The 57,671-nt window shown below is 41.1% G+C and carries 30 protein-coding genes and 2 pseudogenes (1 of these 32 running past the window's edge); 13 read left to right on the top strand and 19 right to left on the bottom strand.

Annotated features, from left to right (window positions below):
- Window positions 1-102 carry the beginning of a hypothetical protein gene (locus tag IPP86_06870; protein ID MBL0138238.1) on the bottom strand. The gene continues 180 nt to the left of window position 1, outside the view, so only the first 102 of its 282 coding nucleotides appear in the window; the start codon lies at window positions 100-102; the stop codon falls past the left edge of the window.
- A gap of 1,510 nt (window positions 103-1,612) precedes the next feature.
- Here IPP86_06870 and IPP86_06865 point away from each other — a divergent pair.
- The 5 genes from IPP86_06865 to IPP86_06845 all read left to right on the top strand — a co-directional run bounded on the left by IPP86_06865 (window position 1,613) and on the right by IPP86_06845 (window position 15,695).
- Complete coding sequence (locus IPP86_06865; protein MBL0138237.1) at window positions 1,613-8,239, top strand: hypothetical protein; 6,627 nt, start codon at window positions 1,613-1,615, stop codon at window positions 8,237-8,239.
- 129 nt (window positions 8,240-8,368) lie between these two features.
- Window positions 8,369-9,808, top strand: coding sequence for a T9SS type A sorting domain-containing protein (locus IPP86_06860; protein MBL0138236.1), 1,440 nt, complete (start codon window positions 8,369-8,371; stop codon window positions 9,806-9,808).
- Window positions 9,809-9,822: 14 nt separating this feature from the next.
- Complete coding sequence (locus IPP86_06855) at window positions 9,823-10,632, top strand: T9SS type A sorting domain-containing protein (protein MBL0138235.1); 810 nt, start codon at window positions 9,823-9,825, stop codon at window positions 10,630-10,632.
- 202 nt (window positions 10,633-10,834) lie between these two features.
- On the top strand, window positions 10,835-12,100 hold the full coding sequence (locus tag IPP86_06850; protein ID MBL0138234.1) for a SpoIIE family protein phosphatase: 1,266 nt from the start codon (window positions 10,835-10,837) through the stop codon (window positions 12,098-12,100).
- A gap of 301 nt (window positions 12,101-12,401) precedes the next feature.
- Window positions 12,402-15,695: a glycosyl hydrolase gene (locus IPP86_06845; protein ID MBL0138233.1), complete on the top strand. Its 3,294-nt coding sequence runs from the start codon at window positions 12,402-12,404 to the stop codon at window positions 15,693-15,695.
- 225 nt (window positions 15,696-15,920) lie between these two features.
- On the opposite strand, the gene IPP86_06840 is transcribed toward IPP86_06845, so the two are convergent.
- Window positions 15,921-17,345: a hypothetical protein gene (locus tag IPP86_06840; GenBank protein ID MBL0138232.1), complete on the bottom strand. Its 1,425-nt coding sequence runs from the start codon at window positions 17,343-17,345 to the stop codon at window positions 15,921-15,923.
- A 144-nt stretch (window positions 17,346-17,489) separates the two neighbouring features.
- A complete protein-coding gene (locus IPP86_06835; GenBank protein MBL0138231.1) occupies window positions 17,490-18,509 on the bottom strand; it encodes a DUF3089 domain-containing protein in 1,020 nt (339 codons plus the stop codon).
- A 272-nt stretch (window positions 18,510-18,781) separates the two neighbouring features.
- Between IPP86_06835 and IPP86_06830 the strand changes: the two genes are divergently transcribed.
- On the top strand, window positions 18,782-21,379 hold the full coding sequence (locus IPP86_06830; protein ID MBL0138230.1) for a hypothetical protein: 2,598 nt from the start codon (window positions 18,782-18,784) through the stop codon (window positions 21,377-21,379).
- A 64-nt stretch (window positions 21,380-21,443) separates the two neighbouring features.
- Here the strand turns inward: IPP86_06830 and IPP86_06825 are convergent, their stop codons facing one another.
- From IPP86_06825 to IPP86_06815, 3 genes are all read right to left on the bottom strand, one after another.
- Window positions 21,444-22,013, bottom strand: a complete 570-nt coding sequence (locus IPP86_06825; GenBank protein MBL0138229.1) for a hypothetical protein — start codon at window positions 22,011-22,013, stop codon at window positions 21,444-21,446.
- Between the two features lie 58 nt (window positions 22,014-22,071).
- Window positions 22,072-25,839: a T9SS type A sorting domain-containing protein gene (locus IPP86_06820; GenBank protein MBL0138228.1), complete on the bottom strand. Its 3,768-nt coding sequence runs from the start codon at window positions 25,837-25,839 to the stop codon at window positions 22,072-22,074.
- A gap of 365 nt (window positions 25,840-26,204) precedes the next feature.
- A complete protein-coding gene (locus IPP86_06815) occupies window positions 26,205-33,245 on the bottom strand; it encodes a hypothetical protein (GenBank protein MBL0138227.1) in 7,041 nt (2,346 codons plus the stop codon).
- Window positions 33,246-33,800: 555 nt separating this feature from the next.
- Here IPP86_06815 and IPP86_06810 point away from each other — a divergent pair.
- The 3 genes and pseudogenes from IPP86_06810 to IPP86_06800 all read left to right on the top strand — a co-directional run bounded on the left by IPP86_06810 (window position 33,801) and on the right by IPP86_06800 (window position 37,915).
- Window positions 33,801-34,715 carry a hypothetical protein gene (locus IPP86_06810; protein MBL0138226.1) on the top strand — a complete coding sequence of 305 codons (915 nt, stop codon included), beginning with the start codon at window positions 33,801-33,803 and terminating at the stop codon, window positions 34,713-34,715.
- Between the two features lie 125 nt (window positions 34,716-34,840).
- Window positions 34,841-35,398, top strand: coding sequence for a DUF1415 domain-containing protein (locus IPP86_06805; protein ID MBL0138225.1), 558 nt, complete (start codon window positions 34,841-34,843; stop codon window positions 35,396-35,398).
- A gap of 46 nt (window positions 35,399-35,444) precedes the next feature.
- A pseudogene (locus tag IPP86_06800) lies at window positions 35,445-37,915 on the top strand (PIG-L family deacetylase).
- A 73-nt stretch (window positions 37,916-37,988) separates the two neighbouring features.
- Here the strand turns inward: IPP86_06800 and IPP86_06795 are convergent.
- Window positions 37,989-38,837: a DUF2911 domain-containing protein gene (locus IPP86_06795; protein ID MBL0138224.1), complete on the bottom strand. Its 849-nt coding sequence runs from the start codon at window positions 38,835-38,837 to the stop codon at window positions 37,989-37,991.
- A gap of 166 nt (window positions 38,838-39,003) precedes the next feature.
- On the opposite strand from IPP86_06795, the gene IPP86_06790 reads away from it, so the two are divergent.
- Complete coding sequence (locus IPP86_06790) at window positions 39,004-39,471, top strand: RDD family protein (protein ID MBL0138223.1); 468 nt, start codon at window positions 39,004-39,006, stop codon at window positions 39,469-39,471.
- A gap of 5 nt (window positions 39,472-39,476) precedes the next feature.
- On the opposite strand, the gene IPP86_06785 is transcribed toward IPP86_06790, so the two are convergent.
- The 5 genes and pseudogenes from IPP86_06785 to IPP86_06765 all read right to left on the bottom strand — a co-directional run bounded on the left by IPP86_06785 (window position 39,477) and on the right by IPP86_06765 (window position 45,627).
- Window positions 39,477-40,811 (bottom strand): DUF58 domain-containing protein, encoded by a 1,335-nt coding sequence (locus IPP86_06785; GenBank protein ID MBL0138222.1) that lies wholly within the window; start codon window positions 40,809-40,811, stop codon window positions 39,477-39,479.
- The gene (locus tag IPP86_06780; GenBank protein MBL0138221.1) at window positions 40,808-41,797 is read right to left on the bottom strand and encodes a MoxR family ATPase; all 990 of its coding nucleotides are present in this window, start codon (window positions 41,795-41,797) and stop codon (window positions 40,808-40,810) included. Before IPP86_06780 ends, IPP86_06785 begins: the two co-directional genes overlap by 4 nt.
- A 1-nt stretch (window position 41,798) precedes the next feature.
- A complete protein-coding gene (locus IPP86_06775) occupies window positions 41,799-43,055 on the bottom strand; it encodes a hypothetical protein (GenBank protein ID MBL0138220.1) in 1,257 nt (418 codons plus the stop codon).
- Complete coding sequence (locus tag IPP86_06770; protein ID MBL0138219.1) at window positions 43,048-43,773, bottom strand: hypothetical protein; 726 nt, start codon at window positions 43,771-43,773, stop codon at window positions 43,048-43,050. Before IPP86_06770 ends, IPP86_06775 begins: the two co-directional genes overlap by 8 nt.
- Window positions 43,770-45,627 (bottom strand): annotated as a pseudogene (locus tag IPP86_06765) (stage II sporulation protein M). The gene IPP86_06770 and the pseudogene IPP86_06765 overlap by 4 nt, the downstream one beginning before the upstream one ends.
- 68 nt (window positions 45,628-45,695) lie before the next feature.
- Between IPP86_06765 and IPP86_06760 the strand changes: the two are divergent.
- Window positions 45,696-46,424 carry an RDD family protein gene (locus IPP86_06760; GenBank protein ID MBL0138218.1) on the top strand — a complete coding sequence of 243 codons (729 nt, stop codon included), beginning with the start codon at window positions 45,696-45,698 and terminating at the stop codon, window positions 46,422-46,424.
- 466 nt (window positions 46,425-46,890) lie between these two features.
- Here IPP86_06760 and IPP86_06755 read toward each other — a convergent pair whose 3' ends face one another.
- From IPP86_06755 to IPP86_06725, 7 genes are all read right to left on the bottom strand, one after another.
- Window positions 46,891-47,688 (bottom strand): methyltransferase domain-containing protein, encoded by a 798-nt coding sequence (locus tag IPP86_06755; GenBank protein ID MBL0138217.1) that lies wholly within the window; start codon window positions 47,686-47,688, stop codon window positions 46,891-46,893.
- Between the two features lie 199 nt (window positions 47,689-47,887).
- On the bottom strand, window positions 47,888-48,283 hold the full coding sequence (locus IPP86_06750) for a hypothetical protein (GenBank protein MBL0138216.1): 396 nt from the start codon (window positions 48,281-48,283) through the stop codon (window positions 47,888-47,890).
- Between the two features lie 141 nt (window positions 48,284-48,424).
- Window positions 48,425-48,838: a hypothetical protein gene (locus IPP86_06745; protein ID MBL0138215.1), complete on the bottom strand. Its 414-nt coding sequence runs from the start codon at window positions 48,836-48,838 to the stop codon at window positions 48,425-48,427.
- A 299-nt stretch (window positions 48,839-49,137) separates the two neighbouring features.
- The gene (locus IPP86_06740; protein MBL0138214.1) at window positions 49,138-51,036 is read right to left on the bottom strand and encodes a T9SS type A sorting domain-containing protein; all 1,899 of its coding nucleotides are present in this window, start codon (window positions 51,034-51,036) and stop codon (window positions 49,138-49,140) included.
- Window positions 51,029-52,471: a hypothetical protein gene (locus tag IPP86_06735; GenBank protein MBL0138213.1), complete on the bottom strand. Its 1,443-nt coding sequence runs from the start codon at window positions 52,469-52,471 to the stop codon at window positions 51,029-51,031. The genes IPP86_06740 and IPP86_06735 overlap by 8 nt, the downstream gene beginning before the upstream one ends.
- Complete coding sequence (locus tag IPP86_06730) at window positions 52,401-52,850, bottom strand: hypothetical protein (GenBank protein ID MBL0138212.1); 450 nt, start codon at window positions 52,848-52,850, stop codon at window positions 52,401-52,403. Before IPP86_06730 ends, IPP86_06735 begins: the two co-directional genes overlap by 71 nt.
- 214 nt (window positions 52,851-53,064) lie before the next feature.
- Entirely contained in the window at window positions 53,065-53,631 is a 567-nt protein-coding gene (locus IPP86_06725) for a hypothetical protein (protein MBL0138211.1), read from the bottom strand.
- Between the two features lie 1,971 nt (window positions 53,632-55,602).
- On the opposite strand from IPP86_06725, the gene IPP86_06720 reads away from it, so the two are divergent.
- Together IPP86_06720 and IPP86_06715 are read left to right on the top strand one after the other, a co-directional pair.
- Entirely contained in the window at window positions 55,603-55,788 is a 186-nt protein-coding gene (locus IPP86_06720) for a hypothetical protein (GenBank protein ID MBL0138210.1), read from the top strand.
- Window positions 55,789-56,089: 301 nt separating this feature from the next.
- Window positions 56,090-56,269, top strand: a complete 180-nt coding sequence (locus tag IPP86_06715; protein ID MBL0138209.1) for a hypothetical protein — start codon at window positions 56,090-56,092, stop codon at window positions 56,267-56,269.
- Window positions 56,270-57,671: the final 1,402 nt, after the last annotated feature.

Genomic DNA, 57,671 nt, shown 5'->3' with positions numbered 1-57,671 from the left:
AAGGTTTACATATTGACTTGTTCCATTCAATGAAACAGATTGAGCAAGGAGGATTTTACTTAGAAAAGTTATAGTAGCTAACAGGAGTAATTTTTTTTTCATTATTCTGTTTTTAATATTCCATCGTAGGATGATGGAGATTTTATTTGAAATTTTAGTTTAAGGTATAAGGGGCAAGGTGGAACACCCGGAACTGAGTACTTACAAGGGAATTGGCACCTGTAATTTTAGTTGGAAATTCACTCAGTGAAATTGAATGAATATTAATTGTCATTAATAAATCAGACAATTAAGTTTCGGATCCTTTGACAGGAAGGATGATGATTTTGCGTGGTTTTCTTAAAGGATAATAGAATTGGAAAGTGTTAAAGATGATAGATTTATTTTTTTGCAATATATTGAAAAATTAAAAATTTGGACATTTGCGAGATTGAATTATGGCGAACAGCCCGGAAAACTTGGTAATTGTAATTCTTCAACCAGAATTTAAATCAGTCAAGATGGAGTACAGGCATTAGGAATAATGCTCTGCTTGATAAATGGAGTCAAAATTTTAAAAGCTTGAATACTGAAATTTAAATTCCGGAAACTGTTTTAAAAATTAAATTTACCTTTTATGACAGATCATGCACAACCTTGAATTATCATTACTCGTCCTCAGAAAATTCAGTTCGTTCCTGTCAGGTCCATGCCAAGCCTTGCAGGTTTGTACTTCCAAATCAGGTGAATCATAATGTTGTTTTGATATGGGTGATGTAAAAGTATGTGGAGATTGAATGTTTTTTTTCTTTTTTTTCATAAGGGTGTCCTGTCCCATGATGAATTGCATAGAGAATAGAAACAATACGATACAGCTAAAAAGATTTTTCATATTCAGTTTTAATATTTTTGGAGGAATACTCCGAAGATTTTTTTGAATAATTCCCGGAAATTGATCTGAGGAAAGATAAGACCGAACCAATAGGGAAAAACGACCAGTTTAACATGCGACAGAATTAGATGAATTTGAACGGTATAGAAATTACAAGAATCACTTCCTGCATCGAATTGATTTAGTTTCAGAATATATGAGTTTTGAAATAAAACTGCTTGAAATACATCCATTGATTAGTTCTTAGTAAAATTTGCTTTCGGTCATTTCAAATCCTGATGGAGATCATTATCGCCTCCCGAATTTTAAATTTGGATCTGTAAACCTGTTCAGCGCATGTATTTACATATTAAATCATTTTGACAATTTTTATTATCAATAACATCCGGGATCGACCCGTTTCGTTTTTTGGTAAACGGCATAAAAAAGTTGGGTAAATTTTAATTTGTAGGTTAACAAGATAATTGGGCAGTATTTTTTAAATTTTTATTTTCACTTTAGGAAGTTTGCTAACACGATTAAGTAAAATTTGTATATTGTCAATTCAAAGAATCGTCTTGATAAGCCTTTCTTCTGATTCGATTTCTTTGAGAATTCCGGCTGACCTAATATTCTAAAAATTTTGGATCCAGGTCATACCAATTATCACCCGACAAATTTGTCTGGTATTAATCATAATTCGTGCTTCAAATGAAGCATGATATCACATTCATTATGCACCAATCCATTCGTAGTCTTCGTATGAAAAAAGTAAAAATTTTCTTAACGTTTGTTTTATTTTCTCCTTTTTATCTTTTCTCTCAGCCCGACACCTGGGTTCAGAAGAAGGACATTGGTTATTATCTCACTGCAGGCCCACAGGCAACATCATTAGGTATTGGATTGAGTATCGGCAGTAAAGGATATGTTTTTACCTCTGATGATGATATGCAGAATTCTGATTTCTGGGAGTATGATCCTGTTACAAATCTATGGTCGCAACGAGCAGATTTTCCAGGAACAAGGCGAACAGGAGCCATTGCATTTGGTGTAGGCAGCAAAGGTTATTATGGAACCGGGTTTAATGGGTCAAGTTACATGTCTGACTTTTGGGAATATGATCCTGCAACCAATGCATGGACGGCAAAAGCAAGTTTTCCGGGTGCCTCTCGTAAAGATGCTTTAGGACTTTCAATAGGCACAAAGGGCTACATTACACTAGGAGAAAATGCAGGAGGTTTATTGGTCGATTTATGGGAATACACTCCTTCCACTAACTCCTGGCTTCAGCGTTTGAATTTTCCCTCTACTTCGCGCAGATATGCTTCCGGTACGGGTATCGGATTGAAAGGATATGTTGGATTGGGTTTGAATAATCTGGGGACTGAACTGGCTGACTTTTGGGAATATACACCACTGACAAATACCTGGTTGGTGCGCACTTCTTTTCCAGGCGCTGCACGTGGTGATGCAATTTCATTCTCCATTGGAAGCAAAGGATATTTTGGTTGTGGTATGAGTTCATTAACGAGGTTTGTTGATTTTTATGAATACAACCCATCTACAAATGCCTGGATTGCGAAAGCCAGCTTTATAGGAGCAACAAGTAGTAATCCTGTAGCCTTCAGTATAGGTACAGATGGATTTGTTGGTTTGGGGAATACGACAGGAGATGTCGGAGATTTTTGGAAATATAATTCTGTGACGAATGCATGGAGTTCAATTTCGAGATTTGGAGCTATCAATCGAATGTTTGCTGCCGGTTTTAGTATTAATGAAAAAATTTACATGGGAACGGGGCAATCGAATGATAAATTTCTAAATGATTTATGGGAATGGGACCCTGCACTTGAAGTATGGACTCAAAAAGCGAATTTGCCCGGTGTTGCAAGGTATGGAGCGTCCGGTTTCGCGATTGGAAGTAAGGGATATATGGGAATGGGAACAGGGGCATCTTCAGTATTGAGTGATTTTTATGAATACAATCCAACCACAAATACCTGGACAACCAAAGCGAATTTTGGCGGTGGACTGCGATCCAAGATGGCCTCATTTGTAATTGGGAATAAGGCCTATGTCGGAACCGGAGCTAATTCAACTGCATTCACTTCAGGAAGTGTTGATTTTTGGGAATACGATCCGGCTTTAAATACATGGTTGCAAAAAGCAAATTTTGGTGGAAGTGTAAGGTCAGAGGCAATCAGTTTTACTATTGGCAACAAAGGTTATGTTGGCGGAGGCTTGTCGTCAGGGAGTGCAACTAGTGATTTCTGGGAATACAACCCTACTACTAATTCGTGGACTCAAAAAGCAAATTTAGGAGGAGGAAATGTCCGCCTCGCGAGTGGATTTAGTCTGGGTTCTATTGGATATCTGGCAGGAGGTGACAATTTGAGTCTTTACAATCAACTTTATAAATACAATCCTTTTACAAATGTGTGGACGAAATTAAATGATCTGCCGGGTGACAGGTATGAAGGTACTGCAATTTCGAATTCATCGAAAGCATACTTTGGTGGAGGTTCGAATGGCAGCCGTTTATTGAATGATTTCTGGGAATATCAACCGGAAAACCAAATCAATCTGACCGCGCTTTCCGGAAGCAGTTATTGTAAAGGCGACAGTATGCACGTATCTTTTACTGTTCTCTATCCCTTCGATGCAGGGAATATTTTTACTGCGCAATTGAGTGATCAGAGTGGAAGTTTTTCTTCTCCTCTCACTTTGGGTTCCATTTCGTCCACTACGTCAGGCACAATTTCATTTGTATTACCTACGTCAATTTCAGTTGGATCCGAGTATCGTGTTCGGATTGTTTCTTCACTTCCGGCTATAGCCAGCAATGACAATGGCAGCAATCTCACCATTCAGCGATTTGAACAAATTATTTTTACGGAACAAATGGGAATTGTGGGTGCAACTACACCTGTTTCCACTCATGAAAGCACAAATGGTTTTGATAATGACTCCTACACCATGACTGGAACCGCGGATGTCAGGGTGACTGTTCCATCCTCAGGTTATTTGGGAGCATCAGGTGATGCGAATATTTTTTTCAATTCAATTTCAGGACGTTTTTTCCAGATAGAAGGAATCAATACGATTGGCCTCTCCGGATTCGAACTTCGTTTTGGAATTTATAAAAATACAATATTGAGTGTTGCCGACCAGCTCATCCTTGAGATTAGCTCAGACGGTGTGAACTATTCTCCACTTTCCTATACACTACCAACAGGAACCGGGACGGCTGCATGGTTTCTTCGTACTGCTAGTGGAACAATACCTTCGGTTTCGAATCTGCGAATCCGATTTAGACAGGCTGCTGCAATTCCCATCACCCAATACAGGATTGATGATATTCAGCTGACATCAAATAACCCGGGCGCAGTTATTACAGCAGTCCTCCCGAATTATATATGTAACGGAAGTTCTGTTGCGCTGAATGCAAGTACCGGAATAGCATATCAATGGTCGAATGGTGTAACTACTGCATCTAACAATGTCAATACAGCAGGTCTGTATAATTGCACAATCATGGCATCCAATGGATGCACTGCTCTTTCAAACACAATACAGGTAAAGGACACAACACCGGCAGTATTCGTTGTAACCGGCGGCGGTTCTTACTGCTCAGTTCCCGGAACAGGTGTAAATGTTGGTCTTTCTGGTTCAGAAACAGGAACCAGTTATCAATTGTATTTAAATGGAATCACGCCATCCGGATCACCGGTCAATGGGAATGGATCCGCCATTTCATTTGGTCTGAAAACCATAGTTGGAACGTATTCTGTCATTGCTACTGAGACATCGACAGGATGTAGTAAGAGCATGGGCGGAATTGTAACAGTTCTGATTAACAATGCAACTACTTATTATGAAGATGCAGATGGAGATGGATACGGCAACGTGTTAGTTACAGCACAGGCTTGTTCACCTCCTGTAGGATATGTTGCAAATCAACTGGATTGTAACGATGCAGATACTTTACTTCATCCAAACCAGGTGTGGTATATTGATGCTGACGAAGATGATTATGGTACAGGAGCTACAGTCGTACAATGTCTGAGACCGAATCATGGCTACAGGCCAACCGAACTAACAGCGATTACTGGTGATTGTAATGACGCGAATGCGGCGATTCATCCCGGAGTTACGGAAGTTTGCAACAATCAGGATGATAATTGCGATGGATACATTGATGAAGGATGCGGAATTCCTATTTATTGCATCGGTCCCGGCAGTTCATATACTCCTCCATCCGGACCTTCGTATGTGAACCAGTTTTCTCCTTTCCCTACAATCAAAGCGGCGGTAAATTTTCTGAACACATGGTCTCCGACCCAATCAGTAATTTTTGAAATACAAAATAATTATACCGGTGCAGGAGAAACGTTTCCAATCACATTCACTTACCAGGGGAATGCTTCTGCGACAGCAGTTTTCAGACCAAGGAGTGATGTGCCGGCTGTTGTTGGATTGGCAGGAAGTTTATTTGGTAGTATAAATGGTATGTTCCTTCTGGATGGAGCGGATTATATAACATTTGACGGGTCACCTGGAGGAAGCATGGGTACAAATGCAATGTTCAGAGTTAGAAATCTTGTTTCCAGTGGAGTCGCAGGCGCAAACATATTGCTGCGAAATGATGCAACACACAATACTTTCAATGCATTACTTGTTGAAGGTGGCGCGAACTCCGGGGGTTGCATCTTTTTAAGTTATACCATCGGAACAACAGGTAATGATTTCAACTCTATACTGAATTGTACGATTAGTGATCGAACCGATCTTTCTGTCCCTGAGCCGGATATTGCAATATACTGTTATAGTATTTATACCGGTTCCGCAGCGAATAGCGATATTGTGATATCTGGAAATAAAATTGTCAATATCAGCGATGGTATTATTCTGGATAACACCGGTTCCGCCGGCAATTGGAATATCAGCAATAATCATTTCTATTTTACAAATTCTTCAGCCTTTAAAATTTCTGAAGCAATTTCCGTGAAAACCAATGACCCGCTTTCAGCGACTATCTCATCGAATTATATTGGAGGGACAGCTCCCTTTGCAGGCGGATCCCCAATGATTGAAACAAGTCCGAATCTCTCTTTTAATGGAATTTATTTTAGTGTTTCTAATGCGACATCCAAATCATTTATTGATGGAAATGTGATTAAAAATTATCAACGAAATAGTATAGGTGTTTGTTCCTTTCAGGGAATTAATGTTGCAGCAGGCGCTGTGGATGTCACGAACAATATGATCGGTGATCCATCAATCAGCAATAGTTTGGATTTCTTATCGGCTGCGGAACCATTTATTCAGGCCTTGATACATATAAGTGCTCAAAATTTATTTCCAGTTTCTGTTTCAGGCAATACAATTGGGGGTATTTCTGCTTCAAATACGACCGGAACCTCCGGAGAGTTTCAGGCAATTAATTATTCGAATGTGTATCTTAGTTCCTTTCCATGTACAATAGGGGGGAACACCATTCGGTCAGTGAATTACGCTGCAAGGGGAGCATTTTCTTGCATCGATGTTACTTGTTCGGAATCCGCCGGAATGAACACATCAGTGAATGGAAATGTAATCGAAAGCATCGTGATGGGGAATAGCCTTGCTGGCGCATTCACCGGAATATATTCTGATCGGGCCAATGTATCGTTCACTGGAAATCGAATCGGAAAATTTTCAACACCCAATGACATTTCTATCGCAAGTACAGGAAATCATTATGGAATGCGAATCAGCAGATTTTCCAATGGAAATGGAGTTTTTGCCAATGATACAATTGCGAATATAAATTTCATGAATAATTCTGCTTCCAATGCAGTGTTTGGTTTTTACCTTACTACAAATGGAAGTTCGCAAAATGAAGTTTCAGGAAATTATCTGAAAAATATTACTTGTGCAAGTACCAAATCAAGCGTTGAAACAGACGCCAGTCTTGCACATGCATTGACTGGGATTTACTACAATGTGGAAGGTTCCGCAGGATTGTCGGTTTCGAACAATATTATTGAAGGGCTCAGTGCGACGACCACTTCGACTATTTCAAATCCTCTGGTTTCAGCAATCAGTATCAACCGTCCCAGTGGTTCGGGTACGCTTACTGTGTCCGGCAATAGGATTTATTCACTTACAAATACCGGCGCGAACACGAGCAGCCTTTCCTGTATCATTGGTTTGCGAATGTATTCATCACAATACTATGCTGTTGTTGTTTCGAATAATTTTATAGCTTTAAGTAATGATGCCAATACAAACCCGGTTCGGATCTATGGCATTTATGATTCTATGATCAATGGTTTTATTGGAAATTATAAAAATTATTTTTTCAATTCCATTGCAATCAGCGGTTCTGCTACCGGTGATTCCAGATCCGGTGCTTTCTGGCACAACTCATCTACCGCTCTTTTGAAATTGCGTAATAATATTTTGCACAACACAAGGAGCGGCGGTACCGGCAATCATTATGCAATTGTTCATGAAGGCGGGACATCCGTTTCATGGGCGGCCGCTTCATCTGACTACAATGATTTGTATACTTCCAATAGCGCGACACTCGGAGCATGGCCTCTTGCAACAGCTCTGACATTTTCCGGCTGGAAGTCGGCAAGCAATGGAGATAACCTTTCTAAGAACAGTCTGGTCAGTTTTGTCAACAGCATTTCCGATCTTCACCTGAACCTGACAGGGAACTGTGACCTTGAGGGAGGCGGAATTCCGGTTTCAGGAACTACTCTTGATATTGACGGACAAACCAGGAATTCCTTGAATCCTGATATTGGGGCGGATGAGTTTAATGGAACTTGTATCATTGTTCTGAATTTGAAAACATTCATTGAAGGATTTTACTCCGGAGGAGGAACAATGATCAGCGCTTTATCTCCGGGTTCACCATCTGTCAATTGCGATACACTTATTTTGCAACTTGCGGCAAGTACATCTCCATATTCGATTCAGTATACAGATACTGCCATTCTTCAAACAAATGGCACTGTTGAATTCAATTTCCCTTCAGCCGTAGCCGGAGGTACTTATTACCTGGTGCTAAAACACCGTAATGCTCTCACGGTTTGGAGTGCTGTTGCAATTCTCGTTAACAATGGTTCATATTATGATTTTAGCACTGCTGCTTCTCAGGCTTTCGGATCAAACCAACGCTTTCTGGATACCGGCATCTACGGAATGTACAGTGGTGATGTGAATCAGGATGGTACAGTGGATACTATCGACTATTCAGCCATTGAAAGTAACTCGCAGTTTATGTTATCAGGATATGTTCCTTCAGATATATCCGGTGATTGGCTGGTTGAGTCAACAGATTACAGTCTGATTGAAAATAATTTTCAGATGTTGCTGAACTCCGCGCATCCGTGAAATATTTCCACGAGCAAGTCGCGATTTTTTCGGCTTGCTCGTGGGTGTATTTTTGAACTTTTGGTCAACATTGAATAACTATAGGGATGTTTTCCGAATTTGGCTATCTTTGAGAATACATCCCCTGTTATGCGCTACTTTCTTCTTATTTTTTTTAGTGTATTATTTCAATTGTGTACAGCGCAAACCGGGATTACATGGAATTCAGCTATTGATTTAGCGCCTTCTTCTTCAGGAAATAATCACCCCAGAATCACAACCGACGCAAATGGCAATCCACTCGTTGTGTGGAGTCACGCGAATCGTGCAATGTTTTCGCGTTGGAATGGAACAGCATTTACTACACCCGTGCTTGTAAATCCTCCCGGGATTGATGTGGCCGGTGCGAGCTGGATGGGTCCTGACATTGCTTCTGACGGAGATACCGTTTATATTGTTTTCAAACAGGTGCCGGAAAATGCGGATACCTGTCACATCTTTTGTACACGATCTTTCAACGGTGGATTAACCTTTGATAGCCCTATTCAGGTTGATAACATCGCTGATAGTCTTTCCCGATTTCCAACAATTACTACTGATGAATCCGGAAATCCTGTTATTGGATTTATGAAATTCAATGCCGCATTTTTAGAATCAAGATGGGTCGTCACTCGATCTTCAGATTACGGTCTTTCGTTTACAGTAGATACAAAAGCAAGCGGATGGAGCAGTCCGACCTCAGTCATTTGTGATTGTTGTCCTGGCGCTGTTGTCAGTTCCGGAAATACGGTTGCGATGTTGTATCGCGACAACAATTCGGATATTCGCGATATCTGGACCGGGATAAGCACGGATGGAGGCAATAGTTTTTACGGAGGAATGAACATTGATCAAAATTCCTGGGTGATCAATGCTTGTCCGGCAACGGGTCCCGACGGCGTAATCATCGGTGATACGCTTTACTCAACTTTTATGAGTGGTGCCGGGGGAAACAGTCTTGTTTACCGGAGCGCGACATCTTTGTCAGGAATGACAGGGTCTCAGTCAATTGAACTCACCGGAAATTTTTCCGGCCTGAGCCAACAGAACTATCCACGCATCGCTTCAGATGGAACAGCATTGGCGATTGTGTGGAAACAGAGAGTAAATGGCGCGGATCAATGCATACTTCGTTTCAGTCAGGAAGCCGGAACTTTTGCGACTGCGGGGATTGACACGGTTGACCTTGATAATGTCACCAATGCGGATGTCGCGCTTGGAGGTGGAAAAATTTTTGTTGTTTGGGAAGATGATGCGAGTGGAACAATTCGTTTTCGTTCGGGGAATTATTCTTCAACTACTGATATAATAAATACTCAAGTTGAAAATGAGATTTCCATTTATCCGAATCCAACAGCTTCCCGAATTTCAATCACTAGCAGAGATGTCGTGGATGAAATTATGATTTGTAATCTCCTGGGAGAAATTGTTTGTAAGGAATTTCCTTGCAAGAAGGAATTTCAAATAAGTATTAAAAATACAGGGACATACTTCGTGAATTTGATTTCCGGAAAAAATATTCTGAAAAGGAAAATTTCTGTTTTACGCTAAACGAATTTAAAATCATGAAAAAAGTCTGTACTCTTCTTGCATTTCTATTATGGTTCTCAAATGCTCATTCACAAATCAACCTCGCTTCTGGCGTCACCGGTACAATTACAGGAGTAGCTCAGAGTTTCAATGAAACGAGGGGTGTTGATGTGAATGTGATTTCTCCGGTTGATCTCCCGCTTACTTCGATGACACTTCATCGGTTTTTTAGCGGCACAGGAGATTCAGCATATGTTGGTGCAAGAATCTACAATCCATCAAATGGTATGCTACTTGCGTCCAATATGGTGAGTGTATATAATATTGTAAACGGAGCCGTATCGGTGCCGATTTCATATACTTTGGTTTCCGGAATGTCTTATCGGATTTCCTTTTTCTGCGGAGGCCCCAATCCACCTACACATAACTCAGCAGCGGAATTCCAGCCGGGATCGTTTCCTTACAATGAAGGCTCTAATTTATTAGAGATCACACATGCATATGCGTACCCGGCTGACACTTTTCCGGTCAATACGAATATTTTTGTTCCAATTATTACTTTGAATTTGGAAACTTCGGGAATTATTGGATTTCATTCAATTGATGAAGTGAAAATATTTCCCAATCCATCATCACAAAATTTCAGTGTTGAATTGGGAGAAATCAATTATCAAAAAACAGATCTCCGCCTCATTGACATGAATGGCAAAATAGTCCCTGTGAATTTCAATATGGAAAAAAGCAAAGTACTTATTAGCACAGATGGACTTCCTAAAGGAGTTTATTTTTACCAAATTCTTTCCGATCAAAAAGATCTGGTGTCGGGGAAATTGGTTCTTGAGTAGGTGTATTCTTAGCGTTCAGTTCTAAATTACTTTTTAGAACATGTGATCGTACTTTTTAATACCGCTTTTATTCTTCGAAATATTTTTCAATTACGCATCATCATTTCATATTTAAAGTTGATGTTGGTGTGGTAAATATCTTACAGGCGCCCGTGTATGAAATTTAAGGAATTGTGTACCTTCGCCACACAATATTTTATAGATGATTTCGAATTCCATTTTTGAGCTCCTGCAGCATGTTGAGATTTTTAATGGCATTCCCGCGGATCTTTTAAAGAATCTTGCCGGGAAGCTGGAGCAAATCAACATTGAAACCGGAGCATTGATCATCCGCAAAGGGGAAGAAGGAAACGCGATGTTTGTTTTGATGAAAGGGAAAGTCAAAATTCACGACGGAGAACATGTCATCGCTTATATGGAACAGGGAAATTATTTCGGCGAATTTTCCTTGCTCGACGAAGCACCCAGATCGATGTCTGTTAGCGCAGTCGAAGAAGTTCATCTCGTAAAAATCAGTCGTGAACTTTTCTTTGAATTATTCCAGAGTCAGCCTGAAGTCGGAAAGAAAATAATCAGCGCGCTTACCAGGAGATTGAGAAGTCAGAATGAATCTATTGTTCGCCAGTTGCGCAACCGTGAAGCGGAACTCACCCAGCTTGTGGATGAACGTACCAGGGAATTGCAATTGCGAAATGAAGAAATCTCTCAGAAGAATCGCGAGATTACGGACAATGTAAATTACGCGAAGCGTATCCAAACCGCTATTCTTCCTGCGGAGCAAACGATTTATTCTACCTTAAGTAAATCGTTTGTGCTTTACCAGCCAAAGGATATTGTAAGCGGTGATTTTTACGCATACTTCCCACAGCCCGGAGGCGCAATGATCATTGCGGCGGATTGTACCGGACATGGAGTAACAGGCGCTTTTCTGAGTGTGGTGGGAAGCTCTCTGTTGAATCAAATGATCAATGAAAAGAAAATTACGGACCCGGGAAAAATTCTTGATGCACTGCATGATGCGATGATTGAAACATTGAATCAAAGAAGCGGCGAATCAACGGATGGCATGGACATCGCGATTTGCTCAGTCGATTTATTCAATAATAAATTATCATATGCCGGAGCGAATCGCCCTCTGTGGATGATCCGGGAAAACGAATTAATGGTTGTGCAGCCAAATAAATTTCCGGTCGGTGGATTGCAAATCGTACATGAAGAAAATTTTCAAAGTCATCATTTCGATCTTCAGAAGAATGACACCTTTTATATTTTCAGCGATGGCTATGCGGATCAGTTTGGTGGAGAGTTCGGAAAAAAATTCATGACAAAAAAACTCAAATATACATTCCTGAATATTCAGCAGCTCAGCATGCAGGAGCAAAAAGAATATCTTTTGAAATGTTTTGAGGAATGGAAGGGAAATCACGAGCAGGTTGACGATGTCCTGCTGATCGGTGTAAGAGTTTGACCGGTTTTATTATTTATTTTCTGTGTAAATTTATTCTTTTAGCACATTAAGCTATTTCAGGATCAGGTGATAATTCAATCTGGACATTTAACAGCTTTTAACAGCCCATCTTAAGTTTCCTTAATCCCGACGATTTATTAGAATTGGAGACACCGTATTTTTGCTTCACTCATATTAATTTCAATTCATTGAGATTCTGATATTCATCAAAAAAATGTTAGGGTGGATGTGTAATTAGTTCTCAAATCCTATTGAAAATTAAAAAAAATGATACATCTTTATTCCATCAAAATTTATTCAGATGAAAAAAATAGTGCTGATTACATTATGCGCAGGTTTGCTATTTGCAACTGTAACGAGTGCTCAAAAAAAGTCAGATACTCCTGCTGCAAAAAATGATCCCTGGAAATCGGAGACATTTAACGGATTGAAATTTCGGAGCATTGGTCCGGCTCTTACATCCGGGCGTGTTGTAGACTTCGCCGTGGATCGATTGAGTCCAAAAACATATTATGTTGCTGCAGCCTGTGGTGGTGTCTGGAAAACTGAAAATGCAGGAAATACTTATGAGCCGATATTTGATGGTGAAGGATCCTACTCCATCGGATGTGTAGAAATTGATCCGGAGAATTCAAATGTAATTTGGGTTGGTAGCGGAGAGAACAATAATCAAAGAAGTGTTGCATACGGAGATGGGGTTTACAAATCTGAGGATGGAGGAAAATCCTGGAAGAATGTCGGACTGAAAAGCTCGGAACATATCGGTATGATTGCAATTGATCCGGCCAATTCTAATATCGTCTACGTAGCTGCATATGGTCCGTTATGGAGCGCAGGTGGTGAACGTGGTATTTACAAAACAACAGACGGAGGTAAAACCTGGAAACAGATTTTAAATGTAAGTGAAAACACAGGTTTCAATGAAATTCATATTGATCCCCGAAATTCAAATGTACTATACGCAACGTCTCATCAACGCCGTCGCCAGGTCTTCACATATATCAACGGAGGTCCTGAATCGAATATTTACAAAAGTACTGACGGCGGAGCGACATGGGATATTTTGAAGAACGGACTTCCTGCAGATGTAGATCGAGGAAGAATCGGATTGTCTATTTCACCTGCTAACCCGGATGTGATTTACGCGATCATTGAAGCAGGGGAGAAGAAAGGCGGAGTATACCGTTCCACTGATCGCGGAGCAAGCTGGGAAAAGCGTTGTGACAACACCACTTCCGGTAATTATTACCAGGAGATTTTTTGCGATCCGAAAGATGTGGAAAAAGTATACTATGTTGATTTTTGGGTAATGGTTTCAACGAACGGGGGAAAGTCATTCGAAAAGATTGGTGAAAAATACAAACATGTAGACAATCACGCTTTGTGGATTGATCCATCTGATACAAAACATTTGTTGGTCGGTTGCGATGGTGGAATTTATCAAACGTACGATGCCGGAGCCAATTGGGAATTTAAATCCAATCTACCCGTAACGCAGTTTTATAAAGTTGCAACAGATAATGCTTTGCCTTTTTACAATGTGTATGGTGGAACTCAGGATAACAATTCGCTTGGCGGACCATCACGCACCACCAGCGCGAATGGAATTACAAATGCCGATTGGTTTATCACTCTTGAAGGTGATGGTTTCGAAACGCAAATTGATCCGGAAAATCCAAACATCGTTTATCCGCAATACCAGTATGGCGGACTTGCACGGTATGACAAGAAAAGCGGAGAAGTTGTAGATATTCGTCCTGTTGAAGCGGCCGGTGAACCCGGATTGCGTTGGAACTGGGATTCGCCATTACTCATTTCACATCATAAACATACACGTCTGTATTTTGGCGCGAATAAACTTTTTAAGAGTGATGATATGGGTAATTCCTGGCAGACAATCAGCGGAGATCTCACGCGCCAGATTGACCGGAATAAATTGCCTGTCATGGGTAAGGTGTGGAGTATGGATGCTTTGTCAAAAAATGGCTCCACAGATATTTATGGAAATCTTGTAAGCATTGCGGAAAGTAATTTTGATGAAAATCATTTGCTCGTTGGAACAGACGATGGTTTGATCCAGGTAACAAGGGATGGAGGGAAAAACTGGACGAAAGTTGACAATATCCCGGGAGTTCCGGAGCGAACATATGTCAACCAGATTATCGCTTCACAGCACGACAAAAATGTTTTTTACGCCACCTTTAATCATCATCGTTATGGTGATTTCAAACCCTATGTTTTCAAAAGTATTGATGGCGGGAATACCTGGTCACCAATCATTGGCAACTTACCGGAAAGAGGAAGCGTTTATACCGTTGCGGAAGATCATGTAAATCGTGATCTCCTTTTTGCAGGAACTGAATTCGGAATCTTTTTCACTATCGACGGTGGTAAAGAATGGATTCAATTAAAAAGCGGACTCCCGACTATAGCAATACGTGATATCGAAATTCAAAAAAGAGAAAGCGATTTGGTTCTGGCTTCCTTCGGAAGAGGTTTTTATATCCTCGATGATTATTCGCCTTTACGAAATCTGAAAAAGGATGATTTGAAAAAAGAAGCCTGGATTTCAACAATCAAGGATTCATGGCTGTACAATGAAAGTCGTGACTGGGGAGCGCCTCTCAAAGGTTTTCAGGGAGAAGGATTTTACTCAACGCCCAATCCCAAGGTCGGCGCTGTGTTTACCTATTATCTCAAAGAAGATTTGAAAACGATCAGGGAGAAACGTAAAGAGATAGAAAAGCAAAAGATTAAAGCAGGAGAACCTGTTTCATATCCTTCAGCAGACTCAATTCGATTGGAAGATAATTATCCGGATCCTTACTTGTTATTTGTCATAAAGGATGATGCCGGAAATGTAATCAGGAATTTGAAGGCTTCTGCAAAAAAAGGCATGAACAGACTTGTTTGGGATTTTCGTTATGGATCTCCCGGACCGGTTTCTTTCAACACACCGGATCCTACAAATCCATACGATGTTCCGGAACTTGGGTATCCTGCAATGCCGGGGAAATACACAGTTTCAATGAGCAAGTTTGAGGATGGAAAAATTGCAGAACTTGTCGCACCACAATCCTTCACTGTAAACTCACTAAATGCCGCGTCGATGGCGGCAACAGATAAAAAAGCGCTTGACGCGTTTTGCAAAAAAGTGAGTGAGCTTCGCCGGGCCACTGCTTCAGCCGACGCATACAGAGGAGAGTTGTCGAATAAACTGAAGTTCATCAAACAGGCAATCCTCGATGCACCTGCTGCATTACCGGAAGCGTTATCACAAGTTACCAATTTTGAAAAGAGAATGGTTGCTGTGAATACAAGTCTTAACGGTGATGCAAGTATGGCAAAAAGAGAATTTGAAATACCGACATCCATCAATTCCAGAGTTTCAGCGATTGAAAGCTCTCTGTGGGCAGCAAGCACGGCTCCGACACAAACGGCAATCCAATCCTTACAAACCGCGGGACAACAATTTGAACCTGTGCTGCAGGAATTGAAAAAACTGGATCAGGATATACGTAAACTTGAAGATCTGATTGAAGCGAACAAGGCACCATATACACCGGGAAGGATTCCTGAGTGGAAGAATAAGTAATCTTCAACGGAAATTACAAAGCCTGTGATCCTGATTCGGGTCACAGGCTTTGAATTTTTTATGCACCAATATTAGCTGGTATTACGAGCGGAAATTTAAGCTCACTAAGAAAAGTGTCAATTTAGAGTCTAAATTTTTACTAATCTGAAATATTCAAATGACCATGTTGAAAAATCTTAACTACTCTAACTAGTACTACTTGTTCAATACGAGAATGTCTGAAATTTATTTTTGAATTGGTTCCGGAAGCTTTTCATACACGATGATTCGCAATTGATCGCCATCCGTAAACTCCTTGATCTGTTTATAGTCGCACTTCTCCACATCCGCCTGTTTTTTATTGCACAGTTGATCAGAGTATTGTGAATCCCAGAAAAAGTAAGCGGGAAGTGTTTCTTGTTGTTTGCATTCCGGGTCAAAGGCGAATTGTTCTCTGTTCAGATTTTTATCAAATGGATTTTTGTTCATTTGAAAAATCAGTGTCGGGTCGACATAGAAAATAACGCTCGAATCCGGCTTGGTTGAAGTGAACCATTTCCCTGCATCCATCAGTGCTTTTTGCCGGCCATATGCTTTCAATGGATAACTGAAAACACGGAAAGGGGTTTTCACATGAAAAAATAAAAAAATCAGCAGCAAACTCAGGCTAACTGATTTTGGAATTTTTGAAAGAAGGATTTTGTTAAATGCCCAGATGGTCAGCACCGCATAGCACGGAAAGACACAAGCAAGTACCCGTTCAAGTCCTGCAGACCCAAACAATCCAAAATGCCAGGCATATAAATGAAATGCGGTGAAGACAGCTGCCGGAATAAACACTAAATAGAAGAGCTGAGCGGTTTCATTTGCCGGTTTCCAGAAAATGAACTGCTTTTCTTTGAAATAGAGAAATAATGTGATTGAGCCTGCAAGACACAAGGCTATCGTAAAGGGCAAGCCCCAGATATCTTTATATCTGTTTAAGATGTCCATAAAATGACCATGACCGTATGGACTGATATATTCGTATGGATTTTCTTTAAAGTACCAAAAGAAATTATGACCCATTAACACTCCTGCAATTGCATACAATACAAAAGCAGTCAGGAAGAACGGCAAATATTTCCATTGCTTCATAATTCCGAGATACGCAGCAAAACAGACAAGCATGAAGGAGCCTTCACTTCTGGAGAATAATAAAAAGGAGAGTAGTATTGTAGCAGGCAGATACTTGTTTTTGAAGTACAGATAGATCCCGGAAATCAGTATTAAACTAAAAAGTGGTTCTGTAAGTGAAGATTGAAGAATTATAAAGTACAGTGGTGAAAAAATCAGAAGAGGCACTATTGACCATTTATATGGAACCCGTAAATGTTGTAAAATTTTGTAAGCAATAATTGCAGAAGCAGACCCGCATAATACATTGAATATTTTAATTCCAAAAAATCCGAATTGAGCAAACCACGTACTCAATAAAATGAAGAATGGCTTTCCCCAATGGTGAAGAAAAAATTGTGTGTTGTACAAGGCGTATTTTGAAAAATAATAGTGCCAAATGGTATCCGGACCACCTTCATAAAACTCATTGTAATAACTAAAGTATATCAGGATTCCTGCACTGACAGAAAGCAACAGAATGAAAAGTGTGTGTGGTTTTAATTTTGACAGCATAAATGAAGTTTGTACAATTTAACTTAGCGATAAGTCAAATTTCGATTCTTTCAAAAAACTGAAAGCAAAAATAGTTTTTATACCGGTTTATTTGTTGATGTAAGATTTGTTTTAACAAATTACAATCGATGGAAGAAGGCATTATTATCGTTTATTTTCAAAAAATGATTGAATTCGTAAGGCAGCATTTTCCCGAATACTCACATAAAACAAATTGTAATCACAAACATGATAATTTTTTCCTATCCGAAAATAGCCGCGTTTGTTAGGTTTGTGAATCCATAACAATCCGCCTTGAATTTTAGCGTCACAAATTCCCGGATCAATTCGGTCAAATCTTCTGGGTAAACCACCCGGATTTAGTTTAGCGCTAGCATAAGCAGTATCGTTTTTCCATGTAAGCGGATTGGTAGAATAGCAATTTGATCCGAGGGATTCATTAGTGCTCACAGCTCCCCATTTATAAGTATTCCAGGAAAGAATGCAGCCCGTTTGATTGGCGGAATCACACGCAGGGATAGTTTTATAAAAGGTATCAGTTCTGAATCCGATGACATAAGCGGCAACCAATTGGTTTTTCAATGAATCATTATTTTCAAAATAATCCTTCAGAAGACGATAAGCGTGCTGACTGCCCTGGCTGTGCGAAGCAATAATGAAAGGTCGTCCTTTGTTCCAGTTTTTTAAATAAAACTGAAAAGCATTCGAGACATCTTCATAAGCAAGGTCGAGTGCTTTTTTTCCATTTTCTCCGGCGCGTTTTGTGAATGCATATAGAGTAGCTTGTCTGTAACGGGGAGCATACACTTTGCAGGATCCGTTGAAAGCACTGGCCTGGAAACGCAATGGAAATTTGTCGACAGTCTTGTTCAACTTTTTATTATGGATATCTCCATTCCAGCCTCTTCCACTAAAATTCAGAGTGGGGTGTATATAAAAAACATCTACCAGTGCGTTTGCTTGTCCGTCTGAAAGACCAGCCCCGGGTGGCAAGGCATCCGCACTGTCTTTTTTATCCGGTAATGCTGCCCAGCTGGATTTGTTCGAATAGTCCGGAATGGGAGGTACCCGGTAATGTGAAAAAGGATGAATGGGTTGAAGACAAGATGTGAAGCTAAGATAACATATAAAAATAGTGACCAGTTGTTTTGATTGACGGAACATTGAATTACTAATTTTAAAAATAACAAACCTTGAAGATAGACATTTTACCTTAGTCCGTGTTCCCCAGTGTCAGATACATTCTAAGGTTTTATCAAGGCAATAAGGCAGAAATAATTATGTCTAACTTCAAAAGAGCTATCTGACTTGACGTTTATCATGTTGTATTGTTAAAATAATCTCCTAAATTTATCTTTTCAAAACCGGGTATTCTGCCCGGACCAGTTTATGTTTCCGTTTCCCCCGACGGTTTTCTGTTTAATGAAAAATCATCTATGGGATATTTACGAAGTGGATACATCTACATGCTCCTGATCTTGTCAGGCTTTAGTTCTCAAAAAACTTTTGCCTATCTCCCGACACCGGATCACATTGTGATCGTAATGATGGAGAATCATGCTTACCAGGAAATTGTCGGCTCTTCTGCAGCTCCATACATCAATAGTTTGTTCGCGGATCAACAGTGTGCTTTGTTCACGCAGTCTTTCGGGCTTTCTCATCCCAGTCAACCAAATTATTTGCAGTTTTTCTCCGGATCAAATCAGGGCGTTGTCGATAATAACGTTCCTGATATTCTTCCATTCACAACGCGAAATCTGGGCGCTTCATTGATTGCTGCCGGAAGAACATTCACCGGCTATTCCGAAGATTTGCCAAGTGTTGGAGCGAATGATTCTGTGTCCGGCTTGTACGCCCGCAAACATAACCCCTGGGTGAATTGGCAGGGTGGATCTACGAATGGAATTCCGTCAACAAGTAATCAACCGTATACGGCCTTTCCTTCTAATTTTAGTTTGCTTCCTACTGTCGCGTTTGTTGTACCAAACCTGGTTCATGGAATGCATGATGGTACGGATCCTTCCCGGATTGCAATAGGCGACAGCTGGAGTCAAGGTCAACTTGATGCCTACATTCAATGGGCAAAAACACACAATAGTTTATTGGTTTTTACTTTTGATGAAGACGATGATTTGTCCGGACAACATATCCTTACATTTATCATTGGTCAACATGTTAAACCGGGTTCATATTCAAACACAATTAATCATTACAACGTACTAAGAATGGTGGAAGACATGTACAGTCTGCCACATGCCGGCGCTGCAGCCTCTGCTACTACCATTGATTATTGCTGGAACCCTTGTGCGAAGGATCCTGTTGTAAGTGGGCCATCCATCTTTTGTCAGGGCAGTTCCGCAACATTAACAGCACCAGTAAGTTCCTCTTATCTTTGGTCGAATGGAGCAACTACCGGATCTATTTCCGTGAGTACTGCCGGATCTTATTCAGTGACGATCACTGATGCAAATGGATGTACTTCTACATCGCCATCATGGGCCGTTGCAATGCAACCTTTTTCCGCGACAGCAACAGTTTTTGGCGAAACGATGGGGACAGTAGGCGGTACAACCACAATTGCTGCTCACGAATCAGCAAATGGATTTGACAATGATTCCTACACCATGACAGGATCTGCGGATATAAGAGGAAGCTCTAATTCTATAGGTTATGCAACAGCCTCCGGTGGGGCGAATGTGTTTGTAACCAATACCGTTGGAAGAAATTTTATCATTTCAGGTATTAATACCAGCGGATTGAGCGGGCTTCAACTTTCCTTTGGTCTGTTTAAAAGTACAACCGCTTCAAATGGTTCGGATTTCCAGGTATTGGTAAGCACTGATGGGACTAATTATTCACAGCTTTCATTTACTGCGCTGCCAACGGGTACCGGAACAGCTATCTGGCATTACCGCACCGCAACAGGAACAATTCCATCCTCATCCACATTGAGTATTCAATTCAAACAGAATGGTACTGCTACTCAATACAGATTGGATGACGTTTTATTAACGTATCCTGTAAGTTTCCCAACGATTACTGCATCGGGGCCGACAAGCTTTTGCCAGGGCGGATCTGTGGTTTTAAGTTGTACACAGGCGCCCGCATATTTATGGTCCAATGGTGCAACGACTTCTTCCGTTTCCATTAGCACCACCGGAAATTATTCGGTGTCTATTTCAGGAAACAATGGTTGTTCAGCAACCAGCAACGTGATCAATGTAGTTGCAACTCCTCCTCCTGGTATTACGGGATTTAATCCTTCAACTGCAGCTCCAGGAACTTTGGTTACAATCAATGGATCCAATTTTTCAGGTGCAACTTCTGTTAAATTGAATGGTTCGGTTGTCGCGTTCTCTATATTAAATGCTTCGCAAATCACATTTACTGTTCCCGTCGGAGCAGTTAGCGGTAATGTTACAGTCATTACTCCCTGCGGCACGGTTAATAGCAGCACAACTCTTACAATTGTCCAAACGAGTGCGCTTCAGATAAGGCTGTTCATTCAGGGATTCTATTTATCCGGAGGACTGATGCGCGAAGTGTCCGGATTAGCAAATTGTGACACTGTTACTGTACGACTGCGAAGTACTTTTTCTCCCTACACTGTTGTTGCCAGCAAGAGCGGACCCTTGAATACATCGGGTTACGGTACTTTTTTATTTCCGTCAGCTTTGTCAGGAGTCAATTACTATCTTGATGTTACTCACCGCAACAGTCTTGAAGTCTGGAGCGGTGCTCCGGTTTTGCTGAATATTGTTACAACCAATTATGATTTTACAACTTCAGCATCACAAGCCTATGCTTCCAATCAAATTATTTTACCGGACGGCAGCGCGGCACTTTATGGTGGCGATGTGAATCAGGATGGTGTTGTGGATAGTGCAGATTTTAATAGTGTTGAAAATTCTTCGCAATTGATTCAAAATGGATATGTGTCGGGAGATTTAACAGGAGATCTGCTGGTAGAGTCTTCTGACTATAGCCTGATGGAGAATAACTTTTTATTATTATTAATGGTTGTCCATCCTTAAGTGTGGGATGTTTGAGAATGAAATTTAAAGTGACGAAAAAATTTAAATATTCATCTCTAAAAAATTATTCTTTCGGTAATTTGTATTCAATGCCAAAGTATCCGGCATATTCTTCCAAAGTTGACATTCCTAATTCTTTTCGACGGATATTTACATTTTTCTCATCCTCAATCGGCCAGAATTCCTGAAGACCTGTTTTGGGATTCATCCATACCTGTGTTCCGTAAACCTGCTTTTTATCCTGATGCATGAAGATGCGATCTTGTAAATAAGCCAGATCAACAGGCCGGGATTCGCTATCGGCAACAGACTGAATTAACAGAGGAAGATATTTCTCCTGTGTTGCAAGATCTGCATGTTGGATGATCAGCCAGATTGTATAATTGCCCTTTGCCCCGACAAAACTTTTACCCGGCCATCCATAGTTGCGAATAAGTTCTTCCACATAAGAAAGATTGCTGCTGTCAATCATGGACCTATAGGCAATCGAGTCGTCGGATTTTCTGACAGACTGATCCCTTTCAAATACGAAAGCAAGTTGTTTTACAATACCTGCAGTATCACACCCGGCTTGTGAAAACAACTCCGATTCAAATGACAGAAAAAGGAGGGCGAGGAATAAGTACTTTTTCAAAATGTGTATATGAATTTCCCGATATCCCATTTAGAAATGTGATGCCGGGATTTCAGATTTAGTTGTTTACACATAACCTGACAACCGCCTGCTGATGGTCGGATTGTAAAGTGATGTAGTAAACACCGTTAGCTAACTCTTCTGTTGAAAAATTATACAGGTGATTTCCTGATGATGTGATTTCATTCACGATGCTTCTTATCAGTCGGCCTGAAATATCCAGCACATTTAATTGAATATTATCCCGAGAAATCAAATTCAAATCAATTTGTACCATCATACTGGCAGGATTAGGATAAACAGCAAGTCCGGTGGAAGATGCAGGATTCATCGTGATTCCTGAACATACGTCAACAAAAATAGACTGATCCACCGAAGCTGAACAGCCAGTACCCGGATCTGTGTAGGAATAAGTCAGTGTTACACTTCCTTGTCCTGATAAATCTGTATGAAAAACATTGTTTACAACTCCCGGCCCGGAAAATATTCCACCGGTGGGATTAGCATTAAGCACTAATGTATCATGAATACAGATGGTGTCCTGTAAACTAAATGTTGGATTTGGAAGTGGATTCACGGTAAGAGTCACAGGAGCTGAAGAACCGGTGCAACCATTATTATCTGTCACATTCACAAAATAATTTGCGCTCTGCCAAACATTGATGTAGGATGTTGTTTCATTTCCGGGTGACCATAAATAAGATACACCAGGTGTCGAAGTCAATGCGATTGTATCGCCCAGACAAATAGGAGCGGGATTTGATGGAGAAATTGAAACAACAGGAAGTGAATGGACGATAACCTGGGTCGACGGTGATGTAGCTGAACAGCCATGATTATCTGTAACAGTAACAACGTATGATCCTGAATTGCTTACCTGGATACTCGGAGTTGAAGCTCCACCGGGAGTCCAAACATATGCACTGGCGGAGGAGGCGGTGAGTGTGGTGATGTCACCATCACAAATATCAACTATACCGGAAGGATTTATGGTTGCCGTTGGTGGTGTGTAGACTGTGATTGTTGTTGGCAAGGATGTAGCGCATCCATTGCTGGTCACTGTATAAGTTCCTGCGGCATTGACTGAAATGGATTGTGTAGTTTCTCCGGTACTCCATTCATATGTGTAAGCCTGGGGAACACTCAAGACGACAGATCCTCCGGGACAGAATGAAGTATTTCCATTCGCACTAATCACCGGTGTTTCACAATATTTCAATGTGATGTAATCGGATGATGTTGAATCATCCCATAATCCGTGACCGGCAACATAAACTTCGCCTAATCCGGTAGAAAATATCCCGGCATCCGGAGTGTGGAAGCCATCCGCGGGAGCATTGTAAATCGTTCTCCATAATTCACTACCATTTCCATCGTATTTGAAAATAATAAAGTCAGCATCCTGATTGAGGGGTTGAACCAATCCGCTTGCGTAAATATTACCAAATGGATCTGTTGTTATTTTATTCCCGTGATCATAACCACTTGTCGGACTATCATAAATGGTCGACCAGTCTATAGATCCGACATTACCGTTCATGTCTAATTTCGCGACAACCATGTCCAAATCGGTTGTGGGAGAAGAAGTGCTTCCGGTGATATAGGCGAATCCATGATTATCGATCTCCATATCATAACAGAAATCTGCAAGATGTGATGGTCCGTCATAACGGACTTCCATTCTGAAAGATCCAGAGGCATCGAATTTTTCGACACTCATATCTCTGTCGGTAAGACCGGTTATACTTTCGACAAACAAAAAACAATTGTGAAGACTGTCAACTTTTATTTTGTGTGCGTCCGGGCTACCTCCGAAACCAAGGTAGCCGCTGGTCCAACCCGGATTGCCATTGACATCCCATGTTGCAACCACTGCATCTGAAAAACCCAGGTTATCAAAACTTGTGAATGCAGCATAACTTGTAGCCTGGTCATCCAGAGCAAGCGAAATTCCATAGTTGTCATTCATCCATGAAAGAGTGCGTGACCATGTTTCAGTTCCGGATGGATCGTATTTTTTCAAAATTATTTCTGTAGGACTAACAGAGTAATTTAAAGTTCCGAGAACATAAATATTTCCATTCTGATCGATTTTAATATCAGCCGGATAAACTTCTTCCGGGGTGTAAATATCCCAGACTCTGTTTCCATTGGGATCATATTTGACCAATCTCATTCTGTAAGTTGGATTTCCCGGCGCATGTATCGGATTAAAGTTGTAACCACCTGCATAAATGGCAACGTAGGTATTCTGGTTATTATCAACAGCTATTATCGATGATTCCCCTGTTTCATACAATTGAATGTATAGATCTTCCCATCGTTTTGCTCCATGCTTGTCATAACAAACTGTATAAACATTCAATCCTCCATCTCGCCCTTCTCCGGAGCCTGTCACGTAAATATTTCTATCGGCATCCATGACGCTTCCGCTCGGGAAATCGTAACTGTTATTTGAACGTGAAATCAGTTTATTCCATTGAATAGCTCCGGAACCTGAAAATCGCGTACACAGAAAATCTTCCGCGGTCAAAAGTTGAAAATCAAAACCGGCAATTGTAAATGTTCCTCCTGCATCAACACTTAAGTATTGGCCATGCAGGTAATTTAAATAGCTGTCATAGCTCACACTTCGGGTAACTGTTTTATTCCATTGAAGGCTACCTGAATTATTGTGTTTTAACAGACAATAATCATAATGTCCTCCCGTATTTGAATAACCCATCGTATAGATAAAACCAGCGGCATCACATTCAACAGAGATGCCTGCTTCATAATCGTTGGCAGTTCCATAAACAAATGTGGTTGGAGTACCTGTGGTATTGAACTTTACTGTAGTGAGATCATTATTGACTGTGAAATAATAGGTTCCTGTGATATAAGCATTCCCGGAAGGGTCCACCGCGATATCATGCGCCATTGAATAGGCGTATATTTCCGTAGTATAATTGCTCCAGTCTTCATTGCCGCCGGAAGTGTATCTGGTGACTGTTGCGTAATTATTGAGAGAGCCTGCCGTAAAAATATTTCCTGCAGATGAACGAATGATGGCAACAGCATAATCATTTGATGAAGTATACTTCGTGCTGGACCAGTTTACGGACCCTGCAGAATTATAGGAGACGGTTACCACATTGTTATATTGATTCGCTGTCCTGCAATTCCCGGCGACATAACAGTTGCCGGATGCATCCGCACAAATTGCACTGGCCTGGTTGGCTCCTGTAAATCCAAGTGAAAAATCCTTCTGCCATTGAAAATTGCCATTGGCGTCGTATTTTATTGTTCTGAATTGAGATGTAGTTGCAAGACTATCCTGGCAGGAAGCAGCAAGATAAATTTGATTCGCGCTTCCAATAGCGATACCATTTGACAAATCCGAATCTGTTGCCGGGTCACTGTATTGTCGAATCCATTGCAAGGAACCGGATAAATCATATTTCATCAAAATGATTTGCGAGTGCTGACTCCCATCCAATGCGTTTCCGGTAATATAGATAGCGGAGGAACCATCATAAGCAATACCTGTCGGATAACAATTGTCTCCGGTTGGATTGATGTAATACTTCTTCCATAACACATCTCCGTTCGGATCCAGTTTGACAGTCATAATGCTATTGATTACGGAAAGCCCCATGGCTTCCGCTACCATACCTGTTATGTACGTATTTCCCTGTGCATCCTGTGTGGTTCCGCTTGCGTAATCTTCGTTGATTCCGGGGCCACCATCGTGGGCTGCCCAGTTTAACTGAACGGATTGTCCATTCACATTGAAGCACGAAAAAATAAGCAAGCCAAGAGCAATCTTGAGTAATTGAGTTTTCATGTTGGTTATAATTAAAACGATAGAAATAAAAGGATGGGAAGTTCAATCCCATTGCATCGCAATTTATGAAAATTCGGCATTTTGCCTAATTTAAAGAATAGAAATTGTGGTAAATTAATTGTACAAATTTCAGAATGTTTCGAAAATGATTTATTTTCTGATAAAATGGAAAAATATTCAAAGAGGACGAACTTCCATGCAATACTAATCCAAAGATTAGCAGTTTAAATAAGTCTGAGGTCAGTACTGGTGTACCCTGAAGAAAGAGCGAGGTTTTGCTCGAATTCACAAAACCATGCTTTCATTTCGATTCTTGAAGAACAGATACAGATAATTTTATGACGTAAAATCTATCAATCTCGATATTAAAGTTCAGAGAAAATACCGGTATATACAGGCGTGCCATTCTCATCTTCGAGTTTGAGCAAATATGTACCTGCCGCGAATCCATCAAGATTAACCTGGAAGTTTTCAGGACCTTTGTTCATCGTTTTTGTTTCTGTGATAATTTGTTCTCCAAGAGTATTCAATATCGAAATTCGGATCTTGTGATTTGATGGTGAATTGTAATGTATAGTCAGCAAATGTTGTCCGGGTTGAATTGACACTTGTGTCGATTCTGAATTAGTTTTGTTCAAAAGCACAATTGTATTGCTATAGGTAAATTTCCCGTCATAATCAGTTTGCTTAAGCCTGTAATATGTTCTTCCGGGAAGCGGATATTCATCGAGTGCAGTGTATCGCTTTTCTTCGGTACTATTTCCCGCGCCATCTATTTTTGCAATTTCTTCAAAACTGATCCCATCAGCCGAGTGTTCGAGCGTAAAGTAATCATTGTTGATTTCGCTGGCTGTAATCCATTCCAGAACATTTTTATTTCCATTTGCATAACCACTGAAAGAAAGTAATTCAATTGGTAACGGTGATCCTGAAACTCCCGTTCCAAATGAAGAAAAACCATTTAAGCCGTCGCGTCTCGTTTGTGCAGGAGTACTTCCCATATTGCAGATTCCGTTTAAGGACCAGCTTGCCGATGATGGTGGAGTAAGTGTTGATGAAACGACAGTTGTAAACATTGGAACAGCTGTAAAGTTTGTGTTGAATAACGTCAAGTCAAATGTTCCACTGTTGTTATTGGCAGAAGCAATGAAGTTCCAGTATCCGTTATCCAAAACAGGGAATAAACTGTAATCGTACCCAAGACAATCAGAAGAGACCGGCCCGTTGGGAAGTGAAGGATAACTTTCGAAATTGACGAGCAGATCCGGAATTGTAGTATTTGTAGTGAAGCGGACATTCGCTTTTTGATATCGTTTAATAATATGACCAACTGGAAAATCATAGGATGATGCAGTGCCATCAAGATAACGGCGCAGATACCCTTGAACAAAACTATTCACTGAACCACCGGTAATAGCTCCGGGAGAATTATTTTTCATCGTTACTTCAAGCGCATTCGTAATAATGTTGCCGAGTTGTAATGATAATGAACCACTCGTGCTCAAAGACATATTGTTTCCAATGAGGTTCACACCTGCACCGGTATTGTTGATGATGACATTTTGTAAATCCAATGCTCCTCCAGCAGAGTAGTTCTGTAAGGCTGTTCCGATAAATTCTAAAAACCCTGAGGGAAATGAATTGATGTAAGTTGTTCCTCCGGCAGCATTGTTAAAATCACCACCAAGACGAATTCTCCTGTTATTCGTATTCAGAATACTTGTTGCATTGATTGTTGTCAGGTTGCCTGTGATGTCCGTGTTTTGATTAAGAGTAACCATTGTCCCGGCTGGTTTGTTTACGGTAAAATGCCAGAACTTACTTGTTCCGGCAAGAACACCGGTCACAATCTGGTTATGTATCACACCTCCGGCGCAACCCAGGCAGGTGTCCTGAAATAATACTGTGCTCGAATTTCCCGCTGTGAAAAGTCCATTGTTAGTATAGTCATTGCACACCATCAACTGCCTGTTGGCTGTCAGAGTAAGTCTTGCACAGGAGATGATTGTAATGCTCCTGCAACTGGCATCCTGTGTGGAAATGACCGGTTGGTTTACCGGACCACCCGGAATTGAAACATTGTATCTGCAATCCGGCACAACACAGCCGCCCCAATTATTTTTGTCATGCCAATCAGTACTCACCGCGCCTGTCCACGTTAAGGTTGTGCCCGATGCAATTGAAATTGTCGCCGTGGTTGAATTGGTGCAACCGTTTGCGTCACGGATGGTGAGCGTGTAAGTACCGATACTTAATCCCGAAAAAAGTGTGGCCGATTGGAAATTAATTCCATTGATGGAGTACTGATAAGGTGCTGTACCACCCGAACCAAAAGCTGTGATTGATCCATTTGCTGATCCACACGAGGCCGCGACAGTTGTAGCGGAAATGTTCGGCGCTGAACCGGGGTTTACATTCACAGATGTAGTATTGATGCAATTGTTCGCGTCTTTAATGGTGACAGTGTAAGGACCTACTGCAAGATTGGTGAAAATAAAACTGGTTTGAAAAATTACTCCGTTGACAGAATACTGATAAGGCGCAGTACCTCCCGTACCTGTCACGATTATCTTACCACTGCCAGGAGAACATGCAGCGGAAGAAGTTGCACTGAGTTGTGGTCCGGTAATTCCGGATACGGTGACGTTGGTACTGCTGATGCAACCGTTTGCATCCCGTAAGGTCAGGCTGTACAATCCCGCGGATAGTCCGTTGAAGTTTCCATTTGCCTGAAATGTTGTTCCATCAATCGAATATTGGTAGGGAAGAGTGCCGCTTGATCCTGTCAGGTTGATACTTCCATTACCCTGACCGCATGCTTCCGGGGTTGAGCTTGCGCTGACTTGTGGTAATGGCGCCGCATTCACTGTGATGCTTGAAATATTGATACAACCAGTAGCATCTTTCGCTGTGATCGCATATTGTCCGGCCGACAAACCCGTAAATGTTCCGGAGTTTTGAAAGTTGATTCCATTCAAACTGAATGAGACTGGTGCAACACCACCTGTTGCAGATGCATTAATGATTCCGTTATTTATTCCGCAACTTGCATCAGTTTTCGTCGCACTGATTGATGGTCCGTTGGAGTTCGCCACATACACAACTATAGAGTTCCTGCACACATTCGCCGCATCACGAATCGTAACGGTATAGAAGCCTGCTGTAAGACCGGAGAACAAAGTCCCCGTCTGAAAAGTGTTTCCTCCATCAATACTATATCTGTATGTTGGTGTTCCGTTCGATCCGGTTGTTGTGATAGTACCTGTACCCGAACCACACAAGGAAGGTGTGGTTGTCGCCGTAACCTGCGGACCAGCAACATTGCCTACAACTACAGTTGTCGTACTGATACATCCGTTCGCATCTCTTGCATAAACCGTATAAGTACCCGGAGGGATATTGTTAAAGGTTCCACTGCCCTGATAATTTATCCCGTCTATACTATGTCTGGTTGGGTTCTGACCGCCACTGCTGTTAGCATCAATCCTTCCATTGCTCTGCCCGCACTGGGCAGGAACAGAAGTTGCTGTGACAGTCGGACCGGAGCCTCCTCCAATATTAGCGATCACAACAGGGAAGGTTCCTGTACAACCATTGATATCTCTTGCCGTAACCGTGTAGGCGCCTGATAATAGTCCTGTAAATACATTGCCTGCCTGGAATGTTGTGCCGTTGATAGAATACTGATACGTCGGAGTTCCACCGGAAGCATTAGCGGTGATTGTGCCATTATTACTATTGCACGAAGTTGTCGTAGCAGTAGCAGTTACGCTTGGTCCAGGAATTGAATTGACAACAGTACGGTATTGACTTGTACATCCTACTGCATCTTTCACGGTCACCGTATATGCACCGGCACTCAAACCACTGAAAGTATTGCTGCTTTGAAAAGTTACTCCATTGATGGAATATTGAAGTGGTGCAGTTCCTCCGCTTCCTGATGCGGTGATGGTTCCATTTGCAAGCGTGCAGGATGAAATGGTAGCACTCGTAGTAATTTGCAATCCGGATGCGTTGTTTACGACGACTGGCGAAATACTGTTTGTACACCCATTCGCGTCTTTAATGGTTAGCGAATAAGCTCCTGCGGAAAGGCCGGAAAAAATATTTCCTGACTGAAATGCTGATCCGTTGAGAGAATATTGATACGGTTGAATTCCACCTGTACCGATCGCGAAGATTGCGCCATCACTTAAATTGCAGGAAGCAGTTGCGGCGCTATCTGTAACCTGAGGTAGTGACAAGTTGACGATTACTGAAATTGTATTCGTACAGCCATTTGCATCTCTTGCCAATACAGTATATGCACCTCCCTGAAGTCCTGAAAAAACTGTGGAAGTTTGAAATGTAAGGCCGTTGTTCAGACTGAATTGCACGGGTGCAGTTCCACCGCTACTGGATACAGTGACGGTTCCGGTAAAACTGTTGCAGGAGGTTGGAACCGCGGTAGCACTGATGACCGGCCCGGAAATGTCTGTTAATGTTAGCGGAATGGAATTGATACAACCTGTTGAATCTTTTACAGTGAGTGTATAATTTCCGGAAGCCATTCCTGTAAAAATATTGTTGGCAACAAAATTTACACCATTCAACGAATATGAATAGGGTGCAATTCCTCCTGAAACCGTCGCTGTAATGCTACCATTGTTATTTCCGCAACTTGCTCCAATGGTACTTGCCGTGATGGTTGTTACTCCGACATTGTTGATCAGGATGTTTCCGCTATTGGTACATCCTGTGGCGTCCTTCACAGTGATCACATGATTTCCGGATAAGAGTCCTGTGAAAGATGGACTCCCCTGGAAGCTTCCATTGTCAATGGAATAACTGTAGGGTGCTGTACCTCCTGATCCTGAAGCGGTGATTGTTCCATTTGCGATCCCACAAGATGCGTCTGTTTTTACAAGTGATACAGAAGGACCATTCGAATTTACTATTGTAACCACTCCGGAATTTCCACAACCGTTTCCATCACGCACGGTTAATGTGTACACGCCTGCACTTAAGCCAGTAAAATTTCCACTGCTTTGATAATTGACTCCGTCAATACTGTATGAAAGCGCGCCTGTTCCACCGCTGGCTGTTGCTGTAATCGTACCGGAAGCGGAACCACAGCTTGCATCTGTTTTTGTAATGGAAAGATTTGGAGCTACAATGTTGAATGTGGTGAGCGTTTGTGTACCGCTGCAGGTTTGGTTCACAATGGCGTGCACGGTATACGTCACATTTGGAAGAAGGCTTGTAAAAATTCCGGTGCTGTTGCTTGCCACCTGCGTTGTTCCATTGTAGAGTATATAGGTTACTGTTGATCCTGAAGGTGGATTTGGACTGAGCAACGCTGTTGCTGAAAGTGTTGTGCAATTGGTTGTAGCGGCAACAGAATATACTGTACTGGAACATCCATAAGCGCTGATATCGATGGATGCGACAAAACCGTTTCCACAAACGTAAAGCAACTTTTGCGCATCGTTGTTCAGGAGATCATAAACTGAGGCTGTTGGAAATCCGGAAATCGTGATGTCCGGATCCGCGGCATCGTCAAAAATGGAGCCTGTGAATTTGTAAACCTTCACGGTACCATTGATGGAGCCAACAAAAATATTATTGCATTCATCGGCTATGATTCCGCCCTGCATCAGGGCGGTGTTTGCCGCAATGCTAAGTGGAGTGCCAACTCCTGCCCCAGATGCTTTATCAAATGCCTTTAAATTTTTTCCATCCCAATAAAACATGTAAGAGGAATTTACTGCAAGAACATTACTTGAATTGTCAATTTGCGGACCTAGCAGGTAGGGACGATTGGCAATTTCCTGAATCGTGGTGAATCCGGATGTGATATTCCATGCAACGGAGGTACCACTGTAGGGAGCAGTGTTCTTGTAAATTTTATTTGATAAAGAAGGAGTTCCTATCAGTGACCCGTAAATGGTATACATGTCATTGTTAGAAGGATCAATAATGATATCCGAAATATCCTGCGCCCATCCTGTTCCAACGGAATAGGGGATTCCCGTAATGTTTACAGAAGATATGGTAGTCGAAGGAGGCGTGCAAATACCTAAGTTGATGTTAGAATTTGTCCCTCCCCCTGCTACCAATATTCTCGGTGAACCATTGTTGCAACTCCAAAGCATTTTCCAGTCCTCCTGAAATGAAGGATTTCCAGTAGATATGTAATTATCATAAATTCCCGCTGCGTTCAGGCGGATGATGCGAAAACCAGCACCGGGAGCAAAACCTTGTCCGAGATAGGTGCTGCCTGTTGTTTTTTCAACCACCCAACCACCATAGTACGTTCCAAAGCTCCAGGCAGGTACTGCGAGTGTTCCGTTGAATGTCCATTGTAAAATTCCATTCGGATCGTATTTAGCGAGTTTGTAAATTGAACCATCACCACCACCGGTGACAAAAATATTTCCCGCATAATCAAAATCAATATCTTTTGCCTTTCCGGCATTTCCACCGGTAAGATTTGCAGTGCTGCTTACAAAAGGATCGATCACAAGGCTGCGTTGCTGATCGTATCCATCCGGAAAGTGGAAACGTACATCGTCATTGGTAATTTTGTATTCGGTGTTCAGCTGAACTTTTCCATTTGAAGATAAATTTCCTGCTTCATCATAAAAACTAAGCGGTAACGATTGCTGAATTCCGTTTATGTCGGAACGAATGATCAGACTGCCATCTTTTTCCTTTTTTATTTTCCTGAGATCTCCGCCGTAATGCATGCAAATTAAATTCAGGTCAGCTCCGGCACTCACAATCAAACTGTATTCAAAACCGTGTTTTTTTATCGCGTCAAACGTGTAAACAAGATCAATTCCGGGATATAAATTTTTGTAAGTGATTTTTTTATAAGCATCCGCTTTCTCCTGCAACCATCCATAAGTGAAGTATGCAGCTGATGCCTGATCTACGATGATTTCCGGATCAGGATTCGCATGCATCCATTCCATCGTCAGTAATCGGTCTGTGACAGTTGTCCTTTTTTCAAGTTCAGCTTCCGGAATTCCTTTCGCTTCCAGTTTTTCTCTTTCACTTTCATTCAGGCTATGTGTTTTTCTTTGGAGATATACCAGTCCTTTTGAAGTAAACAACACAGGCATTTCTAAACCTTCGTAAGCAAAAAGAATCTTTCCCATTTGCGGCGCTGATTCCAACAGATCTCCGTATTGACCAACATTCCTGATGAAGACTCCACCTGTTCCAAAAACATCCTGATCCGGAGCGCTGGTGAAAGAAGGAGAGTAACTGTCCTTGCCCGACAACAAATTCACTTTCGGCTGATCCTGTATTTCCGGTGATTGCGCGATAGCTTTTGAAGGTAGAAGCAAACATGCATTCATGATCAGCACAAAAAAGAATTCAAAAGTTTTGTGGATGTAGTGAGTAGAGTGTTGTTTCATGCAATTTTGTTCAGGGAATCCGCGTGCTTTATTTTGAAATTATTGAAGGGCAATTGTTTTGTGCTCCTTTTGAAGATGAAGAACCTGTGATTGACATTGCACAATGGTTCGTTTATAGTGGGAGACCTTACATTCGAAGCATTCCATTTCTGTAATTTTGATTTATAAGAATATTACAGTATCCACTAATTCCTTGAATCTCTTATTCCAAATTCAATGACATCAGCTAATTAACAACCAAAAACAGGCTTTTTTTAATTAAATACCCTGAACGGGAATAAATAGATGTTGAAACAGATATCCTTTTTTCAGGCCTCCTAAAAACAAGCGTTATAACATGTAATTCTTGGAATAATCCAATTATATTATGTTCAGAGGGTTCCTGAGGAAAATGGGGCCCCCTTTTTTACATCTGAAAATGATTCAAAAAACACTCAATGAATAATTGTCTTCACTTAGAGTTGGTAAATAAAGGTGTATGCTGAAAACCTTTGGAGGAAATGGATGTACACCAATTTGTAACCTGGGGCTATCGCTCCTGAAAATAATTTTGTCATGAAGTCAATCTTCAAAGTGCCCGCGCTGATGTTTTGTCTACGCGTGTTGATTTTGTTGCTGAATCCAATACAAGTGCAGGCTCAACCCTTCGTGGATTTATTCAACGCGAAAGTGCAGTTCTTCTCTCCTCAGGAATATTCTTCAGAAAATTCCTCAAAGTTGGGAGGCTATCAGGCAGAGGCAACATTCCTTCTTCCAATGGAACAAAAAAACAAGGATGTTATTCTTGTCGGAGGCGATTACACACAATTGCATTTTGAAACCAGCGGTGCTACTGACATTCATACGGATCTGTACAGCACTTCATTGATGCTTGGCGCGGATCTGGGATGGAAGAATCCCAAGTGGAGAACAACATTGCTGGTTCTTCCAAAAATAAATTCAGATTATAAAGACATCAGTATGGAGGATGCACAATTGGGCGGACTTGCATTGTTTTGTTTCAAGAAAAAAGAAACACTCAAATATCATTTTGGAATTTATTACAACAGAGAATTTTTTGGAGATTATTTTCTTCCGCTTCTGGGTATAGACTGGAAAATCAATGAGCATATAAATTTATTCGGTGATCTTCCCAACAACCTGAATTTTGAATACAAAATTTCGAAATCATTTTATGCCGGAGCGGCATTGTATACCTGTATCAGTTCATACCGATTGAGCAGTGCGACAGGAGGATACTATGTTCGTGAAGGCGATAAAACAATGGGTCATGACGAATTGAAAATTTATATTAACGCGTATCTCAGCAAGCATTTTGTTGTTTATGCTGAAGCAGGTGAAACATTTTACCGGACCTACACCCTTTACAACAATGCTGATGAATTGCAGCAGTCTGCAGGTATTTACAGGAAAAGCAAAGATGGAATGTTTGTCAATACAGGTATTGCCTACAGGTTTCGTTTAGACTAATTTATCAATACGCACTTGCGTATTTCAGGAGCTGTGTAATTATTACACAGCTCTTTTTTATTCTAGTCAGGCAGAAAGAAGGTTTTTTCAGAAAAAGCAGAAGATTGATTTACATTTGTGGTTCTATGACCGACAAGGAAGAAATAATTCGTCATACCAGGAATTGGGTCAACCGGGTTGTGGTTGGTCTTAATTTTTGCCCATTTGCCGCTAAAGAAGTACGGCGCGGGTCCATTCATTATGATACAATAGAAACTGACGATACCGAAAAAAGCCTGGAATTGGTTGCGCAGGCTTTTCTTCAGCTTGATCAGAATGAACAAATTGAAACAACCTTACTCATCTTCCCTGAATCGTTACAGGATTTTAACGACTATCTCCACTTCGTTGAATTGACGGAATCTTTGCTCGAAGAAATGAATTACGAAGGCGTGTACCAGGTTGCCAGCTTTCATCCCAATTATCTTTTTCAGGGATCAGGAGAGGATGATCCGGCCAATTACACCAACCGCTCCCCGTATCCAATGTTACATTTGTTAAGGGAAGCCAGTCTTTCCGCCGCGATCGACAGCTTTCCGGATGTAGATGGAATTCCAGAAAGAAATATCGAACTTGCCCGTAAGAAAGGTCTCGCACAAATGAAGGCTCTTTGGGCTGCCTGCTTTAGTAATACAAAAGACTAATCCATCCTCAATTCTGTATCTTTGACCATTCAATTCCTGAAATGATATGATAAGATCAATTGCCTGCTTCCTTTTATTATTCATGAGTTTACAATTTTCGGTGGCTCAGCCCAAACGAAACAGCACTGCGGATATTCGCCTTAACCTGGAAAAGCTGAATACCCTTGGTTCAATTTTGTATGTCGCCGCTCACCCGGATGATGAGAATACGCGTTTGCTTTCTTACTACGCGAATGAAAAACATTTCAGGGCAACTTATATTTCTATGACCAGAGGTGATGGTGGCCAGAACCTGATCGGATCGGAGCAGGGCGAATTGCTCGGTGTCATCCGTACTCAGGAATTCTTGCCGCAAGAAGAGTGGATGGTGCCGAACAGATGTTCAGCCGCGCGGTGGATTTTGGGTACTCAAAAAATCCGGAGGAAACATTCACATTCTGGAACAAAGATTCAATTCTTTCAGATGTTGTCTGGGCAATCCGTAAAGTTCGTCCGGATATCATCATCATGCGTTTCCCGACAACCGGCGAAGGTGGACACGGACATCATACCGCTTCAGCGATTCTTGCAGTGGAAGCATTCAAAGCCGCTGCTGATCCTAAACGCTTTCCCGAACAATTGAAATATGTGGAGGTTTGGCAGGCTCAGCGCATCTTCTGGAATATGTTTCGTCCAAAGGAGGAAGAGGTTAAAGACAAACCGGATATCACCGGTGTTGACATTGGCGCTTTTAATTATTTACTCGGTAAATCATATGGCGAACTTGCTTCCGAAAGTCGCAGCATGCATAAGAGTCAGGGTTTTGGAACTGCCCGCAGCCGCGGCAAACAACTCGATTACCTGAAATTTATTGACGGAACACCCTTTCAACAAAATGAATTATCCGGAATCAATACTACATGGAGCAGAGTAAAGGGTGGAGAAGCAGTGTCTGCAGAAATTCAAAAAATTATTAAATCGTTCAACGATCAGAATCCCGGTGCAAGTATTCCTGCATTGTTTGCTTTGAGAAAGAAAATAAATGCGGAGATCAATGACGAGTACTGGAAAAATCTTAAAGTGAAAGAAATTAACGAACTCATTCTTTCCTGCGGTGGATTTTTCACGGAAGCTTTTGCCGACAATTCTTCAGTAATTCCTGGTGAAAAATTAAAAATCACTGCTTCAATCATCAACCGGACCGATCTTCCCTTTGTATTGAAATCAGTGCGTTTCAATACGGAGGATTCTGTGATGAATAAAACTTTGGAACAAAATGTATTGATCAATGCGGTTGATAGTGTAGTCGTACCTTCATCAGTGATGTATTCCAATCCCTATTGGCTGAATGAAAAACACGGATCAGGTTTGTTTACAGTCAAAGATCATCAGCAGATTGGTTTACCTGAAAATGCTCCTCAAATTTCAACCACTTTTCAGTTGAAATGGAACAACGAAGAAATTACAATAAGTCGCCCGGTTGTTTACAAATGGGTAGATCCTGTAAAAGGTGAACTGTATCGTTCGCTTGATGTCATTCCTGCTGTGAGTATTATCCCGGATGAAAAAGTTTTTGTTTTCGGAAATGAATCGCCGCGCACAGTTCGCATGAAATTAAAAGCAGGAACCGGAAACGTCAGAGGGGAATTGAAACTTCCCTTACCGGCGGGATGGACATCCTCTCCGGCTTCTATCCAATTTAATTTAGCTGCTAAGGATGAAGAAATGGAAGCCGACTTCACAGTTCAGCCTCCTGCGTCTTTTTCAGAGATACAAATAACACCAACCGCGGAAGTGAATGGCATAAGTTATCATCAATCACTTGAACGTTTGAATTACGATCACATTCCGGTGCAAACAATGGTTCGTCCTTGTGATTTGAAGTTTGTTCATGCTTCTTTGAAAACAATTCCTCTTCGCATCGGCTATATAGAAGGAGCCGGGGACAAAATTCCTCAATGCTTAAATCAGTTAGGTTATAATGTGCAAGTATTGAATGATGCTACGCTCACAACAGGTGATCTTTCAAATTATGATGTAATCATCACCGGGATCCGTGCTTACAATACCAACGAAAGAATTCCGGTGTACCAGCCTCGTCTGATGGAATATGTAAAAAATGGCGGTACACTTTTAGTACAATACAACACCAATAATTTTCTCAGCACACTCAAAGCGGAAATCGGACCTTATCCATTCAAAATTACCCGCGACAGAGTGACTAACGAAAACGCGAAAATAACTATCCTTGATACTGAAAGTAAATTACTGAAGTTTCCCAATCCTGTTTCACAAAGTGATTTCGACGGATGGATTCAGGAACGTGGTATTTATTTCGCAGGCGAATGGGATAGTCATTACAAAACATTATTTTCCATGAATGATCCCGGGGAAAAAGCTTCCGATGGAAGTTTGATTGTAGCTGAATATGGTAAAGGTCACTTTATCTATACAGGTCTGGTCTTCTTCCGCGAATTACCTGCCGGAGTGCCGGGAGCATATCGTTTATTTTTAAACCTGATGTCAATAGGTAAATAATCAGACCTTAATAAATAAAAGGCGCGAAGAGAAAAATCTCTCCGCGCCTTTTGTGTTCATTGCTCCCTTTGTTTTATTTCGCTTTTGCCGGCCATTCAGCAATCGCTTTTTCTACCTGTGTTTTGAAGAAAAATTCTCCAACGTTTTTATCGCCAAGCTCTTTTGCTTTGTTGGCATACACCAATGCTTCCTTATAGTTGTTTTTCGCGGCAAGCAACTGGGCTTTTGTCCAGTTGTTATACCATTCACTGCTGAGTTGGAGCGATTTTTCCACATATTTCAGACCTTCATCATAGTCCTTCTTTGTGTCCAGCATGTATCGTGCAGCGGAATTATAAACCCTCCATGTGCCTTCAGTACTGCTTTTAATATTAGCCATTGCCTGTTCGCTGGTTCCTGTAGTCACAGGAATGGTCAAACGAACTTTTTCCCATTCTATGACGATTTTGGCATTGTCATCACTGAAATCAGTAATACTGAAATTGAGACGTTCGCGCATCGGACATGCTTCAGGAGTCACTGTCATGCGCATCAAATCTTCATCGGCTTTGTATTCATCCACACTTGCAGTAGCATTTTTATTCAAAATGAATGTCCATGTAGATTTTCCTGGAATTGTGAAAATGGAGTAGCTGCCTTTAGGAACAGAAGTTTCGCCAATTTTAACATCTTTGCTAAAAGTGATCTTCGTTGCAGCATTGGCGCCTGTACGCCAGATTTTATCATACGGAAGTAAGTCGCCCCAAATGGCACGGCCTTTTACACCCGGACTACTGTAATCAATGGTAATGTCCGTGAGTCCCACTGCCTGCATGACACTTGCTTTTGGACTGGCCTGAGGTAAAACCAGTTGTGCTGAACTTAAATCAGGAATGAGTATTGCCAAAAGCAATGCCGCTGAAAGAAATAAGGTTTTTTTCATAGTTTGAGTTTATTTGAATGCAAGATACAGTTTTTTGAAAAGAACAGAGTCCTCTCATTTTTTGAAAGCATGTAAAAAAGCCGTATTTGGGAATAAAAAAGGATTTGTATTTGTCCGGAGTTTAAAAAAATGATAATATTATCCTTCCAATCAAAAATTTAATTCCATGGACCAGATCTTAGACACTCTTCAAACAGAAAAAACACAATTTAAATATGCAGGATTCGGCGATCGTTTAGTTGCGGCCATCATTGATTCCATTATTTTATGGGTAGTGAATGCCATAATCTCTTTTGCATTCGTTGGAAGCGCTGTGGTTAATAGTTCAGACATAAATTCCGGCACGATTGTAACCATGGTGGTCATGTATATTGTTTTGCTCGCTGTGAATTTCGGATATTTCGCCGGCATGGAAAGTTCCGCTCGTATGGCTACCATCGGAAAAAGCGCGATGGGACTAAGAGTATGTGACATGAATGGAGAACGAATCAGTTTTGGAAAAGCGACCGGACGTTACTTCGGTAAAATTGTTTCCAGTATTATTCTTGGTATCGGATACCTGATGGTGATCTGGAGTGATAAAAAGCAGGCATTGCACGATCAGATGGCGGGCACTTTGGTGCTTAAAAAATAAGCGGATCAGATCATTCCTCTCGCTTTCAGTTCAAGGTATTTGTTGATCGTATGAATTGACAGATCTTTCGGATCTGTGAGGATACTTTGTATTCCGTACTGTCCCAGTTGCTGAATGATCTGTTTTTTCTCGGAAGAATATTTTTGCGCGATCGTGTGATAGTAAATGTCACGAATGGTAGCTGAATTTTGCTTACCAAATTCTTCGATCTCCGTATTTTCAAAAAATACAACCACCAGCAAATGCAACCTGTTCAATTTTCTCAGGATCGGTAGCACCCGCTCAAGGGCATATTGGCTTTCAAAATTGGTATACAAAAACAAAAGACTTCTCCCTTTTACCGAATTCCGCACAGTAGTGTAAAGGAGTTCAAAGTTTGCTTCGTGCTGACTTTCTTTTTGTTTGTACAATGACTCCAGAATTTTCCGCAATTGCATGCGATTGCGTTCAGCTGGAAGAATAGTTTCAATTTTATCAGAAAATGTAATCAGCCCGGCTTTGTCTTGTTTGCGTAATGCGATATTGGAAATCACAAGACTTGTATTGATCGCATAATCGAGCAGGCTCATACCTGCGAAAGGCAATCGCATGCTTCGGCTCTTATCAACAAGAGAATAGATTTGCTGAGCTTTTTCATCTTCGTACTGATTCACCATCAGATCTGATTTACGACTCGTCGCTTTCCAGTTGATACTTCTGTAATCGTCCCCGGCTACATAATTTTTTATCTGCTCAAACTCATAACTGTGTCCCAGCCTGCGCAGTCTTTTGATGCCCTGAAAGGTTGATATTTTCGAGAATGCCTTTAATTCCATTGTCTTCATCTGAAGGATGGAAGGATAAACTGGAACTGATTTGTTTTGGTCGAAAATTATTCTCCGTGTAGCAAGACCAATTTTACTCTGAATATAAATATTCGTATTGCCAAAATTGAATTCGCCTCGACGTACAGGATGTAAAAAGTATGCAATGGTTTTTTGTTCTCCAGCGTCAAGGGTTTGATTGATTTCAAAATCCCGTTTCTGTAACTGTGCAGGTAATTCGTCAATAATTTTTACACTGAAATTTAAAGGAGATTGATTTCGGATATGAATCCTGATTTCATTGTCATCACCCAACGACATGAGCCTGGATGTGCTGCGATCACAACTGAAACTTGTGGAGGCACGGAATAAATTCGAAAGGTCGTAGAGAAAAACCAGGATCCAGGCAACGAATAGAATTTTAGCGACAACAAAAAGAAACGCGAACGGGAAACCGAACACAAATAACAACACGATCCCTCCTCCGGAAAAGAAGAAACGTGGCGTCAGGTATAGATTTCGGAAATGTTCGATCACCGTGGTACTTCTATGTTTTGTAAAATTCCTTTGATAATGTCTTCCGGACTCAGTCCTTCCATTTCCCGTTCAGGTGTAAGTATTATTCTGTGATTGAGTACTGGATAAGTTACACGCTGAATATCTTCCGGCGTCACGAAATCCCGTCCGGCAATCGCTGCCATCGCTTTCGCGGTTTTGAGAATGGCCATGGATGCGCGGGGCGATGCGCCTAGAAATAAATCCGCGTTGTTACGGGTGGTGTGTACAATCTGCGCGATATAATCAATCAGTTCCGCTTTGATGTGGATTTTTTCAATGACTGTCCGGAGTCCTGACAATTCTTTCGCTGAGAGCACAGGTTTCACTTCCTGTATGGCAGTCATGGAAAAGTCTTCGCTGAACCTGCGCAGGATTTGTTTTTCTTCCTCGAGCGCTGGATAGTTTAGTTTGATACGGAATATAAACCGGTCGAGCTGGGCTTCCGGTAATTTGTAGGTTCCTTCCTGTTCTATCGGATTCTGCGTCGCGATGACAAAAAACGGAAAGCCCAGTGGATGCGTAACACCATCAACAGTTATTTGACGTTCCTCCATCACTTCAAACAAAGCTGCTTGTGTCTTGGCGGGAGAACGATTGATTTCATCGATCAGAACAATATTCGAAAATACCGGACCCCGATTAAAAACAAATTCCGATGTTTTGAGATTGAATACAGATGTTCCGATAACATCGGTAGGCATCATGTCCGGTGTGAACTGAATGCGCGAGAAGCCGACATCCAAAGTTTTGGCGAGTAATTTCGCCATGAGTGTCTTCGCAATCCCCGGCACACCTTCGAGCAAGACATGACCACCGCTTAAAATTCCGGCCAGCATCAGGTCAATCGTTTCGTTCTGACCCACGATTACTTTTTGAATTTCTGCTTTCAGTTGCAAAGCCGCGAGTTGTAATGGTGAAACAGGAGGTTGTGCGGTGAATTCGGGCTGTGTGGTGTTTTCTTCCATCTTATTTACACGTTTTGTAAAAATGTTCTATCTTCTGATGAAAACTGATCAAAGTTTCATCATTTATTTCGAGGTTTTTATCGATCCAGTTGTATTGAGAAAATATATTTCGAATTTCTTCGGTATTAACTTCTGATTTCCGTGAAATTCTTTCAATCACATGATCATCCACATCGTAAGTATTGATGAAATACTTGTTGCGGATAAATGCCTGGAACAGTTTCATCTTGTGTACGCAGATGACACGGTGATTCTTTTCCTGGTAATACAATTGACCTACCGTGCGCACATATTCCAGAGAAGTATTTTTGTTGACCTCCTGGAGTGGAATAATTCTTTGTCTGCGCTTACCAAAAAACAACATGTACAAAATAGTAAATGCAAGAGTAAGATACCATGCCCAGCGTAAACTTTCCTGTGACAAAATATAACCCAAAGGACTTTGGCTCAAACGCAAATCCGAATTAAAATTCAGATTACTTTCCAGTTGGTTGTATTCATCCCAAATGATTTCACCGGGTTTCAGGTAAGAGAAAACCTGTGAAGCATATTCCAGGTTTGTCGGATTTTTCAATTGGTAATTTGAAAACGCCAGAGGTGTAGTATACAGGTAAAAATCACCATTGCCATAACGTGCATGCAGGTAATTAAACTGACCATTGTTCATGGACCCCAACACATCCTGGTCGGGATTTTCCTGACAAAAGAAGGTGCTGTCGATATAGGACCAGGAATATGAATATGGAATGTTGCGAAAAACATAATTCAGTCGTGTAGTTTTCCCGCTATGAAAACTTTCGGAATATAATCTCACATTCACAAAGGTGTCTTGCGCTTGGGCGTAATACAGGTATTCCTCAGCACAGGTGTCGGGGAAAATTTGTTCCAGAATTTCTGTCGGACAGGATCCGGCAGCGATGAAAGCGGTATTTCCTTCGTTGACGAAATCAAGCACCGTGTTGATCAGGCTGGTGTCAGAAGGAAATTGAGCACCCATGAAAATGTAATTCGCGTATTCACCGGATTTTCGTTTGGCCAGTAAATCTTTCAAAGGTTTTTTAGAAACGGTGAATGCTTTACCCGGAAAATAAGACTTCAGTAATTCTCCAATGACAAAAGCGCCATAAGGCTCCTTGCTTTCCAATTGATAACTTTCGTACCAGTTATACCTTTTTGTATTGCTCCTGAATAAATAAGCGATTCCCGCCAGCAGTAACACTCCGGCTAAACCAAGAATCCATTTTCTTGTTTTAGTCATTTCCGGATGCAGGATTTGAAGAGTTGATGTTCTTATTTTCTACCGCATTGACAGCAGAAGGAATGGAAGAAAGAAATGCATCAAAGGCAGGAACAGTGAGAATGAATTTATTTTCATTTATTTCCGCTTCTCCATACCAGAATCGCTCAAAAATAAGCGTGATGTCGGCAAAGGGAAAATAAATGCCGGTAGGAAAAGTCTCAGTCAAATAATCGTGATTGGTTTTTTCCTTTTTCCAATGGATGATTTTATGTCGTGACAATTCCCTGATAGCCATCAGGTACTTAACACGGATGGCTTCCCGATAATCCTTGCCTTCCAGAGCTCTTGAATACATTTGCTCCAGATCCATCTCCTGGATGTTTTCTTCGTCACGAATATTCAGGAATCCTGTGGAGGTGCTGATTTTTTTATTCCGGGCGAAATAATTTCCACGCATAATCTTATACAGCAAAAATATCAGGAGTGCTCCGACTCCGATGAACAAAATTGTCTTTACAATATCAGGATTCATGCTGAAACCGAAACTCCGCTTCTTCCCTGGCCGTGGCGCTGTATCGCTGGAATAATCAATATCTTTTGTCATCTTTTCCCATTGGCTCTTGCTGAACTCATGTTTACTCACAGCGGACGAGTCAATAGATATGTCGGCCCTGACCTGCAAAACAAATAGCAGGAGAAAAATTCCGAAAGACGCGAGGATATTTTTTCGGTTCATCTTTTTCTGGTTTCGGAAAGCTTGTTTTTAAAAGCCGACAAAGTGTGAAACAGCCCATTTGCTTCGTCGATCTCCCTGAGAGAAAACAACAACAAACCTGTACCGCAGGCAAAAATGGGAATGATCAAACCAAATATCAGGTAGGAGCTGAACAACATCAGGAAGAGCACAATTTGTTTCACCACTGTGCGATCAAGATTGAGATTCCAGTTCAGTATTTCATAGTAGAAATAAACCAGCGGAGAGTCGATGAGGAAGAAATAAATCAACCCTACGAGACAAAGCATAAAGAATAACGCGTATGTTTTGCCAATCGATACATTGATACTGCGAAGTCCATTTGAAAACCCATGCATGAGATCAACTCGGTCAAGGATCGAATTCACCAGCCACATTAGAAGAAAAGGGACAATTACAATAAACACAAAGAAAAGCAGGATGCCATCCATGAAAAAAGTAGAATGTATCAATGTTACTATGAGTAGGCTTTTAAAAAAATCAGCAACCGGGTTGTTGAAATTTTCCCTGTTGGCCGAATCGAAGTCAACCAGATGTTTTCTAAACCAACGCAAGGCATTTAATAAAATAAGTGTCATGAACAGGACATTGATGAACAGCAGCACCGGAAATTTTGAATAGTTGATAAATTGGGCCGCGAAAAACCAGTCGCGATAGGCGTATTTGTATTCGTTGCCATTCAGCAAATTTCCGGCATAGGGAAGAAGATAAACTATCGGTGCGCAAAGAACCGTCAACCACCAGGAGTAACGAAATAGTTTTCCAAAATCTTTTTTGTAAAAAAGAAAGATGTCTCTGAAAATTTCTCCATTACTTTTAATTTGGTTCACTTCAATACTGAACGATTCAGCGACAGGTAAAAGAACTTCTTTTTCTTCTTCTTCAAAACCTCTTCTGGCTTTCATTACAGGATACCAGACAAAATACCCGAGGATAAATGTGAGAGAGAGAAAAATCAGCAGCGCTTTTATCAAAGCCGGCATCTCAGTATAACGTGTCATGAAACTTTCAATGATGGCGGCAATGATGATGATAGGGACAATACCCAGAAGAATCCGGAAACCCTTCCTTGCGCTCAGCATGAAAGATTGTAAGCGGGAATAGGTTCCCGGAAAAACCAGTCCTTTTCCCATTGTAATTCCCGCTCCCGCACCGATGATGATACCGGAAATTTCAAGTGTCCCGTGGAGCCAGATGGTGAGAGATGAAGAAAGCAATAAACCCTGCTGATAAAAAAAAGTACTGAAAAGCTCCAACCATAATGCCATTGTAAATCACCATGAATACAGTGCCAAGAATATAGAATGCGCCAAACACAAAAGTCATAAAGGCGACTCTCAGATTGTTCAGTGAAATGTAAAGGAACATTTCCGAACTGCCGCTCTTTTTATAAACAGCCATCGGATCTCCTTTCTTGATATTTTCAAGGGTCATTTCTACATAATCATCACCCATGATTACTCTGGGAAATTGTTTGTCGTAGGCTGTAGAAACAACGCCGATAAGAAAGGACACAAGAAAAATGATGAGTGAAAGAGTGAGTTCCTTCCTGGCTTCGTATACCAGTCGGGGTAATTCTTCTTTCCAGAAATGAATAAAACGCTTTTTGTTTTCCTTACGGTTTTTATAAATACTGTGAAATACCTGTGAAGCGATATTGTTCAGGTAAACTCTTACCGTACGGTTAGGGTAAAATGTCTGGGAATAAGCAAGATCATCTGTAACCTGCACAAATAAATGGCTAAGCTTATCCGGATCTTTTCTTTCTTCTTTTAGCAGGGCTTCGAGTTCCTGCCATTTTTTCTTATTTTGTTCGATGAAATCCGTTTCGCGCATAGGCTCAGATAGTCTGTGTAAAAATAGCAATATTCTTAAGCCCTCTTTATCCGGTCCAAAGAAAGATCATGAAAACCATTGATATTACCACGGCCCAGAATGTTACCATCGAACATCATCTTGCGGAAATCGGAGACCGGATTTTCGCCTTTGTTATCGATTTTATCATCATTATCCTGAGTGTTGTGTTTTTTCGATTGCTTTACACAACGGTGATGCCTTCCGACTACCAGAAATTCGCTGATTATATTGTGAGTGTGCCCATCGTGCTTTTTTATACTCCCGTTTCCGAAATGCTCACACACGGAAGGTCGATCGGAAAAAAAGCGCAGGGTTTACAGGTGGTGAAATTGAACGGACAGGAAGTAGGATTTACGGATTACCTGATCCGCTGGACTTTCCGGATGGTGGATATTTATTTGTCACTCGGTTCTGTTGCTACATTACTGATCAGTTCGACAGACAAATCACAAAGACTTGGCGACATGCTCGCAAATACAACCGTTGTTCGCATTCGGCCACGTTACGCGGTTCAGCTGAAAAATATTTTATCGATGCAAAACGCGGGAACCTATACGCCACGCTATCCTGAAGTAAAACAAATGACAGAGAAGGATATGCTTTTTGTGAAATCCACCCTCGATCGTCTGAAAAATTATCCAAACGCGGCCCATCGTGAAGCCGCTGATGAGCTCGCGAAGGTACTTAGCGAACACCTTGGCATTACCAGCGTCTACGACCGCTCCGATGTCTTTCTGAAAACGTTAATTAACGATTATATTGTTTTGACCAGATAGTGTCCTTTGGGAAGTGAAGACAATGTTATTCAGTTAAGAAATCAATTTAGTTTCAATTGACCTAAAAGATCTCTGCGAGATGACGATCGTATGGTATACGATTGTGTCGTCCAGTTCCCGCCGAACAAGCTTTGTTTCATTTTACCAATTATTTTCGGCGGGAACTGGACGACATTCACCAGAATAAACTGCTGTCATCTCGCAGAGATCTTTTAGGTAATTTGGTAATATTGTCTCAGGCAAATAGGCAGACCCCTTTTTGCTTAAATAATAACATTGGGAAGTGAAGAGGGCCACGGGGCGAGGGTCAATTGGGACAGACTAACTAAGTGTGAAAGTGATCTTAATATCCTAAAAACACCGAAGACAAGCTTTACCAGATACCAGGTGGATGAGTTAGAATATTAATTTGATAAAAAAACCACAAAGCACTAAGTACTAACCACTAAGCACTAACCACTAACAACTACCTCTTGCGTGCAAAGTAAATCTTCCTGTGATTCGTCGCGAGTGGGTGATCAGAGAGGACAGGAGGGAAGAGGACGTGTTTTTTGACGAGGTCTTTGCTGAAGTTCTTTTCGTCGACAATGCTGACATTAAAACCGGCTGCCTCCAGCATCTCCTTGAAATCGCTTCCATAAATGCGGAGATGATCGTATTGTCCAAATTGTTTTTCCCGCTCTGCAGGATCGGTAATAGACAAATCTTCATAGGTCTTCACCAGATTGTCTTTCTGTGGTACTGAAAAAATTCCTGTGCCACCTTTCTTCAATATTCTGAATACCTCGCGGATTCCCCGTAAGTGATCAGGAACATGCTCCAATACATCAAATGCAATCACACAATCGTATGAGTTGTCAGCGATAGAGGGCATATTGGAAATGTCGAGCTGGAAATCAATTTTTCTATAAGTATATCCTTCCGCAAGGAAATCCGCTGTCTGATAAGTAGTGGCTTTATCCTGTATGAGTTGATCGAGATATTCTTCCGGAGCAAAATGAAGCACTTTTTTCCCGTAGATCAGTTGTTCAAATGAAAATTCTTTAATGTGTGTGAGCGAAGCGATCAGTAAGCGTTGACGGAAATGTGAATAGCAACGCGGACAAGTACTGTACTTTTGCCAATTGACAGAGCGAAGTTGATTAGCGCGATAACCGCAGACATTACATTCTACACTATAGCCGGTAAGTGTACGCCAGACCCAGATCAAACGGAAAAGAATGGCCTTTAAAAAATGTTTTAGGCTGCGAATTAATTTATTCATTTGAATTCCCCAGAAACATCCTTGAATTTCAGAAGGTCTTTGTGTATGCAAAGTAATTATTTTATTGTGCTCCGGATCATTCTTCAATCAAAAATAACACTCCTCAAAATCAATGTACAGGCCCTGGAACCCGCCGGGTGCTTGACTTTTTTAAAACATTCAACGAATAATAAACTTATTCAGGGAAATACTTATGCTTTTAAACTTTATTGGATAATTTCTTTGAGAAGAGAAATACGATCACAATGAACAGCCATGAAACAAAGGGAATCACGAGATATACAAAAGCTGGTTTTGCGCCCGGAAGAGTGAGGACTCCACTATATACTAACAATGAAAGAATTGACAGAATAATCACGAGCTTGTTGATGGATGTACGAAGGGGATATACTCGTTTATTTTCCGTCATCATGGCAAAAAATAGCCCGGCAAAAGGTGAAATGACCCAGCAAGTAAACAAACCCAGCAGCAAAAGGGATTTTTGTTGACTGCTTACCCGGAACATGAAAAAAAGCGAGCCAATAATTCCAATCAGCGCTGACGCAAGAGCGATTGTTCGGAATGAGTTTTTGTCAGAAGAAGATTTTTCGGTCATAATCCTTCTATTGCTTTCCGGTTGTACACCTGGTTAATTCAGATTTGAAGTTCGTAAAAATAGTTCACATAAAAAAGTACCGTGTTAGAAATAGAAAAGGGGCATAGATTGCTCCATGCCCCTTTTCATAAATATGTGTTCCTAGTTTTTCGAAAAATTCTTTTCCATCATTCCGCCATTGCCGTCGAAATCATTAGTGATTACCAATACTGATTTGTTCAGCTTTATCACCTGCCATGTACCATTGTATCTTGGGAATCCATCAATGGTAATTTCAACCTTTGTCATGGTGGTGTGAACAGAAACCGTTCCTCTTCCCACTTCCACGAGATTTTCTCCACGTGAAGGTGCCGCTTTGCGGATCAGGGTTCCATTGTCGATGGTCCAGGTTTCGTCAGGCAAACTGCTTGGGATCTGGATCATGCTCCAGGTACCGTTTAATTCAGACATCACACCTTTTTCCGACTTCAGGTATTCCGCTTTTTCACAAGAAGTAAATGTCATTCCTGTTATGAAAAGTAAACAGGTTAGTACATAAGTAGAAATTTTCATCATGAGAATAAATGTTATGTGAGGAATAAAACTATTAAGCCTGAGCAATTGAATACAGCATGCTCATCGCATGGTCTCTTACGTGAGGTTTTTTGTTCCGTTGCAGATGCCTCAAAAGCTGGCTGTAAGAAAAAGCGGAATTCGTTAGAGAATTAAGTGTCTTTGAAAATTAATCCCTGATTAAAAGCAAATGCAGAAGAATAATAAAAAATTTCAATTGTAAGGTTTAAGCCCAAATAGCTCACCGCTTAGCGTCCTTGGCGTCTTTGCGAGAAATAATTTCACGCAAAGGACGCTAAGATTTAGTACTTCATAAGCTTTACGCTTTCCTGTATCCCTTCTCCTCGAAGTTGTAAAAAGTACACCCCGCCGGATAAATCCACATGGATAGATTTCTTTGCGACAAGATCCTGTTCCACATCCATTGTTCCCTGCCAGATGATCTGACCAATTGCATCATAAATATCAATTTCCAGTTGCTGTACATTTCTTGCATTGAATATTTCTATATAAAAACTTCCTTCATTCGGATTCGGATAAATGTGAATGTAATATTGCGGCCCTTTGCATTCAGTGGTCAGTACTTCTATACTATCAGCCGCTATGCATCGAAAATCAGCGGAAGCGGTGACCCAGTAAATTCCGGCCGATTGTATCGCCAACGTTGAATCGTGCGAACCATTAGACCAGTTGTAGGTATAAAAATTCGCCCCCGCATGTAACAGCAAATTTTCGTTTTCACAAATTGTTGTATCCGGCCCCAGGTCAATATCCGAAAATATAAAGTAAGTTACCTCGATGGAATCTTCTACACTACAGTTTTCGGCAGTCACCGCATTCAGGATATAGGTTCCTGAAGTATCCACAACAATACTCGCGGTGGTTTCATTGGTTGACCAATGGTAATTCGTAAAGCCGTTGGTTGCCTGTAATGTAATTTGTTCGCCCGGACACAATGTTGTATCAATTCCCAGGTCCAGAGAAGGAACTATTTTATTTTCCACGTGAATTGTATCCGATGAAATGCAATTATGATCAGTATTAACTCTCACCCAATAATCACCGGGTTGGAAAATTGTCAGAGAAGCTTGTGTACTTTGATCTGACCATTGATAAGTGGCAAACTGGTTGCCTGGACTAATACTGATATAACCTCCCTGGCATAGTGCTGTGTCGATGCCAAGATTTGCACGCAGTGTGTCAAACACAATGTCTATCGTATCACTTGCCGGACAACTGGAAGCGGAAATTACCTGCACCCAATATGTGCCGCTTTGATTTACGTCAAGTGAAGATGCAGTGCTTTGGTCCGACCATGTATAAGAAGCGAAGCCCTGACCCGGACTGAGTTGCAGAGATGACCCATTGCATATGGTTGTATCACCGCCGAGTGAAATCTGCAATGAATTATCATAGATCACTTCAATTGTATCCGCCGCAAATGCATTACAATCTCCACGAGAGCTTACCTGTACCCAATATGTTCCTTCCTGCCAGGCGGTGAATTGTGAATTCGGTGATCCGTCCTGCCAACGATATGTTGTATATCCTGTTCCTGCATCGAGTACAACCACTGCGCCGGGGCAAATTATTTTATCCGGACCCAAATCAACATGTGTCAGGGAAGTGTCCTGTGTTATTTGTATCGTGTCGCGCAAAGTGCAGCCATTTGTAGTCGTGACTTTTACCCAATATTCTCCCGGGCTCGTAACAGAATAATTTGGATCAGGATTTCCATCCTGCCATTGATAGGTAAGGAAATTTTCCTGAAGGGAAAGGGTTAATGTGTCTCCTGCACACAAAGAAGTATCCGGACCAAGAGCGGGTAATGCCGGAACCGCGTGGATGAAAAGGGTATCTGAAAGGTTACCACAATTGGTCGTTTTCAAAATAACCAGCGTATCAGTACCTGCGCCGGTAAAGCTGAGTATGATGTTGCTGTCAGTTTGCGCATTGATGGTTGCATTTCCCAATATCGACCACGAATACGAACCAAGGTTCCAGACATTCGCTCTGATGGAATACTCCTCCAGTCCTGAATTGGGACATACTGTGTCCGGGCCACTGATCAAAAGATCATCCGTAAAAAATGCGGTCGACATAAAATTGGGAAGCCCCATCATGCTGTTTTCTCCATTCAGAAAAACGCCGTTAGGTCTTGCCATGCAGGCAATACCGGTAGCATTGGGATAATCAATCACCCCACGTAAGCATCAACAGGGTGAATCCATTGGGAAAATATATTTTCCCGTCCGGAGCCAGCTGTAGTCCATTTTGATTTCCCGGCGACATCAGCAATACTTCTGTTCTGGAATTGATAATCGTCGTGGGGTTGCCCGAGCTAAGATCATATTGCAAAATGTGACCATCACCCATATTTGTGTGTTCATAATGGTAAAGTTTTTTGTTGTCGGGAGAAAATTCAAGGCCATAATTGTATTGTGAAGCAGACATCGTAATCGGATTCGATAACAATCCAGTTGCATTGTCAAAATGATACAGCTCGAGAGAATAATCAAACGTACTGATAGCCATCCATTGTCCGTCAGAAGAAAATTTTATGTGTCCACGTCCCGGTTCATAAAACCATCCAGTATGTACTTGTCCGATCGCACTGACCACCGGTGTTGTATTCACACCAGAAGAATCTACGAGGTATGCTAAAAAGCGATTGGTTCCCCACTCGTGTGTCATCACCCAGATGGATCTGCCATTGCAATGCATCGTGCCTGAGACTTTTTCTTCAACTGGTGAAAAGAGATTAATGTTGTAAGGGAAAATATCACCAAGACCACCATTCAGGGTCATGTCAACAACAGAATACCGGAATGGAGCGGCGAAAGAATCTTCCGCCACCGCTGTTTCGAAAAAAATATATTTCTCCGGATGTTGCGGCCATGGAACAGCGAGACCTGCCTGGCTTGCCGACATTCCACCATATAAATAAATAGAGTTGGACATCGCGACATGATTGCGGTTAAACATCGTGTCTCCATCCGTGTAAAAGAGAAGATTGCCCGAAGGGTCCGACATGCTCACGCTACCTTCAAATACCCACAGCGCTCCATCGGTCACCGCTTGTACGGATCCGGATGAAAAATCCAGACCTGCATGACTTCCAAAATACCAATGTGCCGCCTGCATATCCTGGCAACGGCCAACCTGCACGAACACAGAAGAAGAAGTGTCATAACAAAGTCCGTTGAATGTCACCAGCGAAATGCTGTAGCCTCCGGTCTGGTAAAACATATAGCTGAGAGATGTGTCTGTACCAATAACCTGTCCGTCTTTGAGCCACTGGCAGGACACAATTCCCGGTGTAGTATTCGTAAATAACACTGTAGTGCTTCTCGGAATACAGGTGGAAGTATTCATGTTGAATGTACTCGCTGAACCACAAATCACTTCAATTGTATCATCCGCTGTTTGTGTGCAGCTGCTGTCGCCATTCATCGCGATGAGTTCGATGATATAGGTTCCCTGTGTTGGAAAAGTATAATTCAGATCTGTCGCCGACGAAACCGGAACATTGTTGACCAACCACTGATATGTGATTCCACCGGAACTAAAATTTTGGAAGGTGAGTGCAGTACCAACATTGACGGTACTGGAAGGCGTATTGAATACAGCTGTCACAGGATTCGTGCAAAGGCTCCAGCATCCGTGTGAAGCAAGCAGGCTCGCGCGCGCGTTGTTGGAGTGAGGCGATCATACGATCTTTTTGTCCGGAAGTAAATTGGGTATGACAACCAATTAGACCATAATCCATGTGATTAATAATCATATCCGGCTGATCACCGAGACCGCCCTGCGCAACAGGGCGAAAAGGGTTGTTCAATGAAACATCATCCGCGTCGGTGGTACAGGTGTTTGTTGTTGAATTACAGGGAACCGTCGCGGTGGAATTATCCGGTGGCGTATCGCAGACGTGATCACCATCAGCCAGACAATCGTTATTGGTACAAGCCCCTTCGAATGTATGATACAAACCGAAATAATGTCCTGCTTCATGTATGTGAACTTTGGAATTATCGGTAGAGCTGCCAAAAAACCGGCTTCGTTTACGATTCCATCTTCAGGATTACCGTGTGAGGATGGAAAGTAAGCGTAACCTGCTACTCCATTTCCCATGGACAGAGAAGTAATTTCCTTCACCAGCCAGATATTAAGGTAACGCTGCGGATCCCAACGGTTGAGATTTTTGAGAGTGATGTCATCCGTTTCCATGGTCATGTTGGTGAGTGTGGAAACATCGCGGTGATACCGGTAGTGAATGCTCCGTTCGGGTCCTGAATGGCAAGACAAAATTGAATACCTATATCCACACCGTTAGCCTGTGTATAAGCGCCCGAATTTGAAAAAGCTTCGTTGAGGTCACGAATTCCCTGGGCGACCACCGCGTCGGAAATGTTTTCTGTGCCGTTGTTGTGGATTATGTGGACGACGACGGGAATTGAAGCGATAGTTTGTGTTTGGTTGGAACCGCTTCCATGACGGGAAAGTCCGGTATTACGGATGTCCAGCTGATCGTGGATCAGGCTGTCGATTGCCTGGTGACGAGTGCGCAGGAGGGGATTTGACTGCAGTATGTTTTTCAGCAAATCATCCGAAGGGCAAACCGGCGCGTAGCGATCCTGAAGATGTGATGCATCTCCAAAACGCGGAGAAGAGGTATGTTGTTGGCCAAAAAGCGATAATGCAAAAACAAAAGCGCGAGGCAGGGGAAGAGTCTTTTCATAAAACGACAGGATCACCATGCTAAGGATCCTTCTGCCTGAAAGTACGGAAAAAATCATTTGCCGGTAGTTGCCCGGTGGTCAGTCATTGGTTTTGGTTGTCAGTTGTTGGTTTTAGTTGTTAGTGATTTTAACGTTTCGTTGATTTTACTCCCGACTCCCGACTTGCCTGTCGACCACTCGAAGGGTCAATGGAGTAGTTTGTCCGGTTTGATGAAATTTGGAAAAAAAGATCAATTTTTTAATAATTATTGTTTAATAGATAGATAATTGATCTTTCCGCCAGAGTTCATAAAGCAGGCCTTTGTATTTCTCAAATTGAATAAATCCAAACTCCAATTATTTAGTAATTTCTTTAAAAAATTTGGAGTTCATTTAAGGAAATAATTGTTTAACTTCGAATCAATAGCAAAATTCGACAAGTATTTTGAAATGGAAGTGATTCTTAATTCGATTATAAAAGGACTGATCATTATATCTTTTATTATTTCATCGGCCTTCATTTTTATTTTGGAAAGTACACCAAAGGCATGTCTGCATGGAAAACGAAAGGTGAAATCACCAGGGATGAAATTTTAAAAAGACCTATACTGGAAGTGCTGAACAATAAATACGATCGCTTGAAGTAAAAGGTTTTGAAATGTACTTCCTTGGACCGGGAATGGATGTCTGGGAAGCTACGTCTAAAAAGCGATTCACTAACGGAAAACATGATTTACATGATCAGAAACAAGATTTATCCTCATAGTAGTATTGCTACCAGAATTTGGTTTGAAAGAATAAATATTATTGATAAAACGAGTCAAAAACAGTATTTGGATACACTATATTACTTTGAATTGAAATAGAACGGCCAGCATTGAGATTTTAAATCAAATTGAAAAAGAGTGAGTATGTCTTGAGAAATCTATTCTAAACGCTTTTTTATATACTTTTATACTTAAGAAACGGGTAACAAATGTCAATACTCTGATGATTCAATTTCATTGATACGCTTGAGATGAAGGGCTCGATACCATAAGCGATAGAACTGAACTTTGTTTAAATGCTTAAAACACATATGCTATGGCTAAGCAAGGAGACCAAATCACTAATGCAAGGACAGGCAAAAAATGATTTTCCTTCAAACAGGGAAAGAAACAAATGGAAGGCTTTTGAAATCGAGTCTTTCAATCCTAAATCGGACATGCGAGAGCCTATTCATGTGCATCCAAAACAAGAGAGCTCTGCTCAAGTTATAACGGGAAGACCTCCACTTTTGGTTAATGATAAGAACAAGTTGTCGGGCCGGGTGAAAAATTATCATTCCTGCAGGTGTTCCACATTGCTTTTGGAATGAAGATGATATTGAAGCACATTCAATTCAACAGTTCACACCTGCACTAAAGATTGATGAGTTCTTCCGAATCTTTTTTTTCGCTCTTGCAAAAGACAACAAACTTAGTAAAAGGTGGAATGCCTCCATTTCTGCAGCTACCACTCATGGGAAAAAAACAACCGAAACGAAATCAGGGTAAATAAATCCTCCATGGGTGATCCAGTTTATCTTATTTGATATTAGCACCCATCAGTTTTTAATGGGTTATAGAGCCAGATATTATTCTAAAAATGAAGTTTAGTGTTAATTTTCGGGGTGAAAAATGGAATGAAAAGTGATTTCTTTACTGATTATGAGTAGAAATAAATTATTTCCCCGTTTATGTTAGATTTATCTTTTATGAAAAATAAAATTTGCAGGGCGCAAATTTTAGGGAGCTTATCGGCGCACCTTTTCATGGAAATATTAATGCTATTTGCTGGACTCGTAAACTTACAGGTGATTTTCGGAGATTGTAAAAAGACAGAGATTAACGGGAATATTATAGTGGTTCAGGAAGATGAATTATTGCAGCTTCACTTGAGTGATCAGGGCCAATTGGCCCGTGAGATTCTTATAAATGATTTAAATCTTTTGAAAGCTCATGGCGCTTCACCGGTCTTAAACTTATTAAGTACTATGAGAGAGACGAGAACTTCCCTTTTTTCCAACGGATGTTTATTCTTATCATGTTGATCGCTCCGGCACCGACGGATACTTTTTATGCACCTACTATGGCGAGTCGAGGAGATCCTTGCAACTTCACAGGCGGAACAAAAAATTCTTGTTCCGGAAATTCGCGAAGAGCTGAAAAACAATACAATGGTCTGGAGGAAGGATTTGCATACATTTTTATCTGAACATTTTTTTGATCTTCATTATAGGGCAAAACCAGATTCAAGTCCTGTTAGCTTAGGTATCGGAAACATGTGGAGATTGGCTGTTGATCATCCTGAAAGTAAAGTTCTACTCCTTGTGTTCATCGGGCACCACAGGAAAAGCCGGGAGAGATGCGTCTGTTGTTGATTTGTTGAATGTAAAAATTGGATTAAACAAAACATGAAAAAAACAAATTTTTATATCTGATTCTGTCCATTCTTCTCATCATGTTCTCAAAAGGAAAAGAATGAAAGTAATGGAAGTGGAAACAACAACCAGCAATTGCAACTTACTTCACATCCGCTTACCATTGGAAATTCCTGGTGCTATTATTCTGAAATGCACCTTGTAAATTCACTTGGAAACAGTATTCAGGATGATTATTATGATATGATTTGGGAAGTTGTTTCCGGATACAATTATCCATGGATTGGTTTGTTCGAAGGTTTCCCAGGTGGATAGTAATTGGAATGGTTCAGTTTATGTGCCCTGCTTTCATTACTAATAAGCCGTGATTTTTTTTTACGTGGTGTAGCCGTAGAGGATCAGGGAAGGTATGTTGTATTTGAGGACTTCTGGAACAAGCGGTTAGAACCCGATTTGATTTATTCGTGCTCCTTTGGAATAAGCTTTTAACGACAGATTCAGTTTATGTACCCGGACAATATCCCTGAAATTTGAAATTTCCTTCGAATATAAATGAAATCCGGTTTTCATATGAATACAACGGGCCGGGTGGAGATGTGCTGTGAAACGAAAGTATATTAAGGACAGCAGTGCTAAATACGAATGCGGAATCTTTAATTGTATAAGCTGCTGTGTGTTTTGGGATAATTGATAACAATAACTCACTTGATTCTCGACGATCGGAAATCTATCAATATTTTTCTTCAAAAGGCTTAATACAGGAAGAGTGGAATGAAGCTGTGATTTTTGGGGAGGACTTGTAATTGATTCATTACACAGGATTACCAAACTTGTTCATGTGAATTTCTGAACCAGTTTCATTCATCCAACAGTTTCCGTTGTCCAGATGGAAATGAGGAGTTTCTCCTAAGAAGAGAGAACGGATTTGCTCAAATTTTTAAACGCCTGCTCTATTCCTTAGATTAACTATTAATTGTTGAGGAAGCAGAGGGCCAAAGACATTCAATTCAGAAAATAAATGAGAAAACTAATTGTAGCCATCAATATGCGACCCTTGAATGGCCAGTGATCACACCGCAATTATTCCGGATGAGGAGATTCATCAGCATTATACGGACTTGCTAAACGAAGACACTATCTTATATGGACGAATCAATTATCAATTAATGGAATTCTGGCGGACCCATCCTTGCAAATCCATCCGAGAGAGAAGTCGATGGTCGAATTTACGGTGTACCATTGATTAAGGTGTTCTAAACTTGTTTTTTCCACAACACCGAAAAATTTGGATTGGGAAACGGCAAAACTTTGCAAGGGAAGGATTTGAAATCGGATGTGATTGAACTAAACAAAAAGAAGGGAAGGGTATATTTGTCGGCAGTCCGGGCTTGATTGTGTTCCCGATGAATCTAAATTTAATTGATGAATTACAACTCTGTATTCACCTGGTTATTACTGGTAGCGGTTTACCTTTATTTAAAACATTATGAATAGAGTGGAACTGAAACTTCAAAAACGAAACTTTCCGATGTGGAGGCTGCGATACATATTATGAAACAATAAAAGTGGCGAAAGAGAGATTATTCAATAAATTCCGAAAAGATTTCAATATCGTGAGAATGAAAGATGTTTGTGTCTCTCCAAAAAAGTATATCTTGATATATTTAGAAGGAAATCAAATAGATTCGGTGTATTTCTACAAATACTTTAATGATAA

The sequence above is a fragment of the Bacteroidota bacterium genome, assembly GCA_016720935.1.
Taxonomy (GTDB): Bacteria; Bacteroidota; Bacteroidia; order AKYH767-A; family 2013-40CM-41-45; genus JADKJP01.
This window is presented reverse-complemented; position numbering and strand designations above follow the sequence as displayed.

Coding starts and splice junctions, on each gene's coding strand:
- IPP86_06770 (MBL0138219.1), bottom strand. CDS start 43,773: ATGAACCGAAAAAATATCCTCGCGTCTTTCGGAATTTTTCTCCTGCTA.
- IPP86_06795 (MBL0138224.1), bottom strand. CDS start 38,837: ATGAAAAAAACCTTATTTCTTTCAGCGGCATTGCTTTTGGCAATACTC.
- IPP86_06835 (MBL0138231.1), bottom strand. CDS start 18,509: ATGTTCCGTCAATCAAAACAACTGGTCACTATTTTTATATGTTATCTT.
- IPP86_06820 (MBL0138228.1), bottom strand. CDS start 25,839: ATGAAAACTCAATTACTCAAGATTGCTCTTGGCTTGCTTATTTTTTCG.
- IPP86_06725 (MBL0138211.1), bottom strand. CDS start 53,631: ATGATTTTTTCCGTACTTTCAGGCAGAAGGATCCTTAGCATGGTGATC.
- IPP86_06815 (MBL0138227.1), bottom strand. CDS start 33,245: ATGAAACAACACTCTACTCACTACATCCACAAAACTTTTGAATTCTTT.
- IPP86_06865 (MBL0138237.1), top strand. CDS start 1,613: ATGAAAAAAGTAAAAATTTTCTTAACGTTTGTTTTATTTTCTCCTTTT.
- IPP86_06860 (MBL0138236.1), top strand. CDS start 8,369: ATGCGCTACTTTCTTCTTATTTTTTTTAGTGTATTATTTCAATTGTGT.
- IPP86_06840 (MBL0138232.1), bottom strand. CDS start 17,345: ATGCTGTCAAAATTAAAACCACACACACTTTTCATTCTGTTGCTTTCT.
- IPP86_06790 (MBL0138223.1), top strand. CDS start 39,004: ATGGACCAGATCTTAGACACTCTTCAAACAGAAAAAACACAATTTAAA.
- IPP86_06855 (MBL0138235.1), top strand. CDS start 9,823: ATGAAAAAAGTCTGTACTCTTCTTGCATTTCTATTATGGTTCTCAAAT.
- IPP86_06845 (MBL0138233.1), top strand. CDS start 12,402: ATGAAAAAAATAGTGCTGATTACATTATGCGCAGGTTTGCTATTTGCA.
- IPP86_06805 (MBL0138225.1), top strand. CDS start 34,841: ATGACCGACAAGGAAGAAATAATTCGTCATACCAGGAATTGGGTCAAC.
- IPP86_06775 (MBL0138220.1), bottom strand. CDS start 43,055: ATGACTAAAACAAGAAAATGGATTCTTGGTTTAGCCGGAGTGTTACTG.
- IPP86_06850 (MBL0138234.1), top strand. CDS start 10,835: ATGATTTCGAATTCCATTTTTGAGCTCCTGCAGCATGTTGAGATTTTT.
- IPP86_06720 (MBL0138210.1), top strand. CDS start 55,603: ATGTTTATTCTTATCATGTTGATCGCTCCGGCACCGACGGATACTTTT.
- IPP86_06830 (MBL0138230.1), top strand. CDS start 18,782: ATGGGATATTTACGAAGTGGATACATCTACATGCTCCTGATCTTGTCA.
- IPP86_06810 (MBL0138226.1), top strand. CDS start 33,801: ATGAAGTCAATCTTCAAAGTGCCCGCGCTGATGTTTTGTCTACGCGTG.
- IPP86_06780 (MBL0138221.1), bottom strand. CDS start 41,797: ATGGAAGAAAACACCACACAGCCCGAATTCACCGCACAACCTCCTGTT.
- IPP86_06760 (MBL0138218.1), top strand. CDS start 45,696: ATGAAAACCATTGATATTACCACGGCCCAGAATGTTACCATCGAACAT.
- IPP86_06755 (MBL0138217.1), bottom strand. CDS start 47,688: ATGAATAAATTAATTCGCAGCCTAAAACATTTTTTAAAGGCCATTCTT.
- IPP86_06745 (MBL0138215.1), bottom strand. CDS start 48,838: ATGATGAAAATTTCTACTTATGTACTAACCTGTTTACTTTTCATAACA.
- IPP86_06750 (MBL0138216.1), bottom strand. CDS start 48,283: ATGACCGAAAAATCTTCTTCTGACAAAAACTCATTCCGAACAATCGCT.